47 protein-coding genes and 3 tRNA genes (1 of these 50 running past the window's edge) are annotated in these 57,671 nt (G+C 67.3%); 33 read left to right on the top strand and 17 right to left on the bottom strand.

What is annotated here, in order from left to right:
- The first annotated feature begins 145 nt into the window (after window positions 1–145).
- The 4 genes from A5709_RS17740 to A5709_RS17755 all read left to right on the top strand — a co-directional run bounded on the left by A5709_RS17740 (window position 146) and on the right by A5709_RS17755 (window position 2,079).
- The gene (locus A5709_RS17740) at window positions 146–571 is read left to right on the top strand and encodes a nuclear transport factor 2 family protein (protein WP_067947106.1); all 426 of its coding nucleotides are present in this window, start codon (window positions 146–148) and stop codon (window positions 569–571) included.
- A gap of 62 nt (window positions 572–633) precedes the next feature.
- Entirely contained in the window at window positions 634–1,107 is a 474-nt protein-coding gene (locus A5709_RS17745) for a MaoC family dehydratase N-terminal domain-containing protein (protein WP_197520188.1), read from the top strand.
- Window positions 1,104–1,553 (top strand): MaoC family dehydratase, encoded by a 450-nt coding sequence (locus tag A5709_RS17750; protein WP_068121189.1) that lies wholly within the window; start codon window positions 1,104–1,106, stop codon window positions 1,551–1,553. Before A5709_RS17745 ends, A5709_RS17750 begins: the two co-directional genes overlap by 4 nt.
- Window positions 1,543–2,079 (top strand): maleylpyruvate isomerase family mycothiol-dependent enzyme, encoded by a 537-nt coding sequence (locus A5709_RS17755; protein WP_068121193.1) that lies wholly within the window; start codon window positions 1,543–1,545, stop codon window positions 2,077–2,079. Before A5709_RS17750 ends, A5709_RS17755 begins: the two co-directional genes overlap by 11 nt.
- 105 nt (window positions 2,080–2,184) lie before the next feature.
- Here A5709_RS17755 and A5709_RS17760 read toward each other — a convergent pair whose 3' ends face one another.
- The gene (locus tag A5709_RS17760; protein ID WP_068121197.1) at window positions 2,185–3,651 is read right to left on the bottom strand and encodes an aldehyde dehydrogenase; all 1,467 of its coding nucleotides are present in this window, start codon (window positions 3,649–3,651) and stop codon (window positions 2,185–2,187) included.
- A gap of 91 nt (window positions 3,652–3,742) precedes the next feature.
- On the opposite strand from A5709_RS17760, the gene A5709_RS17765 reads away from it, so the two are divergent.
- Window positions 3,743–5,104, top strand: a complete 1,362-nt coding sequence (locus A5709_RS17765; RefSeq protein ID WP_068121202.1) for a lipocalin-like domain-containing protein — start codon at window positions 3,743–3,745, stop codon at window positions 5,102–5,104.
- Here A5709_RS17765 and A5709_RS17770 read toward each other — a convergent pair.
- Window positions 5,087–6,286, bottom strand: coding sequence for an aromatic ring-hydroxylating dioxygenase subunit alpha (locus tag A5709_RS17770; protein ID WP_068121205.1), 1,200 nt, complete (start codon window positions 6,284–6,286; stop codon window positions 5,087–5,089). The two genes, A5709_RS17765 and A5709_RS17770, sit on opposite strands and share 18 nt — an antisense overlap.
- Before the next feature lie 40 nt (window positions 6,287–6,326).
- On the opposite strand from A5709_RS17770, the gene A5709_RS17775 reads away from it, so the two are divergent.
- From A5709_RS17775 to A5709_RS17795, 5 genes are all read left to right on the top strand, one after another.
- The gene (locus A5709_RS17775; RefSeq protein WP_068121207.1) at window positions 6,327–7,229 is read left to right on the top strand and encodes a MerR family transcriptional regulator; all 903 of its coding nucleotides are present in this window, start codon (window positions 6,327–6,329) and stop codon (window positions 7,227–7,229) included.
- 60 nt (window positions 7,230–7,289) lie between these two features.
- Window positions 7,290–8,012, top strand: a complete 723-nt coding sequence (locus tag A5709_RS17780) for a DUF1906 domain-containing protein (protein WP_068008373.1) — start codon at window positions 7,290–7,292, stop codon at window positions 8,010–8,012.
- Window positions 8,013–8,555: 543 nt separating this feature from the next.
- Window positions 8,556–17,780: a type I polyketide synthase gene (locus A5709_RS17785; protein WP_068121211.1), complete on the top strand. Its 9,225-nt coding sequence runs from the start codon at window positions 8,556–8,558 to the stop codon at window positions 17,778–17,780.
- A 31-nt stretch (window positions 17,781–17,811) separates the two neighbouring features.
- The gene (locus tag A5709_RS17790; RefSeq protein WP_067947088.1) at window positions 17,812–18,210 is read left to right on the top strand and encodes a holo-ACP synthase; all 399 of its coding nucleotides are present in this window, start codon (window positions 17,812–17,814) and stop codon (window positions 18,208–18,210) included.
- A 10-nt stretch (window positions 18,211–18,220) separates the two neighbouring features.
- On the top strand, window positions 18,221–19,546 hold the full coding sequence (locus A5709_RS17795; protein WP_068121213.1) for a dipeptidase: 1,326 nt from the start codon (window positions 18,221–18,223) through the stop codon (window positions 19,544–19,546).
- Between the two features lie 25 nt (window positions 19,547–19,571).
- Here the strand turns inward: A5709_RS17795 and A5709_RS17800 are convergent, their stop codons facing one another.
- Together A5709_RS17800 and A5709_RS28510 are read right to left on the bottom strand one after the other, a co-directional pair.
- The gene (locus A5709_RS17800; RefSeq protein WP_068121216.1) at window positions 19,572–20,075 is read right to left on the bottom strand and encodes a DUF3060 domain-containing protein; all 504 of its coding nucleotides are present in this window, start codon (window positions 20,073–20,075) and stop codon (window positions 19,572–19,574) included.
- Window positions 20,076–20,145: 70 nt separating this feature from the next.
- Window positions 20,146–20,433 carry a hypothetical protein gene (locus A5709_RS28510; RefSeq protein WP_068121218.1) on the bottom strand — a complete coding sequence of 96 codons (288 nt, stop codon included), beginning with the start codon at window positions 20,431–20,433 and terminating at the stop codon, window positions 20,146–20,148.
- Window positions 20,434–20,617: 184 nt separating this feature from the next.
- Here A5709_RS28510 and A5709_RS28515 point away from each other — a divergent pair, with 184 nt between their 5' ends.
- Window positions 20,618–20,974 carry an MmpS family transport accessory protein gene (locus A5709_RS28515; RefSeq protein ID WP_068121221.1) on the top strand — a complete coding sequence of 119 codons (357 nt, stop codon included), beginning with the start codon at window positions 20,618–20,620 and terminating at the stop codon, window positions 20,972–20,974.
- A gap of 18 nt (window positions 20,975–20,992) precedes the next feature.
- Here A5709_RS28515 and bcp read toward each other — a convergent pair whose 3' ends face one another.
- A complete protein-coding gene (gene bcp / locus A5709_RS17815) occupies window positions 20,993–21,466 on the bottom strand; it encodes a thioredoxin-dependent thiol peroxidase (protein ID WP_067947079.1) in 474 nt (157 codons plus the stop codon).
- A gap of 98 nt (window positions 21,467–21,564) precedes the next feature.
- Here bcp and A5709_RS17820 point away from each other — a divergent pair, with 98 nt between their 5' ends.
- Window positions 21,565–21,792, top strand: coding sequence for a DUF3618 domain-containing protein (locus A5709_RS17820; protein WP_067947172.1), 228 nt, complete (start codon window positions 21,565–21,567; stop codon window positions 21,790–21,792).
- 4 nt (window positions 21,793–21,796) lie between these two features.
- On the opposite strand, the gene A5709_RS17825 is transcribed toward A5709_RS17820, so the two are convergent.
- The 3 genes from A5709_RS17825 to A5709_RS17835 form a co-directional block, all read right to left on the bottom strand.
- Window positions 21,797–23,539 carry a DUF3556 domain-containing protein gene (locus A5709_RS17825; RefSeq protein WP_068121224.1) on the bottom strand — a complete coding sequence of 581 codons (1,743 nt, stop codon included), beginning with the start codon at window positions 23,537–23,539 and terminating at the stop codon, window positions 21,797–21,799.
- 167 nt (window positions 23,540–23,706) lie between these two features.
- Window positions 23,707–23,782 (bottom strand) — tRNA-Lys (locus tag A5709_RS17830).
- Between the two features lie 157 nt (window positions 23,783–23,939).
- Window positions 23,940–25,178, bottom strand: coding sequence for a GNAT family N-acetyltransferase (locus A5709_RS17835; protein ID WP_068121313.1), 1,239 nt, complete (start codon window positions 25,176–25,178; stop codon window positions 23,940–23,942).
- Window positions 25,179–25,389: 211 nt separating this feature from the next.
- Between A5709_RS17835 and A5709_RS17840 the strand changes: the two genes are divergently transcribed.
- From A5709_RS17840 to A5709_RS17850, 3 genes are all read left to right on the top strand, one after another.
- Window positions 25,390–27,747, top strand: coding sequence for an MMPL family transporter (locus A5709_RS17840; protein WP_068121316.1), 2,358 nt, complete (start codon window positions 25,390–25,392; stop codon window positions 27,745–27,747).
- Window positions 27,748–27,813: 66 nt separating this feature from the next.
- On the top strand, window positions 27,814–28,719 hold the full coding sequence (locus tag A5709_RS17845; RefSeq protein WP_068121318.1) for a DMT family transporter: 906 nt from the start codon (window positions 27,814–27,816) through the stop codon (window positions 28,717–28,719).
- Between the two features lie 149 nt (window positions 28,720–28,868).
- On the top strand, window positions 28,869–30,080 hold the full coding sequence (locus tag A5709_RS17850) for an Ig-like domain-containing protein (RefSeq protein WP_067947071.1): 1,212 nt from the start codon (window positions 28,869–28,871) through the stop codon (window positions 30,078–30,080).
- A 127-nt stretch (window positions 30,081–30,207) separates the two neighbouring features.
- On the opposite strand, the gene A5709_RS17855 is transcribed toward A5709_RS17850, so the two are convergent.
- A tRNA-His gene (locus A5709_RS17855) sits at window positions 30,208–30,283 on the bottom strand.
- A gap of 54 nt (window positions 30,284–30,337) precedes the next feature.
- Window positions 30,338–30,985, bottom strand: a complete 648-nt coding sequence (gene orn / locus A5709_RS17860) for an oligoribonuclease (protein ID WP_067947069.1) — start codon at window positions 30,983–30,985, stop codon at window positions 30,338–30,340.
- 122 nt (window positions 30,986–31,107) lie between these two features.
- On the opposite strand from orn, the gene A5709_RS17865 reads away from it, so the two are divergent.
- A complete protein-coding gene (locus tag A5709_RS17865) occupies window positions 31,108–32,673 on the top strand; it encodes a helicase HerA-like domain-containing protein (protein WP_068121228.1) in 1,566 nt (521 codons plus the stop codon).
- Window positions 32,674–32,675: 2 nt separating this feature from the next.
- Here A5709_RS17865 and cmrA read toward each other — a convergent pair whose 3' ends face one another.
- On the bottom strand, window positions 32,676–33,482 hold the full coding sequence (gene cmrA / locus A5709_RS17870; RefSeq protein WP_067947064.1) for a mycolate reductase: 807 nt from the start codon (window positions 33,480–33,482) through the stop codon (window positions 32,676–32,678).
- Window positions 33,483–33,612: 130 nt separating this feature from the next.
- On the opposite strand from cmrA, the gene A5709_RS17875 reads away from it, so the two are divergent.
- Window positions 33,613–34,953, top strand: coding sequence for an MFS transporter (locus A5709_RS17875; protein WP_068121230.1), 1,341 nt, complete (start codon window positions 33,613–33,615; stop codon window positions 34,951–34,953).
- Window positions 34,954–34,958: 5 nt separating this feature from the next.
- On the opposite strand, the gene A5709_RS17880 is transcribed toward A5709_RS17875, so the two are convergent.
- A complete protein-coding gene (locus A5709_RS17880) occupies window positions 34,959–35,747 on the bottom strand; it encodes an MmpS family transport accessory protein (RefSeq protein WP_082953237.1) in 789 nt (262 codons plus the stop codon).
- 64 nt (window positions 35,748–35,811) lie between these two features.
- Window positions 35,812–36,471: a TetR/AcrR family transcriptional regulator gene (locus A5709_RS17885; RefSeq protein ID WP_082953238.1), complete on the bottom strand. Its 660-nt coding sequence runs from the start codon at window positions 36,469–36,471 to the stop codon at window positions 35,812–35,814.
- A 193-nt stretch (window positions 36,472–36,664) separates the two neighbouring features.
- On the opposite strand from A5709_RS17885, the gene A5709_RS17890 reads away from it, so the two are divergent.
- The 10 genes from A5709_RS17890 to A5709_RS17935 all read left to right on the top strand — a co-directional run bounded on the left by A5709_RS17890 (window position 36,665) and on the right by A5709_RS17935 (window position 47,764).
- Complete coding sequence (locus A5709_RS17890) at window positions 36,665–37,411, top strand: CoA transferase subunit A (protein WP_067947057.1); 747 nt, start codon at window positions 36,665–36,667, stop codon at window positions 37,409–37,411.
- A complete protein-coding gene (locus A5709_RS17895) occupies window positions 37,411–38,061 on the top strand; it encodes a 3-oxoacid CoA-transferase subunit B (RefSeq protein ID WP_067947055.1) in 651 nt (216 codons plus the stop codon). Before A5709_RS17890 ends, A5709_RS17895 begins: the two co-directional genes overlap by 1 nt.
- 11 nt (window positions 38,062–38,072) lie before the next feature.
- Window positions 38,073–39,644, top strand: a complete 1,572-nt coding sequence (locus tag A5709_RS17900; protein ID WP_068121234.1) for a carboxyl transferase domain-containing protein — start codon at window positions 38,073–38,075, stop codon at window positions 39,642–39,644.
- Between the two features lie 5 nt (window positions 39,645–39,649).
- Window positions 39,650–41,659, top strand: a complete 2,010-nt coding sequence (locus A5709_RS17905; protein ID WP_068121321.1) for an acetyl/propionyl/methylcrotonyl-CoA carboxylase subunit alpha — start codon at window positions 39,650–39,652, stop codon at window positions 41,657–41,659.
- Window positions 41,656–42,822, top strand: a complete 1,167-nt coding sequence (locus A5709_RS17910; protein WP_068008401.1) for an acyl-CoA dehydrogenase family protein — start codon at window positions 41,656–41,658, stop codon at window positions 42,820–42,822. Before A5709_RS17905 ends, A5709_RS17910 begins: the two co-directional genes overlap by 4 nt.
- 52 nt (window positions 42,823–42,874) lie before the next feature.
- A complete protein-coding gene (locus A5709_RS17915; RefSeq protein WP_068121237.1) occupies window positions 42,875–43,372 on the top strand; it encodes a MaoC family dehydratase in 498 nt (165 codons plus the stop codon).
- Window positions 43,369–44,190 carry a CoA ester lyase gene (locus tag A5709_RS17920; protein ID WP_068121239.1) on the top strand — a complete coding sequence of 274 codons (822 nt, stop codon included), beginning with the start codon at window positions 43,369–43,371 and terminating at the stop codon, window positions 44,188–44,190. Before A5709_RS17915 ends, A5709_RS17920 begins: the two co-directional genes overlap by 4 nt.
- 265 nt (window positions 44,191–44,455) lie before the next feature.
- On the top strand, window positions 44,456–45,571 hold the full coding sequence (gene pdhA / locus A5709_RS17925; protein ID WP_068121242.1) for a pyruvate dehydrogenase (acetyl-transferring) E1 component subunit alpha: 1,116 nt from the start codon (window positions 44,456–44,458) through the stop codon (window positions 45,569–45,571).
- A complete protein-coding gene (gene bkdB / locus A5709_RS17930; RefSeq protein WP_068121245.1) occupies window positions 45,555–46,604 on the top strand; it encodes a 3-methyl-2-oxobutanoate dehydrogenase subunit beta in 1,050 nt (349 codons plus the stop codon). The genes pdhA and bkdB overlap by 17 nt, the downstream gene beginning before the upstream one ends.
- Window positions 46,601–47,764: a dihydrolipoamide acetyltransferase family protein gene (locus A5709_RS17935; protein WP_068121247.1), complete on the top strand. Its 1,164-nt coding sequence runs from the start codon at window positions 46,601–46,603 to the stop codon at window positions 47,762–47,764. The genes bkdB and A5709_RS17935 overlap by 4 nt, the downstream gene beginning before the upstream one ends.
- A gap of 4 nt (window positions 47,765–47,768) precedes the next feature.
- Here the strand turns inward: A5709_RS17935 and A5709_RS17940 are convergent, their stop codons facing one another.
- The 3 genes from A5709_RS17940 to A5709_RS17950 all read right to left on the bottom strand — a co-directional run bounded on the left by A5709_RS17940 (window position 47,769) and on the right by A5709_RS17950 (window position 49,780).
- Window positions 47,769–48,053 carry a hypothetical protein gene (locus A5709_RS17940; protein ID WP_068121249.1) on the bottom strand — a complete coding sequence of 95 codons (285 nt, stop codon included), beginning with the start codon at window positions 48,051–48,053 and terminating at the stop codon, window positions 47,769–47,771.
- A 102-nt stretch (window positions 48,054–48,155) separates the two neighbouring features.
- The gene (locus A5709_RS17945; protein WP_068121251.1) at window positions 48,156–48,926 is read right to left on the bottom strand and encodes an enoyl-CoA hydratase; all 771 of its coding nucleotides are present in this window, start codon (window positions 48,924–48,926) and stop codon (window positions 48,156–48,158) included.
- A gap of 440 nt (window positions 48,927–49,366) precedes the next feature.
- Window positions 49,367–49,780 (bottom strand): hypothetical protein, encoded by a 414-nt coding sequence (locus tag A5709_RS17950; protein WP_067947036.1) that lies wholly within the window; start codon window positions 49,778–49,780, stop codon window positions 49,367–49,369.
- Between the two features lie 410 nt (window positions 49,781–50,190).
- On the opposite strand from A5709_RS17950, the gene A5709_RS17955 reads away from it, so the two are divergent.
- The 4 genes from A5709_RS17955 (at window position 50,191) to A5709_RS17970 (ending at window position 54,678) form a co-directional block, all read left to right on the top strand.
- Window positions 50,191–50,883 carry a type 1 glutamine amidotransferase domain-containing protein gene (locus A5709_RS17955; RefSeq protein WP_068121253.1) on the top strand — a complete coding sequence of 231 codons (693 nt, stop codon included), beginning with the start codon at window positions 50,191–50,193 and terminating at the stop codon, window positions 50,881–50,883.
- 108 nt (window positions 50,884–50,991) lie between these two features.
- Window positions 50,992–52,455 (top strand): biotin carboxylase, encoded by a 1,464-nt coding sequence (locus A5709_RS17960; RefSeq protein WP_068121255.1) that lies wholly within the window; start codon window positions 50,992–50,994, stop codon window positions 52,453–52,455.
- Window positions 52,452–53,630 (top strand): serine hydrolase domain-containing protein, encoded by a 1,179-nt coding sequence (locus tag A5709_RS17965; RefSeq protein ID WP_068121257.1) that lies wholly within the window; start codon window positions 52,452–52,454, stop codon window positions 53,628–53,630. Before A5709_RS17960 ends, A5709_RS17965 begins: the two co-directional genes overlap by 4 nt.
- Before the next feature lie 121 nt (window positions 53,631–53,751).
- Entirely contained in the window at window positions 53,752–54,678 is a 927-nt protein-coding gene (locus A5709_RS17970) for a cyclopropane mycolic acid synthase family methyltransferase (RefSeq protein WP_068121260.1), read from the top strand.
- A gap of 68 nt (window positions 54,679–54,746) precedes the next feature.
- Here A5709_RS17970 and A5709_RS17975 read toward each other — a convergent pair.
- A tRNA-Arg gene (locus A5709_RS17975) sits at window positions 54,747–54,823 on the bottom strand.
- Window positions 54,824–55,010: 187 nt separating this feature from the next.
- On the opposite strand from A5709_RS17975, the gene A5709_RS17980 reads away from it, so the two are divergent.
- Window positions 55,011–56,255, top strand: coding sequence for an alpha/beta hydrolase (locus tag A5709_RS17980; RefSeq protein WP_068121262.1), 1,245 nt, complete (start codon window positions 55,011–55,013; stop codon window positions 56,253–56,255).
- A 144-nt stretch (window positions 56,256–56,399) separates the two neighbouring features.
- Window positions 56,400–57,671: the 5' portion of a wax ester/triacylglycerol synthase family O-acyltransferase gene (locus tag A5709_RS17985; RefSeq protein WP_067947024.1), read on the top strand. The gene runs 198 nt beyond the window's last position; only the first 1,272 of its 1,470 coding nucleotides appear in the window; its start codon is at window positions 56,400–56,402; its stop codon lies off the right edge, out of view.

Here is a 57,671-nt window from a genome sequence, read left to right on the forward strand (position 1 = left end):
CTCGGGAGGCGTGGGATCGTGAAGCTCAGGGCTATATCGTTAGCCGGTAAGTTACGTTAATGTTACGTATTAGTCGGCAAGTTACTTTACCGTTACATCCGTCCGCTCGTTGGCAGTCGTTTCCCGGGAGAGGCTGGAGACCGAAATGACCATGTCCTATCAGGAACAGCAAATGCTGCAGGCCGCCACGGGCCGAGCTGCCATTCTCAATCTGAACGCCCGGCACAACCGGGCATACTCCGAGGGTGATCGCGAGCGCTGGATCGCCACGTTCCGCCACGCCGGTGCCACCTACCAGCGTGATGGTGAGACGTTCGACGATCTGCGTGCGGCGTTCGATGGCGGCGACGGACAACGGCTGGTCACGGTCGACCACGAGATCAGGGTCGACGGGGTCAACGCCGTGCAGCGTTGCGTCGTCTTGCTTTTCGCCAGCATGTACGGCGACACCACGCTACGTGCCACGGGGATATTCCGGGACACGCTGATCTACGAGCGTGGCGGCTGGTACTTCACTTCCCGTGCACTGCAATGGGATTCGGTGCCCAGTCGGCACCCGCTCGTCATGTGAGCCGCGTGGATCCGGACCTCAGTTACCAGCTGGCCTTCGGCACCTATGAAGACGCGCTGCGCATGGTCGGCGCGAAAAGCGAGCCGCGCACTGCGGCGACGGCGGTAAGCGGAGCCCGCATCCAGTTGTTCGCCGCGATGGTCCGCGACGGCAATCGGTCGTACTGGGACGCCGAGTTCGCCCGCCGGAAATGGGGCGGTCTGCTGGCGCCCCCGGCCTTGCTGATGGGGTGGCTGATCCCTCCGCCGTGGCAGCCACAGGGCGGCCCGCCTGCGGCGTCCTTGGTGCTGCGAGTGCCGCTGCCGGGAACCACGTTCATCAACGCGGCCAACGATGTCGAGTTCGTGGTGCCCATCGTTGAAGGTGACGTCCTTACCGTCGTCGAAGAGCTGGTGTCGGTGTCACCGGAGAAGCGGACGCGGCTGGGCGTGGGGCATTTCGTCGAGACGCTGGAGACCTACCGCCGCCAGGACGAAACGGTGGTCGCCACCTGCCGGAACACGTTGTTCCGCTTCACGCCCGGGGCATCCCCGTGACCGGCGGCGACCTGCACTTCGACGAGATCGTCGTTCCCGCCGACCTCCCCGAGGTGGTCGACCACATCAGCTACCAGCGAGTGGTGGAGAACGCGGGGGCGACGTGGGACTACTTCCCGGGCCATTTCGACCCCGAATACGCTCAGCGCCAGGGCAATCCGACGATCTACGTCAACACGATGCACCTCGCCGGCTTCGCCGACCGCGTCGCGACCGACTGGGCGGGCCCGAGCAGTCGGGTGGTGCGGCGCTCCTTGCGGCTGGCCGGCTCGGTGTATGCGGGTGACACAATGATCGGCCGGGGACGCGCGGTCGCCAAGCGGCTGGACACCTCGGTGGACCCGCCGCGCTGCCTCGTCGACATCGAGATCCAGGTGACCAACCAGCACGGCGCGCTGTGCTGTCCGGTCGAGCTCACCTTGCAGATGCCCGCACGTGGCCGATGATTTGGTGGCCGCACTGCATCTCGCGGTCTGCCGACGGTTCGGCGAAGCCGTCCGATCGGCGCATGGCGGGTGGGGTCGTCGCTCCCCATGCGAGGAGTGGGATGCCCGGGCGGTGCTCGAGCACGTGATCGGTTTTCACGACGTGCTCATCTTGCGCCCCTTGGGATTAAAGCCCGACCGACCGAGGGACGATCCGCAGGCGCGCTGGCAACTGACCTACGACGCGCTGACGGCGGCCGTTGAATCCGGCAGGCTGAGTCAGCTGCGTGAGTACAGCTTGATGCCGAACCTGACACGCGATGTCTTGGTGCACACGTGGGATCTCGCCCGCGCGGTGGGGGCGGACGATGTATTGGATTCCGCGTGGTGCCGGCGGTTCTACGACGGCCTGCCTGCCGACCCGCGGGCCTTGAGCTCCTCGCGAATGTTCAGCGTTCCGATCGCGGTGCCTGACGAAAGCGACGTGCAAGCAAAGCTTTTGGCGCGGCTTGGCCGCGACCCGTCGTGGCGACCGGAGACGGCGTAGCGACGGCCGCGGCCATGGGACGAGTTCGGATTGTGATATCGCCGGTGATATCGCGAACGGAAATCGCCATATGCCCCGATGATGGGCAGGGGTCACTGACGGTGGTTATAGCGGCGGCAGCTGTCCTTTGCATACCAGCGTCTGCAACTCGACGTATTCGTGGAGGCCCTCCGGGCCGAACTCGCGCCCGATGCCCGACTGCTTGAAGCCACCGAATGGGGCGCCGATGTCCAGCGTGTACATGTTGATGCCGTAGGTACCGGTGCGCACGCCCGCCGCGATTTCCAGGCCGTGTGCGATGTCGGAGGTCCACACCGAACCGGCCAGGCCGTAGTCGCTCTCGTTGGCGATGCGGATGGCGTCGTCCTCATCGCGGTAGCGCAGCACGGTCAAGACCGGACCGAAAATCTCCTCGCGGGCGATGCGCATGTCGTTGGTGGCGTCGGCGAACAACGTCGGCTGCACATACCAACCACGCGTTGACGGGCTGTCCTGGCCGCCGAGGACGACGCGGGCGCCTTCGGCCTGTCCGGACTTGATGTAGTCCTGAACGCGGCGTTGTTGTCGTTGCGCCACAAGGGGTCCGATGTCGGTGGCGTCGTCCGACGGATCGCCGACGTTGAGGGCCGACATCATGTCGGCCAGCGCGTCGACGACCTCGTCGTGCCGCTTATCGCTGACCAGGATGCGGGTCTGTGCGACGCACGCCTGGCCGTTGTTCATCAGGCCGGCGGTTTTCAGCCCGGCGGCGGTCTTGCCGATGTCGGCGTCGTCGAGAATGATCGCCGCGGACTTGCCGCCCAGCTCCAGGCTGTAGCGCTTCAGCTGCTCACCGCAGAGCGCCGCGATGCGGCGCCCGACGGCGCTGGACCCGGTGAACGCGACCTTGTCCACGTCGCGGTGGCGCACCAGCGCCTCACCGATCTCGGGTCCACCGGGCAACACCGAGACCACCCCGTCGGGCAGGTCCAGCTGCTCGATCATCTCCGCCAACCACAAAGCGTCCAAGGGGGTTTCGGGTGCGGGTTTGATGATGACCGTGCAGCCCGCGATCAGCGCCGGGATCAGCTTGGGCATGATCAGGAACTGCGGAACGTTCCACGGAACGATCGCGCCGACCACGCCTACCGGGGCCCTGCGCAAGTGCACTTCGCCGAGCACGCCCTGACGCCGTTCCTCCCACGGAAACTCGCGCGCGGCGGCCAGCGACAGATGGATGAGCGTCGCCGCGGCAGCGCCTTGGCCCATCCGGCTGAAACTGCGCGGCGAGCCCATCTCGTCGGTGATCAGGTCGGCCATCTCCTCGATGTGGCCGGAGTAGATCGCGGCGAGCTGTTCGACCTTGGCCATCCGCTCGGCATGGGTCATCCGCGGCCACGGCCCGTGGTCGAAGGCGTGTCGTGCGGCAGCGACGGCCGCGTCGACGTCCTCGGGTCCGGCCAGCTGGACATGGCCGACCGGTTCTTCGGAGTGCGGGGAGATGACGGCGAGCTGTTGGGGGTTGGCGGGCTTGCGCCACTGCCCCCCGATGAAGAGTTCGTCATAAGACCGGTGGCCGGAGTTTTCTGTCATCGGACACTTCCTCGAGGGTTGGGCGCAGGTAGCCAGTGACCGGGATTTCTCTATTGACGCTAACATAGCGAAAAAAGCAGCGAGGGCCGATATGACCAGCAATTGGCGTAGTTACCCGTTCCAGTTGGTGCCCGGCGACAGCCAACTGGATTTCCCCGCCGCCGAGGGCGAACACCCGGATCAGGAGTCGGACACCTGGTTCATCGCGGGGCAGCTCGATGCCGCCGAGACCGGTCGGTCGTTCGCCTTCCTGACCATCTTCAACAAGAACCGGCCCGGCGGCACCGTGGTCGCCGATTTCTACACGTTGGCGCTCTTCGATCTGGACACCGGCGATTACGGCACCTTCACGGATTACGACATGCCGCCGGCAAACCTGAAGCCCGGGGCGAGGCGCAAGCTGACATTGGCCCCAGGCCATCTCGACATCCACTACTCCAGCGACGTCGGCACCGCGTCGTGGACCACCTGCCGCGACGGCGACGGAGAGCTGCTGCCCTACACGTACCGCGTCAGCCTGGTCGGCCAGGACCAATCGGGTCGGCCCATGCGGCTAGACCTGGCCGTAACACCAACGCGTGCACCGACACCGGTGGGTGCGTCGACCTACAACGGGAAGATCTGCTGCTTCGGCCAGACCGAAACGTATTCGTATTTCCAGACCGGCATGGCGATGACGGGCACCCTGCGCTGGGGAGACGTCGTCCAGCAGGTCTCCGGCAGCAGTGGGCACATCGACCGGCAGTGGTTCCCGAAATACGCCGGCGGCGGAGGGACGGGGGGAGACCCGCGGGCCCGATCCCACGAATGGCGCACCATCAACTTCGACAACGGCGTGGACCTGAGCATCTGGCGGCAGTTCGACCGCACCAATGGCAATGCGCTGCAGCCGTTCACGGGTGTCACGACGAGCCATCCGGACCCCGGCATGCCGCCGGAGTGTGCTGAAGACATCGAGGTGACGGTCAGCAGCTACGTGCGATGGCCGGACACGGTGCAACCGTTGGTGCGGCCGCAGGCGGCCGCCCGCTACATGCCGGATCGGCACCGGATCACCTGCCGCACAATGCAACTCGACATAGTCGGAGAGCCGCTGGTGCCCGCTCCCGCGCACGGCCTGCCCATCGAATACATGGAGGGTCCGTACCGCTACCGCGGAACCCTGTGGGGTCAACCGGTGACCGGTTTCGCGTTCAACGAGCGCTCGTTGGCCCTGTACCGTGACTGGGAGTTGGTCGAGGTGCTGGCCACCACGGTCGCGAACATGGAACCGGCCGACCGGGACTTGGAGAAGGCGGCGGGACTGCTGGTGCAGCTGCTGGCACGCGGCCGTCGACATGAAGCGGTCGGGCTGTTGACTACAGTGCGTCCCGCGCAAAACGACCCGCTGGCAACGCTTTTGGACGACCTCGTGGCGGTGCTGTCCGCCGACGCATCAACCGAGAGCGGCTGATTCGCCAAGCGCCCCGGCCCAGGCTTGGTGGCGATGCTGCAGGCCGGGTTCGTTGCGGCCGAACAGCAGGTGGTCGCGGGCACCGGACTCGAGGTTGGTCTGCAAGCGTTCGACCAGCCGGTAGTCCTCGTCGCGCACCGTGGCGTGGGCGTAGTCGAAGACGGCTTGCGCGCCGGCCGCGACCGATTCGTCGGAGACGTCCAGCGGTGTCGAGTTCTGGTGCACGGTGATCGATCTCCCGGGCCCGTCGCCGGGGTAGATCCGGAACAGCTCGCCGTTGGCGATGGTCACCGACAGCACGATGTTGGGGAACAGCGCGTAGATCACGACCAAGTTCTGGAACGGATCCCACTGCTCTTCGGGGACGTCGTCCAGCGCCAGGATCGTGTTGAGCGGGAAGATCAATCGGTGGTGCGGTCCGAACGCGTCGAACACCGTGCAGTTGCTGCGGGCGATGGTGGCGAACGTCTGCTGATGCACGGTGGCGAAATGGTAGTTTTCCGAAAAGGTGTCGACCGCGAGCTTCCAATTGATCGGGCAGTCGAGCACCTTCTCACCCAATGGCGCCCACCGGCCGATGCCCCACGAATCGAGCTCTTCGGCCAGGGGGCCCAGGTGTGCGGCGACATCCAAGTTGGCCCCGGGAACCAGTGCGACCCAGAGGAATCCGGCGAATTCGGTGGCCGGGAGCTCAGTCAGGCCGTCGGCGGTCACGGTGGTTTGGCGGCGACCCGCTTCGGCCGGCTTCGCCGTCCTTGCGATCGCCACACCGGTGAAGCCCTCACGGCCGGGCAGGCCGACCAACCGGCCGGTGTTGTCGTACGTCCACGCGTGATACGGGCAGGTGAACCGCTTCGCGCTGCCGCAACCGGTGGCGACCTGCGACTGGCGGTGCAGGCAGATATTGTCAAACGCCTTGACCGATCCATCGGACGTTCTCGTCAGCAGGATTGACCGGCCCATCACCGTCTTCGTGCAGTACGCGCCGGGGGCGGGCAGCTCGGAGACATAGCCGACCAGCTGGGGGCTGGCCAGGATCATGGCCCGGTCTCGGGCGTGGCGCTCGGCCGACGTATAGGACGTCGCCTCGACGCGGTGCTCGGCGGGGGCGAGATCGGTGGTCTTGTCGCGCGCCAACTTCAAGGCGCGGCGGGTGAGGTCGATTAGCTGCTCGCGTTCCATCAGCTCAGTACAGACCTTGCCACAGTTGTAAGGTCAAGGAGTGGCTGAGCAGTTGCTGATCGGCGACGTCACGGCCCTGACGGGCATCGCTTCCGGTCGCATCCGCCATTACGAGAAAATCGGTTTGCTGCGTGCCGAGTATCTGTCGAACGGCTATCGGGTCTTCGGCGTGGAACAGGTGCTCGATCTGCTGCGCATCGATCTGCTGAGAAGTCTCGGCGTGAGCATCAATGACATCCAGCGCTTGGTCGCGGGTGGACGCGCCACGTTGGCGGGTGTTCTCGACGAGCACCGGACGTTGCTGATGCGCCAGCGGGACCGGCTGGACCAGTTGATCGCGGCCATCGACCGATCTCGCGCCGCCACCGATTGCCCCGGCTCCGACGTCAGCGAGGACATCCTGCGCAGGCTGGCGACCACCCACCGCGACAGCATCGGCGTCATCGGGCGGCTCACCGCGCCGCTGTCCGCGTCCGTCGCCACGATGTACGCCGACCTGTTCGACGAGTGGGACTTGCCGGTACCGGTCTTGTTCGGGCAGATGGTTCTGCCGCCGGCGGCCAGCACCCTGCTGGCCCAATTGGCCGAGACGCCGGGGCGTCAGGTGCTGTTCGACCGATTGCGCAAGCTCGCCGGCGACGTGATCGGGCTGGGCGACGACCGGGCGGCCGCGACGGAACTCGCTCAGAGTTGGATCGACCGGCAGCTCGCCGACCCGCTGCCCGACGACGTGGTCGACGTGCTTCGGGGGGTGCAGCCGTCGCTGGAGCGTGACCCCGTGATCGTGCAGGGATTCCGTGCTTGGGCGGGATCGATCAACACGGCGGCCGCCCACTTCCTCGACGAGGTCGGCCGTCAGACCGCTGGTCGTGGCCTGGAGGCCGTGAGCGTCATCGTGCTGCCCGCTGCGGCGCGGCGCCAAACCAAAGATGCGCCCCTGTGATGCAGATGTGACCAGTGTGATCAATGTGTCAGATGGTGTTCCTGCCGTATCCTGACGCCTGTGTCATCGGTTTCGCGACGCGACGTGCTCAAATTGGCCGCGGCGGCCCCTGCCCTGATGGGGCTGGGTGTTGCCGGTGCGTCGCTGCGTCCGGCACCGGCGTCGGCGTCGCTCGGCACGTTGTTGGACTACGCGGCCGGGGTCATCCCGGCCAGCGAGATCAGGGCCGCCGGCGCCGTGGGCTCGATCAGGTACGTGTCGGACCGGCGGCCCGGCGGCAACTGGATGCTGGGCAAGCCGATCCAGGTCGCCGAGGCTCGGGACCTCAACAGCAACGGGCTGAAGATCGTCTCCTGTTACCAGTACGGGAAGGGCAATACCGCCGACTGGCTCGGCGGCGCCAACGCCGGTCTCCAGCACGCGCAACGCGGAATGCAACTGCATGCCGCCGCGGGCGGGCCCGCGAACGCGCCGATATACGCCTCGATCGACGACGACCCGTCGTATGACCAGTACAAACAGCAGGTAGCCCCCTACCTACGATCCTGGGAGTCAGTGATCGGTCATCAGCGCACAGGTGTGTACGCCAATTCGAAGACCATCGACTGGGCGCTGCACGACGGGTTGGGCTCTTATTTCTGGCAGCACAACTGGGGTTCACCCAAGGGATTCGCGCACCCGGCCGCCCATTTGCATCAGGTCGAGATCGACAAACGCAGCGTCGGCGGGGTTGGGGTCGACATCAACGAGATCCTCAAGCCGCAATTCGGGCAGTGGGCCTAGCCTCCCTGCACCCCGCCGGCTCACCACCGGGCCGCGACTCTTAGAGATCCCAGCAAACACTCGTTCGCTCATTTTTCGGCGCGGCGTGCGCGAAGGCCGCCTCGACTGCGCGACGAAAGCGCGCTTGACGCCGCTGGACGGCTCGAAATTTTTACATAACGATTACATAACAAAACTGCTTTGATCAGGGCAGTTATAGCTACTCGACCGTAACCACCTGCATGCAGCAGGTTTGTTCGGCGCGCCCGCGCCGCGGATTAAACCCGGTGTTACCCAGGACACGGTTACCCGTGCGTAGAACTCATCAGTAACCGATCACGACGCAAAACGGGGGTCTGCCCTTATGACACTCTTAGTACAGCCGATGCAGTCCGCCACGCCGCCCGTCCACGGGCCCGCCCACCCGACAAGACACCGGTCAGACGGATTTTCGGTCGCGATTCGATGCGGAATCGACGGACTCTCTAGAGTTCCTGTCCCCTTCGGACCGGCTGAACGCACTGATACGTAAGACGTACATGACGCATTGAGGGAGATACAGACGTGACGATCCACGAGCACGATGAGGTGTCCGCTGAGCGCGATCCAAACGCACCGCACACCGCCCATGCTCTGGTCGACCGACTGACGGCCGGCGAGCCGTACGCCGTTGCGTTCGGCGGCCAGGGCAGCGCCTGGCTGGAAACCCTCGAAGAACTGGTGTCGTCGGCCGGCATCGAATCCGACCTGGCAACGCTGGCCGGTGAGGTGGAACTGCTGCTCGAGCCCGTCGCCAAAGAACTGGTGGTGGTGCGTCCGATCGGTTTCGAGCCGCTCTCCTGGGTCCGCGCACTGGCGGCCGAGGATCCGGTCCCATCGGACAAGCACCTGACGTCCGCCGCGGTGTCCATCCCCGGCGTACTGCTCACCCAGATCGCGGCCGTGCGCGCGCTGGCCCGCCAAGGCATGGACCTGAAAACCACCCCGCCGGTGGCCGTCGCCGGACACTCGCAAGGGGTGCTCGCCGTCGAGGCGCTCAAAGCCGCGGGCTCCCGCGACGCAGAGCTGCTGGCAATGGCCCAGCTCATCGGCGCGGCCGGGACGCTGGTCGCCCGCAGGCGCGGCATCTCCGTGCTCGGCGACCGCCCGCCCATGGTGTCGGTGACCAACGCCGACCCCGAGCGCATCAGCCGGCTGCTCGACGAGTTCGCGCAAGACGTCCGCACCGTGCTGCCGCCGGTGCTGTCCATTCGCAACGGCCGGCGCTCGGTCGTCATCACCGGCACACCCGAGCAGCTGTCCCGGTTCGAGCTCTACTGCCGGCAGATCTCGGAGAAGGAGGAGGCCGACCGCAAGAACAAGCTCCGCGGCGGGGACGTCTTCTCGCCGGTCTTCGATCCGGTGCAGGTGGAGGTCGGCTTCCACACCCCCCGGCTGGCCGACGGCATCGACATCGTCGGCGGCTGGGCCGAAAAGGTCGGACTCGATGTCGCGCTGGCCCGTGAACTGACCGAAGCCATCCTGGTGCGGCGTGTCGACTGGGTCGAGGAGATCAACCGCGTGCACGAGGCCGGTGCGCGCTGGATCCTCGACCTGGGACCCGGCGACATCCTGACCCGGCTCACCGCGCCGGTGATCCGCGGCCTGGGTGTCGGCATCGTGCCCGCCGCGACCCGCGGCGGGCAGCGCAACCTCTTCACCGTCGGGGCCGTCCCCGAGGTGGCGCGGGCCTGGTCCACTTACGCCCCCACGGTCGTTCGCCTTCCCGACGGCCGGGTCAAGCTCTCGACCAAGTTCACCCGGTTGACGGGACGCTCGCCGATCCTGCTGGCGGGCATGACCCCGACCACCGTCGACGCCAAGATCGTCGCCGCCGCGGCCAACGCCGGGCACTGGGCCGAGCTCGCCGGCGGCGGGCAGGTCACCGAGGAGATCTTCGCCGGTCGCGTCGATGAGCTCGCCACACTGCTCGAGCCCGGCCGCACGTATCAGTTCAACGCGCTGTTCCTCGACCCGTATCTGTGGAAGCTGCAGGTCGGCGGAAAACGCTTGGTGCAGAAGGCGCGTCAGTCCGGCGCGGCGATCGACGGTCTGGTGATCAGTGCCGGCATCCCGGACCTCGAGGATGCCGTCGAGCTCATCGAGGAATTGAACGACGTCGGCATCAGCCACGTCGTGTTCAAGCCCGGCACGGTCGAACAGATCCGCTCGGTCATCCGCATCGCGACCGAGGTGCCCACCAAGCCGGTGATCATGCACATCGAGGGTGGCCGCGCCGGTGGCCACCACTCGTGGGAAGACCTCGACGACTTGCTGCTGGCAACGTATTCGGAGTTGCGGTCGCGCCCCAACATCACCGTCTGCGTGGGCGGCGGCATCGGCACGCCCGAGCGGGCGGCCGAGTACTTGTCCGGGCGGTGGGCGCAGGCCTACGGCTTCCCCCTGATGCCGATCGACGGCATCCTGGTCGGCACCGCGGCGATGGCGACCAAGGAGGCCACCACGTCGCCGTCGGTCAAGCGGATGCTGGTCGAGACGCAAGGGACCGAACAGTGGGTCGGCGCCGGAAAAGCCGTGGGCGGCATGGCTTCCAGCCGCAGCCAGCTGGGTGCCGACATTCACGAGATCGACAACAGCGCCTCGCGCTGCGGGCGGCTGCTCGACGAGGTCGCCGGTGACGCCGAGGCCGTCGCCGAGCGTCGCGACGAGATCATCGCGGCGATGGCCAACACCGCCAAGCCGTACTTCGGCGATGTCGCCGACATGACGTACTTGCAGTGGTTGCAGCGCTACGTCGAGCTGACCATCGGTGAGGGCAACTCCACCGCCGACACCGCCGCACCGGGCAGCCCGTGGCTGGCCGACACCTGGCGCGACCGGTTCCAGCAGATGCTGCAGCGCGCCGAAGCCCGTTTGCACGCCAACGACTTCGGCCCGATCGAGACGCTGTTCGATGACCTCGCGCTACTGGAAAGTCCCCAGCAGGCCATCGCCACGCTGCTTGCGGCATACCCCGACGCCGAGACCGTGCAGCTGCACCCGGCCGACGTCCCATTCTTCGTCACCCTGTGCAAGACGCTGGGTAAGCCGGTCAACTTCGTGCCGGTCATCGACAAGGACGTGCGGCGCTGGTGGCGCAGTGACTCGCTGTGGCAGGCGCACGATGCCCGCTACGACGCCGACCAGGTGTGCATCATCCCGGGCACCGCGGCCGTGGCCGGCATCACCCGCATGGACGAGCCCGTCGGTGAATTGCTGGACCGCTTCGAGCAGACCGCCGTTGACGAGGTGTTGTCCTCCGGTGGGCAACCCCGGCCCGTCGCATCGCGTCGGCTGGGTCGCCCCGACGTGACCGGGCCGCTCGCGGTCGTGCTCGACGCCCCCGACGTGCAGTGGGCCGGCCGCACCGCGATCAACCCGGTCCACCGAATCGCCGACCCCGCCGACTGGCTCGTGCATGACGGCCCCGAAAGCCGTCGTGCCACGCACTCGTTCACCGGGGCGCGGCTTGAGGTCGACGGCGACCGAGTGGTGCTGAGTGTCCCGGTGTCGGGCATCTGGATCGACATCCCGTTCACGTTGCCTCCCAACACGATTGACGGTGGCACCCCCGTGGTGTCCACCGAAGATGCCGCGACCGCCATGCGCGCGGTGCTGGCCATCGCCGCCGGAGTCGACGGGCCGGAATTCCTGCCCGCGGTCGTCGACGGGACCGCCACCGTGGCGGTTGACTGGGACCCCGAGCGGGTCGCCGACCACACCGGGGTCACCGCCACCTTCGGCGAGCCGTTGGCGCCCGGTCTCACCACCGTGCCCGACGCGCTGGTCGGCCTGTGCTGGCCCGCGGTCTTCGCGGCGATCGGCTCGGCGGTCACCGACGCCGGCGTCCCGGTCGTGGAGGGTCTGCTGAGTCTGGTCCACCTCGACCACGCAGCCCACGTCGTGGGCGCGCTGCCCAAGGCCGCGGCCGAATTGACCGTCACCGCAACGGCTTCGCCGGCTATCGACACGGACATGGGCCGCGTCGTCCGCGTCGCGGTGACGATCGCCGACGCCCACGGCGCGACGATCGCCACCCTCGACGAGCGGTTCGCCATCCTTGGCCGCACGGGTGCGGCCGAACTCACCGAGCCGGTGCGCGCCGGCGGCGCGGTGTCGGAGAACGCGACCGACACCCCGCGCCGCCGCCGCCGCGACGTCCGGTTGACCGCCCCGGTCGACATGCGACCGTTCGCCGTGGTCTCCGGTGACCACAACCCGATCCACACCGACCGGCCCGCCGCCCTGCTGGCCGGCCTGGAATCGCCCATCGTGCACGGCATGTGGTTGTCGGCGGCCGCGCAGCACGCGGTGACCGCCACCGACGGACAGGCCCGGCCGCCGGCCCGGCTGGTCGGCTGGACCGCGCGGTTCCTGGGCATGGTGCGCCCCGGTGACGAGGTCGACTTCCGCGTCGAGCGCGTCGGAATCGACCAGGGCGCAGAGGTTTTGGATGTCTCCGCCCGCATAGGATCCGACCTGGTGATGTCGGCAACGGCCCGACTGGCCTCCCCGCACACGGTGTATGCCTTCCCCGGCCAGGGGATTCAACACAAGGGCATGGGCATGGATGTGCGCGCCCGGTCCAAGGCCGCCCGCAAGGTGTGGGACAAAGCCGACAAGTTCACCCGCGACACGCTGGGCTTCTCGGTGCTGCACGTGGTGCGCGACAACCCGACCAGCATCATCGCCAGCGGCGTGCACTACAACCATCCCGAGGGCGTGCTGTACCTGACGCAGTTCACCCAGGTCGCGATGGCGACCGTGGCGGCGGCGCAGGTCGCCGAGATGCGCGAGCAGGGTGCGTTCGTCGAAGATGCCATTGCCTGCGGCCACTCCGTCGGGGAGTACACCGCGCTGGCCTGCGTCACCGGCATCTACGAACTGGAAGCGTTGCTGGAGACGGTTTTCCACCGCGGCTCCAAGATGCATGACATCGTGCCGCGCGACGAGCTGGGCCGTTCCAACTACCGGCTGGCGGCGATCCGGCCGTCGCAGATCGACCTGCCGGATGACGAGGTGCCCGCGTTCGTCGCCGAAATCGCCGACCGCACCGGGGAATTCCTGGAGATCGTGAACTTCAACCTGCGTGGTTCGCAGTATGCGATCGCGGGCACGGTACGCGGTCTGGAAGAGCTGGAAGCCGAGGTGGAGCGCCGTCGCGAGCAAACCGGCGGCAAGCGCTCGTTCATCCTGGTGCCCGGCATCGACGTGCCGTTCCACTCGCGGGTGCTGCGCGTCGGGGTCGCCGAATTCCGCCGCTCGCTCGAGCGCGTCATGCCCCGGGACAAGAATCCCGACGTCATCATCGGGCGCTACATTCCCAACCTGGTGCCACGCCCGTTCACCCTGGACCGCGATTTCATCCAGGAGATCCGTGACCTGGTACCCGCCGAGCCGCTCGACGAGATCCTCGCCGACTACGACACCTGGCTGGCAGAGCGCCGCAACGACATGGCGCGCATCGTCTTGATCGAGCTGCTGGCATGGCAGTTCGCCAGCCCGGTGCGCTGGATCGAGACCCAGGATCTCCTCTTCACCGAAGAGGCCGCGGGCGGTCTGGGCGTGGAGCGGTTCGTCGAGATCGGCGTCAAGTCAGCGCCGACCGTCGCCGGATTGGCCACCAACACCCTCAAGCTTCCCGAATATGCCCACAGCACAGTGGAAGTGCTAAACGCCGAGCGCGATGCCGCGGTGCTGTTCGCAACCGACACCGACCCCGAGCCGGAGCCCGAGGCCGACGAACCGGCCGCCGAGGCGGCCGAGGGGGCGACCTCCGTGGAGGCCGCACCGGCCGCACCGGCACCCGCTGCCGCGTCTTCGGGCCCCCGCCCCGACGACATCGGGTTCGACGCCGCCGACGCCACCCTGGCGTTGATCGCGCTGTCGGCCAAGATGCGCATCGACCAGATCGAGGAGCTGGACTCCATCGAGTCCATCACCGACGGCGCGTCGTCGCGGCGCAACCAGCTGCTGGTGGACCTCGGTTCGGAGTTGAACCTGGGCGCCATCGACGGCGCCGCCGAGGCCGACCTGGCCGGCCTGCGGTCGCAGGTGACCAAGCTCGCGCGCACGTACAAGCCTTTCGGCCCAGTGCTTTCCGACGCGATCAACGACCAGCTGCGCACGGTGCTCGGACCCTCGGGCAAGCGGCCCGGCGCCATCGCCGAGCGGGTCAAGAAGACGTGGGAGCTCGGCGACGGTTGGGCCAAGCACGTCACGGTCGAAGTGGCGCTGGGGACCCGCGAGGGCACCAGCGTGCGCGGCGGCGCCATGGGCCACCTGCACGAGGGTGCGCTGGCCGATGCCGCCTCGGTCGACAAGGTCATCGACGCCGCGGTCACCTCCGTCGCCGCGCGCCGGGGCATCTCGGTGGCGCTGCCATCATCGGGTGGCGGCGGCGGCGCGACCGTCGACGCGGCCGCGTTGAGCGAATTCACCGATCAGATAACCGGTCGCGACGGGGTGCTCGCTTCGGCGGCCCGCCTGATCCTGGGCCAGCTGGGCCACGACGACCCGGTCAGTGCGGCGCCGGCGGCCACCGACGCCGAGCTCATCGACCTGGTCACCGCCGAACTCGGCGCGGACTGGCCCCGCCTGGTGGCGCCGGCTTTCGACGCCAAGAAGGCCGTCGTGTTCGACGACCGGTGGGCCAGCGCCCGGGAGGACCTGGTCAAGCTCTGGCTGACCGACGAGGGTGACATCGACGCCCAGTGGAAGAGCCTGTCCGAAAGGTTCGAGGGCGCAGGCCATGTCGTCGCGACCCAGGCCACCTGGTGGCAAGGCAAATCGCTGGCCGCCGGTCGCCAGATTCACGCGTCGCTGTACGGCCGCATCGCGGCGGGCGCCGAGAACCCCGATCCCGGCCCCTACAGCAACGAAGTTGCCGTGGTGACAGGCGCTTCGAAGGGTTCGATCGCGGCGTCGGTCGTCGCCCGGCTGCTTGACGGCGGTGCGACCGTCATCGCCACGACGTCCAAGCTCGACGACGAGCGGCTGGCCTTCTACCGCGGGCTTTACCGCGACCACGCCCGATACGGTGCGGCGCTCTGGGTCGTCGCAGCCAACATGGCGTCCTACTCCGATATCGATGCCCTGGTCGAATGGATCGGCACGGAGCAGACCGAAAGCCTTGGGCCGCAATCCATTCACATCAAGGACGCGCAGACTCCCACGCTGCTGTTCCCGTTCGCGGCGCCTCGCGTCGCGGGCGACCTGTCGGAGGCCGGGTCGCGCTCCGAGATGGAGATGAAGGTGCTGCTGTGGGCGGTGCAGCGGTTGATCGGCGGGCTGTCCAAGATCGGCGCCGAGCGCGACATCGCGTCGCGGCTGCACGTCGTGTTGCCCGGTTCGCCCAACCGCGGAATGTTCGGCGGGGACGGCGCGTACGGCGAGGCCAAGTCGGCCCTGGACGCACTGGTGAGCCGCTGGCACGCCGAGACCTCCTGGGCCGCCCGGGTCAGCCTGGCGCACGCGCTGATCGGCTGGACCCGCGGCACCGGGTTGATGGGCCACAACGACGCCATCGTCGAGGCCGTGGAGGAGGCCGGCGTCACCACCTACTCCACCGACGAGATGGCGGCCATGCTGCTGGACCTCTGCGACGTCGAGTCGAAGGTCGCCGCGGCCGGCGCGCCGATCAAAGCGGACCTGACCGGCGGCCTCGCCGAGGCCAACCTCGACATGGCCGAACTGGCCGCCAAGGCCCGCGAGCAGGCCACGTCGGGCGAGCAGGCCACGGACGACGCGGCGGCCGAAGGCACCATCGCCGCGCTGCCGTCGCCGCCGCGCGGCTTCACCCCGGCGCCGCCCCCGCAGTGGGACGACCTGGACGTCAACCCGGCCGACCTGGTGGTGATCGTCGGCGGCGCCGAGATCGGCCCGTACGGTTCGTCGCGCACCCGATTCGAGATGGAGGTCGACAACGAACTCTCCGCCGCCGGCGTCCTGGAACTGGCCTGGACCACCGGGCTGATCCGCTGGGAGGACGACCCCCAACCGGGTTGGTACGACACGGAATCCGGCGACCTGGTGGACGAAGCCGAGCTGGTCGAGCGCTACCACGACACCGTGGTCGAGCGGGTCGGCATTCGCGAGTTCGTCGATGACGGCGCTATTGACCCCGATCACGCGTCGCCGTTGCTGGTGTCGGTGTTCCTGGACAAGGACTTCACCTTCGTCGTCTCGTCGGAGGCCGACGCTCGCGCGTTCGTCGAGTTCGATCCCGAACACACCGTGGTGCGGCCGGTCCCCGACTCCAGCGACTGGCAGGTCACGCGCAAGGCGGGCACCGAGATTCGCGTGCCGCGCAAGACGAAGCTGTCACGGGTCGTCGGGGCGCAAATCCCCACCGGGTTCGACCCGACCGTGTACGGCATCAGCCAGGACATGGCCAGCTCCACCGACCGGGTGGCGCTGTGGAACATCGTCGCGACCGTCGACGCGTTCTTGTCTTCGGGATTCACCCCGACCGAGTTGATGCGGTGGGTGCACCCCGGCCTGGTGGCCAGCACCCAGGGCACCGGCATGGGCGGCATGACGTCGATGCAGACCATGTATCACGGCAACCTGCTGGGCCGGAACAAGCCGAACGACATCCTGCAGGAAGTGCTGCCGAATGTCGTTGCCGCGCACGTCATTCAGAGCTACGTCGGCAGTTACGGCGCGATGATCCACCCGGTCGGTGCGTGCGCGACCGCGGCGGTGTCGGTCGAGGAGGGCGTCGACAAGATCCGCCTCGGCAAGGCCGAACTGGTGGTGGCCGGTGGATTCGACGACCTGACGCTGGAAGCGATCATCGGTTTCGGTGACATGGCGGCCACGGCCGACACCTCCATGATGCGCGGCCGCGGCATAGAGGACTCGAAGTTCTCCCGGCCCAACGACCGGCGCCGGCTCGGGTTCGTCGAGGCGCAGGGCGGCGGCACCATCCTGCTCGCCCGCGGCGACCTGGCCCTCAAGATGGGTCTGCCGGTGCTGGCCGTGGTGGCCTACGCGCAGTCGTTCGCCGACGGCGTGCACACCTCGATCCCGGCCCCGGGCCTGGGCGCCCTGGGCGCCGGCCGCGGCGGCAGGGAATCGGCGCTGGCACGCTCGCTGGCCAAGCTCGGCGTCGGCGCCGACGACATCGCCGTGATCTCCAAGCACGACACATCCACACTGGCCAACGATCCCAACGAGACCGAGCTGCACGAGCGGCTGGCGGACTCGCTGGGCCGCTCCGAGGGCGCCCCGCTGTTCGTGGTGTCGCAGAAGAGCCTGACCGGCCACGCCAAGGGCGGCGCCGCGGTATTCCAGATGATGGGCCTGTGCCAGATGTTGCGCGACGGGGTGATCCCACCCAACCGCAGCCTGGATTGTGTCGACGACGAACTGGCCGGGTCGGCCCACTTCGTCTGGGTGCGCGAGACGCTGCGGCTCGGCGAGAAGTTCCCGCTCAAGGCGGGGATGCTGACCAGCCTCGGGTTCGGCCACGTCTCCGGACTCGTGGCGCTGGTGCACCCGCAGGCGTTCATCGCCTCGCTGGACGCCGATCAGCGCGCCGACTACCAGCGGCGTGCGGAGGCGCGGCTGCTGGCCGGTCAGCGCCGGTTGGCATCGGCCATCGCCGGCGGCGCGCCGATGTACGAGCGGCCGTCGGGTCGTCGCTTCGACCATGACGCACCGGAGAAGCGCCAGGAGGCGGCGATGCTGCTGAACCCGGCGTCGCGGCTGGGTGACGGCGAGGCCTACGAGGTCTCGGCCGGATGACGTCTTCGACCGTCCGTTAGCCTGGCGACCCATGGGAATTGTCGGTGTGGGGATCGACGTCGTCTCCATCCCTGATTTCGCCGAGCAGGTCGACCAGCCGGGAACCGTCTTCTCCGAGACATTCACGCCGGGTGAGCGCCGAGACGCCTCGGACAAGAGTTCGTTCGCGGCGCGCCACCTGGCGGCCCGGTGGGCGGCGAAAGAGGCGGTGATCAAGGCCTGGTCGGGATCCCGCTTCGCGCAACGGCCCGTGCTGCCGGAGGACATCCACCGCGACATCGAGGTGGTCACCGACATGTGGGGGCGGCCCCGGGTGCGGTTGAGTGGCGACATCGCCAAACATCTGGCCGACGTGACGATTCACGTGTCGCTGACGCACGAGGGGGACACTGCGGCCGCGGTGGCGATCCTGGAGACGACCTCCGACTAGCCTCGAGACCATGAGCGATCTTGTCGAACGCGTCCGCGAGGTGTTGCCGTCGGTGCGCCGCGACCTCGACGACTTGGTGCGCATCGAATCGGTGTGGGCCGACCCGGCCCGGCGCGACCAGGTGCACCGCAGCGCGCGGGCAGTGGCGGACCTGTTGGCGCAGGCCGGATTTGGTGATGTGCGGATCGTCAGCGAGGACGGCGCCCCCGCGGTCATCGCGCGGCATCCCGCACCGCCGGGCGCGCCGACCGTGCTGCTGTATGCCCACCACGACGTGCAGCCCGAAGGCGATGCCGGCCAGTGGGCGTCGCCGCCCTTCGAGCCCACCGAACGCCGCGGGCGACTCTACGGCCGCGGCAGCGCCGACGACAAGGCAGGCATTGCAACGCATTTGGCCGCATTCCGGGCGCACGGCGGTCAACCGCCGGTCGGTGTGACCGTTTTCGTCGAGGGTGAAGAGGAATCCGGCTCGCCGTCGTTGGGCCGCTTGCTGGCTGCTCACCGCGACGCGCTGGCCGCCGACGTGATCGTCATCGCCGACTCGGACAATTGGAGCACCGACATTCCTGCGCTTACGGTTTCGCTGCGTGGCCTGGTCGACTGCGTCGTCGAGGTAGCCACGCTCGATCACGGCCTGCACTCCGGTATCTGGGGCGGTGTGGTCCCCGATGCGCTGAGCGTGCTGGTGCGGCTGCTGGCGAGCCTGCACGACGACGACGGCAACGTGGCTGTAGCCGGCCTGCACGAAAGTGCCGCCGCCGCGGTGGATTACCCGCCCGAACGGGTCCGCGCCGATTCCGGGCTGCTGGACGGGGTGTCCGAGATCGGCTCGGGTTCGGCGCCCCAGCGGCTGTGGGCCAAGCCCGCGATCACCGTGATCGGCATCGACACCACGCCCATCGAGAAGGCGTCGAACACACTGATCCCGCGGGCCCGCGCCAAGATCAGCATGCGGGTCGCGCCGGGCGGTGACGCCGAGGCGCACCTGGACGCGTTGACGTCGCATCTGCATAAACATGTTCCATGGGGCGCGCGGATCAGCATCACCCGCGGCGACGTCGGCGAACCCTACGCCATCGACGCCAGCGGCCCCGTGTACGACGCCGCGCGAGCGGCCTTCCGGCAGGCGTGGGGCACCGAACCCATCGACATGGGCATGGGCGGCTCCATCCCGTTCATCGCCGAGTTCGCCGACGCGTTCCCACAAGCCAAGATCCTGGTCACCGGCGTCGAGGATCCCGGCACCCAGGCGCACAGCATCAACGAGAGTTTGCACCTGGGTGTGCTGGAACGCGCCGCCATAGCCGAGGCGCTGCTGCTGGCCAAACTGGCCTGACGACGGCCCCTACGGACGAACCGCTTCACCGTCGCTGGGCTACGGCGTTGTTGTTTCCCGTCTTTTCGATCTTCGGTGAGCCCGAGTGGTAGGTCACCGCGTTGTCGTCGCCGAAAACGTCGATGGTGTCGGCGCTGTCGGCGGCCACGTGGTTCCCGCTGCCGAAGATCTCGAGCCGTTCGCAGTGGCCGGTGACGGTGTAGGTGTTGTTGTCGCCGTCCAGCTTCAGGTCGCCGTTGTTGCAGTCGATCGTGTCCTTGGCGCCGCTATTGATCATCACCAGATTCCCCTGCACGGTGGTGCCGGCGTGACTCAAGAAAAATGCGACCGCCACCGCCGCCACGACCGCGCACATCCCGAGGATCAACTTTCCTCGCGGCGTATTCGCGAGTTTCGCCAGGTCGCCGAAATTGCCTGGGCCGCCGAACTGTCCGCCGCTGGACGCCTCGAACGGCTGCGGCGCGCCCGGCGACTTGCCCGAGCCGTGCTCAAGGTCGCGAATGTATTGCTCGGGGTCGTCCGCGTCCACGGCTAAATGATCCGCCTCGGCCCGCGCAGAGTGCAATGGTCGTCCCTGATCACCGGCGTCGGCCTGACCGTTACGGCCAGGGGAAGCCGGGTGACGGTGGGGGCACCTCGGACGGGTCAGCCTCCCGGAAGTGATACACCGGGCCCGACGGGGTGCTGTCGGTGGTCACCGCAAACCAATGACAAACACTCAGGTCGAAGCCGGGCGGTATCGGAACCGTGTATCCCCATTTCTGGCCGGGGCAGTAATGCCAGTAGGACGGCGTAGCTTGGGCGGGCGCGGCCAAGCCCATGGTGGCCGCCACTACGGCGCCAGAAATCATCGCCGTCGCGATGATCCGCCCGAGTGGTGTGTTCATTCCAGAATCCTTTGCTGCCGATCGCGCCGTACGCTACGGCGAATCACTTGCGAAATTCTTGACGTTCGCTTGCGGCTACCGATCCCAACCTTCGTATTGGGCTCGGGGCTGCCGTGGTGTGAAGTTGCCGGGAGGCCACGACGAGTGCAAAGTACGGGTCAGCGGGGGCAGAAGGGAGCAACTGATGAAGGCGCAGTTTTCCGCGGTCTCCGCACTACTGGTCTCAGCGTCGCTGATGACCGCACCGGGTGCGGTCGCCGCGCCGGGCGATGCGGTCGTGTACACCGTGACCTCGGACGCCCCGTTGGCGGCGGTGTCCTACATAGACGCGACGGGCCAAATGCAGATCGTCACCAATCAGCCCGTGCCCTGGTCTCTTTCGTTCACCAGCAAGGACACCAGTTCCCCGGCGGTCCTGACCGTCGCGGCGAACCCAACCGGTCAAAAGACGACCTGCACGATCACCGTCAACGGGTCGGTGAAGGACACCAAGACCACGACGGGCACGGGTGAAGCCGGCCTGGCACAGTGCGCCGCGTAACCGAGTAACGCTGGCGGTTCAGACGGAAAGGTCGCGGCGCAGTTTGGCGACGTGGCCGGTGGCCTTGACGTTGTACTGCGCGACGGCGATCTTGCCCTTCTCGTCGACCACGAAGGTCGAACGGATCACGCCCTGCACGGTCTTGCCGTACATCTGCTTCTCGCCGTAGGCGCCCCAGGCCGTCAGCACCTTGCGGTCGGGATCCGACAGCAACGGGAACGTCAGCTTTTCCGCGTCGCGGAACTTCGCGAGTTTCTCCGGCTTGTCGGGGGAGATGCCGACGACCTCCAGACCGGCGTCGCTGAGTTCGTGCAGGTTGTCGCGGAAGTCGCAGGCCTGCTTGGTGCAGCCGGGCGTCGAGGCCGCCGGGTAGAAGTACACGATGACGCGACGCCCCTTGTAGTCGGCCAGCGACACCTTGTTGCCGTCGGCATCGGGCAGGCTGAACGAGGGCGCTTTGTCGCCCGGCGCAAGCCGCGTGGTCTCGGCCAATTTCTGGGCCCCTTTCTGTTCACCGGAGCGTGGGGGTTATCACCAGCTGATCTAGGGTAGTGCGTCAGGTGCATCAGGCCGACTGGGAGGACAGACACGTGGCGGACCGGGACCCCGAGGCCATCAAGCGCGACATCGACGTCGCCCGCGACCAGCTGGCGGCCACCGTCGACACACTCGCCGTGCGGGCCAACCCGCGCCGCCTCGCCGACGACCTGAAGGCGAAGGCGATCGAGTTCGTCAAGAAGCCGGCGGTGACGGTGACTCTGGCCGGCGTCGGTGTCCTCGTGGTCGTGGTGGTGGTGCACCGGGTGCGCAACCGCTGACTCGTCACGCCATGCCGGCGCCCGTGCCGCTTTGCACGTGCACCGGAATGTCGTCGGCCCAGGGCTGCGTCGTGACCATGTCGTCGACGTCGACATAGCCGCGCTCGAACTCGCCGGTCGCCGCGTCGACCAGCCGGTATTCCTGTCGCTGGATGTGGATGGGCTGCGCGTCGAGAATCACCACCCGCACGTCGCCGGGCTGGAATTTGCAGCGCTCCTGGAGCGCCTCGATGAGGCATTCGTTGTGCATGTGCCCGTCGCCGAAGTTCCACCCGAGCACCATCGAGCACAGCACCTCGCCCTCGCAGAGGTTGTAGTCGTCCTCGTCGAATCCGGCCAGCGCGCGGTGCACCAGCGTGAACAGCGCGCGCCCGTGGGTGTTCATCCCCCGAAACGCCATGGCGAGGTGCAGCGGAACCAGGGTGGCCTCTTTGGAGCCGTAGAGGCGCTCGAGCTGCAGGTGTTGCATCGGTCCGAGCGCGCGGGAGCCCGTCCGGAACTTTTCGTCGCATGAGGGCTTGACGCACCACACGGTGGTGTCCCAGTTGCCCGCGTAGTATCGCATGCCGGGCAGAAAGGACACCTTGCGCGGGTAGAGGTTTCCGACGACGACGATCCCGGCGATGACCACGAACAGGATCGCCACCGGCACGGGGTTGGCCAGGTCAGCCAGGCCGAGGCGGGCATGCGCGACGAACAGCGACAACACCCCGAAGATCATGAACACGTTCCACTCCAGGGGGACACCCATCGGGAAGGCCAGCAGGATGTTCAGGTGGAAGACGATCATCACGAACGCGGCGACGGCCGTCGGCCAGCCGCCGTGGGAGAACAGCAGCGCCAGCGGCACCAGGCCCTCCACGGCGGTGGAGAAGTGGGCGATGAAACCCGCTAATGCGCTGGGTCGCAGGTCGTCCGGATAGCGCTTGAACATCGACCGCTTCAGCGGGCCGGAGGGGATGAATGGGTTGTTCGCCAGCATCGTCGAGATCACGAACGGGAAGTGCCGGTTGAGTTTTGACGTGGCGGCCCCCAGCCAGATCACCATGAAGACCACCTTGGCCCCGATGATGGAGTCCGCACCGGCGAACAGGAACACCAGCGCCAGCGGCGCGTAGACCTCGCCGCGAGCGGCCAGGAAGATCACCTTGTCGCGCAGCCCGACGACGGCCAGCACCGCCAGGATCGCGACGGTGTGCCAGGGCGCCAGCACACCAATCTCGGTGTGCAGCGCGGGGATTGGGCCGGTGCCGTCGGACACCAGCGCGATGGCGAGCAACACCAGCAGGGCGCCGTAGAGCGCCGCGTCGACCGGGCTGCGGACGCTGCCCTTGGTCATCGGCACCCGATCGGGCCACGGCGGCAACCGAATGGTGCCCGGCCGCAGCCAGTACAGAATCGATCCCATCGGCGGGAAGTAGCGGCCGGCCAGTGGTCCGAAGCAGCATCCCAGGCCGATGACTTCGAACAGCATCGTGTACAGCACGGCCTTCTCGAACACGATCGGTTCCGACCACCAGGCGGCGACGCCGGTGAAGCTGCCGATGCCCGTCGTGCACCACCCGAACACCCAGCCGCCCAGGATGTACAGCGCGATCTTCACGCCGTACATCACATGCATCACCAGCGGGGTGCCGAAGCCGTTCTCGGCGATGTGGCGCACCATCGGCAAGATCCGCTGGGCGCGGCTCTGCTTGCTCCATTCGGCCATGTCGACGATGGGCAGATTCGGCTGGATGAACCCCATTTGCGGCTCCTTCGACGCGGCTCGTTTCCAGAGGCATTTGCTGTGAAGGAGAAGCTACCTGCAGGATCATCCGCGCGGCGGCCGAATTGCGTCGAAAAAGTGGGGAGCGCCAACTCCTGCGCATCTCGCTGAACGGAGGCGGCCGACCGCCGCCCCGGGATTTTCAATGGTGCGCCGTCAGGGTTTCGAACCCCGGACCCGCTGATTAAGAGTCAGCTGCTCTACCAACTGAGCTAACGGCGCTTTCGGCGGTCGAGACCGCGTACGCGACAATAACAGGCGTTCTGCCGCGGCGTGAAATCCCCAGAATCCCCTCCATCATAGCCGCCGAGGGGATGGTAGGCCCCGCCTGGACGCTCCGGTGCCCTCGACCGACGAAATGACCTGCGGCGCAGCGTACTCAGAACAGCGTTCCGCAGAACGGTGCCCGGTCGGTGCTGAAGGCGGCATCCAGATCGGGTATCGCGCCCGGCCGCAGTTCCGTGATCCGGCCCGCCCGGAGGAGTTCAGAGGCGCTGTGCGCGCCCATGTAGATCGTGGCCAGATCGGCAAGACCGATCTTGACGTCGACGGGCCCGTCATGCGGCGTGCACTTTCCGACGCCGTCGCGCGCCTGTAGCAGGAAACGGCCGCCGGCCAGGCCCAGCGGGTCGTCGGCTTCCAGCACGATCTCGATGTCGGCGGCGTAGGCCCGGGTACCGAGCACCTCGGCCACGTCGTTGATCCGCACCCAGAGGAAGTCGTTCACGCCGGTGGTTTCCGCGGCCCGGGGGTCGGTGAGCTTGAGCGGCAGCGGATCGTCGACCGGCACGTCGATCTCAACCGTGTCGAACATCTCCAAGACCAACAATGTCTGAAGCAGCTCGGTGTGAGCCTCGTCGGTGATGGGGCAGAAGTCCTCGACGACCACCGTCCCCAACGGGGGTCGGTAGCCGTGGTTCGAGTCGCCGACCACGCGGTATGTCAGGAAGCCGTCCGGATGGATGGTGTAGTTCAACGCGGTTCCGTTTCCGCGCTGCGTCGGCCGGTCCTCCAAATAGTCTGCCCACCAAGCGTCGTCGCGGTCGACGGCGCCAGACGTCGTGTCGCACCAGCGTTGGTAGATTTCCGGCACAAGGCTTTTCGCTTCGTCAGCGCCGATCTCGCGAGCCCGCATCTCGCTCGGTTTGTTTCGCAGCTTCGCGAAGCGGCGGTCGACGGAGTAGCTGCGGAGGTAGCTCGCGACACCCGCACCGAAGCCGTCGTACATCGCGGTCTGGGTCGGCGCCCCGAAGACGATCGGATAGCCGCGCTCGATGAGAATCCCCAGCCCCTGTGCGCTGAGCTGCCCCCACACTCCCTTGCCCTGATGCGTTGACGCGACGGCGATCATCGTCAACCACGCGGCTCGTAACCTGGCGCCGCCCGGCACTGTCAGCTGCGTGGGGTAGATGATGGACGACCCGACCAAGAATGACCGTTGCGGATCGGAGAAGTCCTCGGCGACCAGCATGTTGTCGACGTCGACGCGGCGTTTCCACGCTTCGATATCGCGCTGGTCAATCGGATCGCCGAAAGTGCGAGCCTGATTCGCGAATATCGCCGGCAGATCCTGTTCCGTGGGATGTCTCGTCTTGATGGCGTTGTCCGTCGCGTTCATCGTCATCCAATCCGCTTATCGCCCAGCCAGAACGGCGCTCGCACAGCGAATGGCTCACTGGATGCGCCCTTTTCGTTCGATACCCGAGTGCTGGATTGCCAAACGTCGCCGGCGGTCCGGTCGATACGGGCAATCGGCGCAGCGGGTGGGTTAGTCGGCATCGTTCGGGTATAGGGGGTACGGCCGGGGATTAGCGATGAAGGGACCGAGGATGCTGCATGCACTGACCCGCCTCGCCATCGCCGCACCGCGCCGCATCCTCGCGCTCGCCGCTTTGGTGCTGGTTGGGGCCGCGGTCTTCGGTATTCCGGTCATCAACAGCCTGTCGGGCGGGGGCTTTCAGGACCCGACTTCTGAGTCCGCGCAGGCGACCAACGTGCTTCGTGACAAGTTCAATCAAACCGATCAGCAGATGCTCATCGTGGTGACCGCCCCGGCAGGTGTCCAAAGCAATCAGGCGCGCCAGGTCGGCACCGACATCGTCGACCACCTGCGACGATCGCCGTGGGTGCTGAACGTGTCCTCGGCGTGGACGTCTGCACCGCAGGCCGCCGCCCAGCTGGTCAGCAAGGACCAGAAGTCCGGGATGGTGGTGGCCGGCCTGAAGGGCGGGGAGAACGACGCCCAGAAGTACGCCAGCCGGCTCACCGACGAATTGGCGCACGACCGCGACGGTGTGACAGTCCGTGCCGGGGGCATGGCCGTGGCGTATGCGCAGATCAACGATCAGAACGAGCGCGACCTGCTGTTGATGGAGTCGATCGCGATCCCGCTGAGCTTCGCGGTGCTGGTCTGGGTGTTGGGCGGCGTGGTCGCGGCGGCGCTGCCGATCGTGCTGGGCGCCCTCGCCATCGTCTGCACCATGTCGGTGTTGCGGCTGATCACCTTCGCGACCGATGTGTCGACGTATGCGCTGGACCTGAGCATCGCGATGGGACTTGCCCTGGCGATCGACTACAACCTGCTGATCATCAGTCGTTTCCGTGAGGAGCTGGCGCGCAGCGGCGACCGGGAGCGGGCGTTGGTGCGGACCATGGCCACCGCGGGGCGGACGGTGCTGTTCTCCGCCACCACCGTGGGCTTGTCGATGGCGGTGATGGCGGTGTTCCCGATGTCGTTCTTGAAGTCGTCGGCGTACACCATCGTGGCCACCGCGGCGATAGTGGCGATCGCTTCCGTTGTGGTCACCCCGGCGGCGATCGCGCTGCTGGGCTCCCGGCTGGATTCGCTGGACGGCCGCCGGGTGCTGCATCGCGTCCTGCACGGGCAACGGTCGTTCCGCGATCATGCGCACAAGCCGCTCGAGCAGCAGTTCTGGTATCGGTCGACGAGGTTCGTGTTGCGCCACGCCCTGCCGGTCGGGCTGAGCGTCGTTGCGCTGATGCTGCTGCTAGGGGTTCCGTTCCTGGGCGTGAAGTGGGGCTTTCCCGACGAGCGCGTGCTGCCGCCGTCGGCGTCGGCCCGTCAGGTCGCCGACATGCTGGACAACGATTTCGGCAACGGAATGGGGACCGGGGTCACCGTCGTGGTACCCGACGCCCGCGGCGCGGGCCCCGCCGACCTGGACCGCTATGCCGCCGAGCTGTCACGCGTGCGCGACGTGTCAGCGGTCAGCGCGCCGACGGGGACGTTCATCGCCGGGAACCGGGCCGGCCCGCCGGCCGCGCCCGCCGGCGCCGCCAACGGCAGCGCGTTCTTCACCGTGACCAGCACCGCGCCCCTCTATTCGCAAGCCTCGAACACGCAGCTCGACCAACTGCACAAAGTCACCGGCCCGGTGGGACGCTCGGTGCAGATGACCGGGCTGGCCCAGATCAACCGCGACAGCGTCGGCGCGATCACCAAGCGGCTGCCCATCGTGTTCGGTCTGATCGCCCTCATCACCTTCACGCTGTTGTTCCTGCTGACTGGCAGCGCGGTGCTGCCGCTGCAGGCGCTGGTGTGCAACCTGCTGTCGCTCACGGCCGCATTCGGGGCCATGGTGTGGATCTTCCAGGACGGCAATTTGGGCGCGCTGGGGACGACCCCCAACGGGACTTTGAACGCCAACATCCCGGTGCTGTTGTTCTGTATCGCCTTCGGGCTGGCGATGGATTACGAGGTGTTCCTCGTCTCGCGGATCCACGAATACTGGCTGGCGTCGCAAGCGATTCAGGAGACACCGGCGACGGCCGCGGAGGCGCGCGCCGCCACCGACGAAAGCACGGCCCTGGGCATCGCCGGCATCGGTCGCGTCGTCACCACCGCGGCGCTGGTGATGTCGATCTCGTTCGCCGCGTTGATCCCCGCGCACGTGTCGTTCATGCGAATGCTCGGTCTCGGCCTGACACTCGCCGTGCTGGCCGACGCCACGCTCGTGCGGATGGTCCTGGTGCCCGCGGCCATCCATCTGCTCGGCCGGTGGACCTGGTGGGCGCCCAAACCGCTGGCGTGGCTGCGGGAGCGGTCCGAGACCGGTGAGGACGCGGCCGCCGCGGTGGGGCGGCGCCGATGGGACGACGACGTACCCGAGCCGAAACGGCCCTCGATCCGGAGGTGGCCCACCAAAGCCGCGACGTACCGTGGCTAATGGATCGGAGTGCGTTGTAACGCAACGGTATTCGCGTCGACCCCGTCCGGCATGGACGGAGTGCCGATGACGGCCAATACGGAAATCGCCGCCCTGCTCGCGCTGAGTTCCGCGCTGTGCGTCGCGGTCGGCGACGTGCTGCAGCAACGGGCGGCGCACTGCATCGAGGACCGGTCGGTCGGCCACGTCGAACTGTTCGCCAGCCTGCTACGCAACCGGCGATGGTGGTGGGGCGCGCTGCTGCTCGCCGGGAGCGTCGGGTTGCAGGCGGCCGCGCTGGGCCAGGGTTCGGTGCTGCTGGTGCAGGCGCTGCTGATGTTTTCGCTGCTGTTCGCGCTGCCGATCAATGCGCGGTTATTCCACCGCAGGGTGACCGGGGCCGAGTGGATGTGGGCCGGCCTGCTTACCGCCGCGGTGACCGTGGTCGTCGTTGTCGGCAATCCGCAGGCGGGCCGTGCTTCCGCGCCGCTTGGAACCTGGCTCGCGGTGGCCGCCGTGCTCGGGCCGCTCTTGGTGGCCTGCGTCGTGGCCGGCCGCATCTGGGGCGGTGCCGCGGCCGCGGTCCTGTTCGCCCTTGTCTCCGGTTCGCTGTGGGGCATCTTTGCGGTGCTCGCCAAGGAGGTCGTCGCCCGGCTCGGCGATGGCGGATGGGCACTGATCCGGGCCCCCGAGCTCTACGCCGCGATCCTGGTCATCGTGGGCGGTGTGGCCTGGAGCCAGTCGGCGTTCCGGGCCGGCCCGTTGACCGCGTCGATGCCCACCCTCGAGGTGTCCCAGCCGGTCGTCGGGGCCGCGCTGGGTGTCCTTGTGCTCGACGAGACGCTGGACGCGGGCCGCGCCGGGATGATCGCCTTGGCGGCGGCCGTCCTGGTGATGGCGGCGGCCATCGTCAAGCTCGCGCGTGTCGAAGCCGCCTCGACCCGCGATCGCGTCGAGGCAGAACTGCACGACGCGGTCGATCAGCCGGCCTGACGGCCCCCTGAAATGGCCTGACGGCGCGATTCGTCACGATCGCATGACACCGGATAGTGGACACCCCGAGGGCGGCACGCGCGCGCCCAAAAACCCATTACAATTCATGCACTGTTTCTGGTCAGCGGTGACCAACTACATCAAATTTCATGGAAGGTCGCCCGATGACGCCTTTGCGCAAACGACGGTCGTGGCTGGCTGCCGCGATCGCTTCGGTTGCTGTGTTCGGCGTTGCCTGCGGCGGTGGCAACACCGCGGCACCGCAGAAGGTGATCTTCGACAAGGGCACTCCGTTCGCCGATCTGCTCGTCCCGAAGCTCACCGCCTCGGTGACCGACGGCGCCGTCGGCGTCACCGTCGATTCGCCGGTGACGGTAAGCGTCGCGGACGGCGTCCTCGCATCGGTCACTATGGTCAACGAGAACGGCAGGTCGATCAGCGGCCAACTCAGCCCCGACGGGCTGCGCTGGTCGACCACCGAGCAGCTCGGCTACAACCGGCGCTACACGCTGAGCGCCAAAGCGCTCGGCATGGGTGGCGCGGCGAATCGGCAGATGACCTTCCAGACCAGCTCGCCCGCCCACCTGACCATGCCGTACGTCAACCCGGGCGACGGCGATGTGGTCGGCGTCGGGGAGCCGGTGGCGATCCGCTTCGACGAGAACATCGCCAACCGCGCCGCGGCGCAGAAAGCCATCACGATCACCACGAACCCGCCCGTGGAGGGTGCGTTCTACTGGCTCAACAATCGTGAAGTACGTTGGCGCCCAGAGCATTTCTGGAAATCGGGAACGACGGTCGATGTGGCGGTCAACACCTACGGGGTCGACCTGGGTGACGGGATGTTCGGCGAGGACAGCGTCAAGACCCACTTCACCATTGGCGACGAGGTCATTTCGACGGCCGATGACACCACCAAGACGGTGACCGTGCGCGTCAACGGCGAAGTGGTCAAGACCATGCCGACGTCGATGGGTAAGGACAGCACGCCGACCGCCAACGGGTTCTACATCATCGGCGGCCGGTTCAAGCACATCATCATGGATTCGTCGACGTACGGCGTTCCGGTCAACTCGCCCAACGGATATCGCACCGAAGTCGACTGGGCCACCCAGATGTCCTACAGCGGCGTGTTCGTGCACTCGGCGCCGTGGTCGGTCGGCGCGCAGGGGCACACCAACACCAGCCACGGTTGCCTGAACGTGAGCCCCAGCAATGCGGAGTGGTTCTACGACCACAGCAAGAGCGGCGACATCGTCGAAGTCATCAACACCGTGGGGCCGACGCTGCCGGGCACCGAGGGACTGGGTGACTGGAACGTGCCCTGGCCGCAGTGGAAAGCGGGCAACGCCAACACCTGACGTGCGATCACGAACGCGCACCGCCTGGGACCGTCGCCGGCGTCCGGGATCCTCAGCGCGGCGAATCGCGTTTCGCTGGGTCGGTTACGCCCAGGCGGTCGGGAAGCGACAACGCCTTCCGACCGATTGGGGTGGCTGACGGGACTCGAACCCGCGACACCCAGGATCACAACCTGGTGCTCTACCAACTGAACTACAGCCACCATGGCCGCGAGCCGATCCACCGATAGCGGGGAAACGAGCGGCGACGTTCGATACTAACCGCTCGGTGGCTCGGGGGCCGAATCGATTGGTCCCGGTGTGCCCGTTTGGCCGTCCAAATCGGCGACCACGGCCTCGATCTCGCTGGTAGACGGCCCCGGCGGGGCGACGAAGGCCGTCCGGCGGTAGAACTTCAGCTCGCGGATCGATTCGTGAATGTCGGCCAGCGCACGGTGAGCGAGCCCCTTGACCGGCTGACCGAAGTAAATCCGCGGGTACCAGCGTCGGCAGAGCTCCTTGATCGAGCTCACGTCGATCATCCGGTAGTGCAGGAACGCGTCCAGCGCGGGCATGTCGCGCGCGATGAACGCGCGGTCGGTGGCGATGGAATTGCCCGCCAGCGGCGCCGTCTTGGGTTGCTTGACGTGCTTGCCGACGTAATCGAGCACCATGGCCTCGGCGGTCGCCAGGTCGACGGTGGACGCCCGTACCTCATCGATCAACCCTGAACGCGAGTGCATTTCGGTGACGACCTCGATCATCGAGGACAGCGCCGCATCGTCGGCGTGGATCACCACGTCGACGCCATCGCCCAGAATGTTCAAATCGGCGTCGGTGACCAGGGCCGCGATCTCGATCAACTTGTCCGAGCCGAGGTCAAGCCCGGTCATCTCGCAATCGATCCACACCAACTCGTCTCGCACAGCGCTCACATTAGGCCCAAGTGGCGCTCACGTCGTCCGTCGCCCCCAACTCCGTCGGAGAAGTAGTGTGAGCGTTGCCGGACCGCATGCCGAACCACTGGAGAACAGGGGGGCGCAGCACGATGAGCACCGAATCAGCGGAGACACCCGCACGCCGGATCGCCGACGGCTATGCCGTCGACGGTCATGCACTCGAATTGGGCACGGTCGTCGTCGACGGCGCTGTCGACCCGACGGCACAGATCCGCATCCCACTCTCCACGATCAACCGGCACGGTCTGGTGGCCGGCGCGACCGGAACCGGAAAAACCAAGACGCTGCAGTTGATCGCCGAACAACTCAGCGCGGCGGGCGTTGCGGTGATGATGGCCGACGTCAAGGGCGACCTCTCGGGCCTGGCCAAGCCGGGTGAGGGCAACGACAAAACGGCCGCCCGAGCCAAAGACACCGGCGACGACTGGGCGGCGACCTGGTTCCCCGTCGAGTTCCTGTCGCTGGGCACTGGCGGGGTGGGCGTGCCGGTGCGCGCGACCGTCGCCAGCTTCGGTCCGGTTCTGCTGTCGAAAGTGTTGGGGCTCAACGCCACTCAAGAGTCGACGCTGGGACTGATTTTTCACTGGGCTAAGGAGAACAATCGTCCGCTGGTGACGCTGGACGATCTGCGGGGCGTCATCAGCCACCTGGCCAGCGACGAGGGAAAGACCGACCTGAAAGACCTCGGCGGGGTGTCGTCGACCACGGCGGGCGTCATCCTGCGAGCATTGGTGAACCTCGGCGGCGAGGGCGGGGACACGTTCTTCGGCGAGCCGAAGCTTGACCCCAACGATCTGCTGCGCGTCGACGGGCAGGGCCGCGGGGTCATTTCGTTGCTGGAGTTCAGCGGTCAGTCGTTGCGCCCCGTCATTTTCTCCACCTTCCTGATGTGGTTGCTGACCGATCTGTTCGCGGTGCTGCCGGAGGTCGGTGACGTCGACAAGCCCAAGCTGGTCTTCTTCTTCGACGAGGCCCACCTGTTGTTCGCCGATGCCTCGAAAGCCTTCCTCGATCAGGTCGAACAGACCGTCAAGCTGATCCGCTCCAAGGGTGTGGGGGTGTTCTTCTGCACCCAGCTACCCACCGACGTGCCCAACGACGTGCTCTCCCAGCTGGGCGCGCGCATCCAGCACGCGCTGCGGGCGTTCACCCCGGACGATCAGAAGGCGCTCAGCAAGACCGTCCGCACCTACCCGAAAACCGATGTGTACGACCTGGAGTCGGCGTTGACGTCGCTGGGAATCGGTGAGGCCGTCGTCACCGTGCTGTCGGAGAAGGGCGCGCCGACACCCGTCGCGTGGACGCGGATGCGGGTGCCTCGGTCGCTGATGGCGTCGATCGGCGACAAAGAGATCGCGCAAGCGGCGAAAGACAGTCCACTGCAGGCGAAGTACGGCCAGACGGTTCAGCCGCCGGCGCGGCCTCAGCCCGGCCCGCAAGCCCAGCCGGCGCCGCAGCCGCCGCAGGCCCAGTCCGAGTACCCGCCAGTGCCGGCGAACGAGCCGGTGCCGCCGATGCCGGAGCCGGCGGAGCCCAAAGGGCCCGGCTTGCTGGAGAGGCTGTGGCACGATCGGGAAGTGCAAAGTGCGGTGAACACCGGGATCCGCGAACTCATCAGAGTCAAGTTCGGCAACGGCCGTCGGCGGCGGAAGTAAGGCTAGCTGCCGCCCAGCTTCTTGTAGAAGCTGCCCACGATCGGCGCGACGATCGCGCGCGGAGCGTAACCGCTCGCCACCGACATCGCCTTGGACGTCAGGCCCGGTACGACCCGCATCTTGTTGCGCGCCAACGCATCCAGTGACACCTGGGCGGTGTGTTCGGTGGAGATCCACAGGAAGTCGGGCACCAGCCGCTCGACCAGCGACCGTTCGGCGTCGTCGGGAAGGTCGGTGCGGACGGGCCCCGGTGCGAGCAGCGTGACGTGCACCCCCGAGTGGCGCAGTTCACCGCGCAGCGATTCGCTGAAGGTGTTCGCGAACGCCTTGGTGGCCGCATAGGTTGCGTTGTAGGGAATCGGCGAATTGCCTGCCGCCGAACCGGAAATGAGAATGCCGCCGGCCTTGCGCTCGACCATGCCGGGCAGCACCGCCAACGTAAGGTCGTGCACGCCCAGCACATTCAGCTGCAGCTGGGCCTTTTCGGTCGCCGGGTCCAGCGTCGCCACCGGGCCGAAGGTCGCGGTGCCGGCGTTGGCGCACAGGATGGAGATGGGTCGGGCGGCCAGTTCGTCGCACAGTTTCGCCCTTTCCCCTGGGTCGGCCAGGTCGGCCGGCCGCACCTCGACCGCGACGCGGTACTTGTCGCTCAGGCGGGCGGCCAGCTCGTTGAGCAGGTCTTCGCGTCGCGCGGTGACGATCAGGCTGTGTCCGCGCGCGGCCAGTTCGGTGGCCAGCGCTTCGCCGATGTTCTGCGAAGCTCCGGTCACCACGGCACGCGCGTCTGGGCTGGGCGCGGGGATCGGCATGAGCCAATCGTAGACAGCCGCCGCGGCGCAGCCGGGCGCGGCGGGTCGGCTGCGAAACACATCGCAGCGATCGCGAGCGCGGCGCAGCCGGGCGCGGCGGGTCGGCTGCGAAACACATAGAGTGCCGGGCATGGGCCAGCCGTCGTCGGGTTCGCTCACGCCCACACCATCCCGGGTGGTGGCGTGGGCGCTCTGGGACTGCGGCTCCACCGGCCTGAACGCGATCGTTGCGACCTTCGTCTTCTCCGTGTATCTGACCAGCAGTGTGGGGGTGGGCTTATCCGGCGGCACCACGCCGGCGAGCTGGTTGGGTCGTGCGGCGGCAATTGCCGGTTTGACCGTCGCGCTGCTCGCCCCGGCCGTCGGCGTCTGGGTGGAGTCCCCGCATCGCAGGCGGGTGGCCCTGAGCGTGTTGACGGCTCTGGCCGTCGCGCTGACATGCGGGATGTTCTTCATCCATGACCGCCCCGGCTACCTATGGGCGGGGCTGGTGCTGATGGGTGCGACCGCGGCGTGCGGCGATCTGGCCAGCGTCCCGTATAACGCGATGCTGCGCCAACTTTCGACGCCGCTTACCGCCGGCCGGATTTCCGGGTTGGGCTGGGCGGCCGGTTACGTCGGCAGCGTCCTGCTCCTGCTCCTGGTCTACACCGGATTCATTTCCGGGAAAGGCTCCGGGCCAAATGCGACGCGCGGGCTGTTCCGGACGCCTCTGCACGACGGCCTCTACGTCCGGGAGGCAATGCTGGTGGCGGCGGCATGGCTGGCGATTTTTGCTCTGCCATTGCTGTTGGTCGCGCACCGGCTTCCCGACTCGACCGAGGTGCACGAGCCGACGAGCATGCTCGGCGGCTATCGCAAGCTCATTACCGAGGTCGTCGCCGAGTGGCGGCGCGACCGCAACCTGGTCTACTTCCTGTTCGCCAGCGCGCTTTTCCGGGATGGGCTGGCGGCGATCTTCGCCTTCGGCGCCGTGCTCGGCGTCAACGTGTACGGCATCTCCCAGGGCGACGTGCTGATCTTCGGTGTGGTGGCCAGCGTGGTGGCGGCGGTGGGCGCGGTGCTGGGTGGATTCGTCGATCACCGCGTCGGGTCGAAACCCGTCATCGTGGCGTCGCTGGCCGCGATCGTCGTCCTGGGGCTCACCCTGATGCTGCTGTCCGGCTCGGTGGCCTTTTGGATTTGTGGGCTACTGCTGTGCCTGTTCATCGGGCCGTCGCAGTCGTCTTCGCGTGCGCTGCTGCTGCAGATGGCGAAGCACGGCAGGGAGGGCGTCGCGTTCGGCCTGTACACCATGACCGGGCGGGCGGTGGCCTTCGTCGCGCCGTGGTTGTTCTCCGTCTTCGTGGACGTATTCGGCGCCGTGCGCGCCGGTTTGGGCGGCATCTCGCTGGTGCTGATCGCGGGGCTGCTGGCCATGCTGGCGGTCCGGGTGCCGGCACGTAGTGCCCTCGCGGCCGAACCGTCCTGAAGCGCTTAGCCCCGGGCGTCGCAGATGGTCAGGCCCACGCCGACACGCTTGCTCATCTGAGCGCCGTTGACGGTGACCGAGCAGGTGACGTTGTGACCGATGTTGACGATCGTGACGTTGGCCGGATGCGCCGCCGACTTGGCGAGGCTGACCTCTTTGGTCCACGGCAGCTCGACGTTGAATTCGGTTTGGATCAGGCCCCCGGTGTCGATGTACATGATGCTGATCGCGCGGCCCTCGCCGGCCACGCTGTAGACGATGTCCTGCATCGCGGCCGGGCCGGTCGACTCGGTGGGTGTCGGCAGTCCGCCGGTGGGGGGCACCGGGGCCGGGAGGCGCGGCGTTGACGTGCGTGTCGACGGGCTCGGCATCGGGGGAGTCGTCTCAGGCATGGCGGGCAGGGGCGGGACGGCGGTCTGGGTCTTGATCGCGTTGTTCACCAGCACCAGAGCGATGACCAACGCGACCACCAGCAGCACGGCCGCACCGGCGACGACCCATAGCCACCGCGGTGGAGGCTTCGGGCCTTCGGGCGGCGGGGGAGCCGAGCCTTGCTGCTGCAGCTGGCCCGACGGAGGAAGCTCCTGCTGCCAGTACGCGGGCAGCTGCTTGGTCGTGTTGGTGTCGTTCATCCCGGGCGCCCACGGCGGCGGTTGCTCGCCATAGGCCGGCGCATAGCGCGCCTGATCGGCGTACGCCGGGTCGACGGGCGGCGGGTACCAGGCGCGCTGCTGGCCCGATCCCGGCAAAGAGTCAGTGAACCGTTCGGTGGGACGTGAATCGTTCATGTCCACCTCATAGTTTGCAAGAGTACCTGCGCCGGGCGCTCGGACGGCGAATCACCTCATGGGCGCCGACTCACGGGCACTCGTTCCCGGCGGCAAGGGCCGCGACCGTCATCGCGCGCATCACCGCGCGGGAACGCGCGAAGCGGGCGGGCTTGCCCCGTGAGGCGTCGGGGGATTTCATGCTGTGGGGCGTCGAATTCAGCAAGCCGAAAACCGCGTGGGCGGTCAGCCGCGCATCGGCCTCGGCGAGGTCGGGATTGAGCTCGCGCAGCACGCCGACCCAGACCTCAACGTATTGGCGCTGGGCCTTGCGTACCTGCTTCTCAGCTGCCTTGGGCAGGTGCGCGAGGTCGCGGTCCTGGATGCGGATCAGGTCCGGTTCGCCCAGCACGAAGTCCAGGTGAAAGTCGATCAGACCGTCGAGCGTCGCGGCCGGGTCGTCGGGGTGGCGGGCCCGCACGTCACGGGCGCCGGCGAGCAGTCGGGCGCTGATGCCCACCAGCAACTCGACCAGCAGCGACTCCTTGTTGGGAAAGTGCCGGTAGATCGCCGGGCCGCTGACGCCGGCGGCGGCGCCGATGTCTTCCAGCCGCACGGCGAGAAAGCCGCGTTCGGCGAACAGTCGTTCGGCGGCCGACAGCAGCTGCAGGCGCCGGTCGGATTTCAACTGGCTGCGCCGATTTGGGGTATCTGGGGGGCCGGATTGGCCGTCGGAGGTGGACGTTGTCATGACGAACCCCCGTCCAGTTTGGTTAATCGCCACTAACTTAGCACGAGTTATTCGCGATTAACCTGCGGTAACGGACGGCGGCCGCCGGTGCCGTCGTCGCTGGACCAGCGGGATCGACGATGGTATTGTCGCCGTGAGTTAATGAAGATTAACTCAAAACGCCCCGCCCGACGGCAAGGAGGCTGCTGCGGCGATGGACAAGGTGGTGGCGACGGCCGCTGAGGCGGTTGCCGACATAACCGACGGGTCGTCCCTGGCGGTCGGGGGCTTCGGGTTCTGCGGCATCCCCGAGGCTTTGATCGCCGCGCTGGTGGACGCCGGGGTGCGTGACTTGGAGACGGTGTCCAACAACTGCGGCGGGAACGGTGTCGGGTTGGTGCACCTGTTGGTGCACAAGCGGATCCGCCGGGCCGTCGCCTCCTACGTCGGTGACAACAAGGAGTTCGCCCGCCAGTTCCTCGCCGGTGAACTCGAGGTGGAGCTCACCCCGCAGGGCACTTTGGCGGAGCGGCTGCGCGCGGGCGGGATGGGAATCCCGGCCTTCTATACCGCGGCGGGGGTCGGAACACCGGTTGCCGACGGCGGATTGCCGTGGCGCTATGACGCCTCCGGTGCGGTGGCGGTGACGTCGCCGCCGAAGGAGACCCGCGAGTTCGACGGTGTCACCTACGTTCTGGAGCGGGCGATCCGCACCGACTTCGCGCTGGTGCACGCCTGGAAGGGCGACCGGCACGGCAACCTGGTCTACCGCGAATCCGCGGCCAACTTCAACCCGGACTGCGCGCAGGCCGGGACGATCACCATCGCCGAGGTGGAACACCTCGTCGAGCCTGGAGAGATCGACCCCGCGGCGGTGCACACCCCCGGCGTCTTCGTGCAGCGGATCGTGCACGTGCCCGACCCGACGAAGCCGATCGAGAAGGTGACGGTGCGGGGCTGATGCCGTGGAGTCGAGAGGGTTTGGCCGCGCGGGTGGCCGCCGAATTGGAGGACGGCCAATACGTCAACCTCGGCATTGGGATGCCCACCCTGGTCCCCAACCACATCCCTGCCGGCGTCACCGTGGTCGTGCATTCGGAGAACGGCATCCTGGGGGTGGGACCCTATCCCCGTCCCCAGGACGTCGACGCGGACCTGATCAACGCGGGCAAGGAGACGGTCACCACGTTGCCGGGCGCGGCCTTCTTCGGTTCTTCCACCTCGTTCGGGATCATTCGCGGTGGACACCTGGACGTCGCCGTGCTTGGGGCGATGCAGGTTTCGGCCACCGGTGATCTCGCCAACTGGATGATCCCCGGGAAGATGGTCAAGGGCATGGGCGGTGCGATGGACCTGGTCCACGGCGCCCGCAAGGTGATCGCGATGATGGAGCACACCGCGCGCGACGGCAGTCCGAAAATCGTTGAGCGGTGCGCGCTTCCGCTGACGGGGGTGGGCTGTGTCGACCGTATCATCACCGACCTGGCCGTCATCGATGTCCGTGACGACGGTTTGCACCTGGTCGAGACGGCGCCGGGCGTCTCGACCGACGAGGTGATCGACAAGACCGAACCGCCGCTTGTGCCGGCGACAACCGGGAGGCATTCGTGAGTTCATCCGTGATGACCGCGCCATCGTTCGCCGATGAGCACCGCCGGCTGGTCGGTGAGTTGAACGCCAGGCTGGCGGCCGCCGCACTGGGCGGCAATGAGCGCGCGCGGGAGCGCCACGTCAGCCGCGGCAAGCTGCTGCCGCGCGAACGGGTGGATCGACTGCTGGACCCGGGCAGCCCGTTCTTGGAGCTCGCCCCACTCGCCGCCAACGGCATGTACGACGACGAGTCTCCGGGCGCCGGGATCATCACCGGGATCGGCCGGGTGTCGGGGCGCGAGTGTGTGATCGTCGCCAACGACGCCACGGTCAAGGGCGGCACCTACTACCCGATGACGGTCAAAAAGCACCTGCGCGCACAGGAAGTCGCGCTGCAGAATCGCTTGCCCTGCATCTACCTGGTGGACTCAGGCGGCGCGTTCCTGCCGCGCCAGGACGAGGTGTTTCCCGACCGCGAGCACTTCGGCCGGATCTTTTACAACCAGGCGACCATGAGCGCCAAAGAAATCCCACAGGTCGCCGCCGTCCTCGGATCGTGCACGGCGGGCGGCGCCTATGTGCCGGCCATGAGCGACGAGGCCGTGATCGTCCGCGAACAGGGGACCATCTTTCTCGGCGGCCCGCCGCTGGTGAAGGCTGCGACCGGCGAGATCGTCTCGGCCGAAGACCTCGGCGGCGGCGACCTGCACTCGCGGGTCTCCGGGGTCACCGACCACCTTGCCGACGACGACGAGCACGCGCTGCGGATCGTGCGCGCAATCGTGGCCACGTTCGGTCCGCGCGAGCCCAGCCAATGGGACGTGCTGCCGTCGGTCGAGCCCAAGCACGCGCAAACCGGGCTCTACGACGTCGTGCCGCCGGATCCGCGCGTGCCGTACGACGTGCACGAGGTCATCCTGCGGCTGGTCGACGGCAGCGAATTCAGCGAATTCAAGGCCAACTACGGCAAGACACTGGTGACCGCCTTCGCGCGCATCCACGGGCATCCCGTCGGCATCGTCGCCAACAACGGCGTGCTGTTCAGCGAATCCGCTTTGAAGGGCGCCCATTTCATCGAGCTGTGCGACAAGCGCAAGATCCCGCTGCTGTTTCTGCAGAACATCGCCGGGTTCATGGTCGGCCGCGACTACGAGGCAGGCGGCATCGCCAAGCACGGCGCCAAGATGGTGACCGCGGTGGCCTGTGCACGGGTGCCCAAGCTGACCGTCGTGATCGGCGGATCGTATGGGGCGGGCAACTATTCGATGTGCGGACGGGCGTACTCCCCGCGCTTCCTGTGGATGTGGCCCAATGCGCGCATCTCGGTCATGGGTGGCGAGCAGGCCGCCTCGGTGCTGGCCACGGTGCGCGGTGAGCAACTCGCGGCTTCGGGCAAACCGTGGCCGCCGGACGAGGAAGAAGCGTTCAAAGCGCCCATCCGTGCACAATACGAGGACCAGGGCAACCCGTACTATTCGACCGCGCGCCTCTGGGACGACGGCATCATCGACCCCGCTGACACCAGAACGGTTGTTGGGCTTGCGCTTTCGGTATGTGCCCACGCCCCGTTGGAGCCGGTCTCCTACGGCGTCTTCCGGATGTGATGACGATGTTTGAAACCGTATTGGTGGCCAACCGCGGCGAGATCGCGGTCCGGGTGATGCGGACCCTGCGCCGGCTGGGTATCCGGTCGGTGGCGGTGTACAGCGACCCCGACGCGAACGCCCGTCATGTCCTGGACGCCGACACGGCCGTCCGGCTGGGTCCCGCCGCCGCCCGCGATAGCTACCTCGACATCGGCAAGGTGCTCGATGCGGCGGAACGCACCGGGGCTCAGGCGATCCATCCCGGCTACGGATTCCTCTCGGAGAACGCCGAATTCGCCGCCGCCTGCGAGCGTGCCGGCGTGGTGTTCCTCGGCCCGCCGGCACCGGCGATCCAGGTGATGGGCGACAAGATCACCGCCAAGAACGCGGTCGCCGCCTTCGACGTGCCGGTGGTCCCCGGTGTGGCCAAGCCCGGGCTGAGCGACGACGAATTGGTCGCGGCCGCCGAAGAAGTCGGATATCCAGTGCTGATCAAGCCGTCGGCGGGCGGTGGCGGCAAGGGCATGCGGCTGGTGGACGACCCGAGCCGGCTGCGCGATGCCCTGCGGGGCGCCCGGCGGGAGGCGGCGTCGTCCTTCGGCGACGACACCTTGTTCCTCGAGCGATTCGTCTTGCGCCCCAGGCATATCGAAGTGCAGGTGCTCGCCGACACCCACGGCAATGTGGTGCACCTCGGCGAGCGCGAGTGCAGCCTGCAACGGCGCCACCAGAAGGTGATCGAGGAGGCGCCCTCGCCGTTGCTCGACCCGGAGACCCGCGCCCGCATCGGGGCGGCGGCCTGCAACACCGCCCGCAGTGTCGATTACGTCGGCGCGGGGACGGTGGAGTTCATCGTGTCCGCCGACCGGCCGGACGAGTTCTTCTTCATGGAGATGAACACCCGGCTCCAGGTGGAGCACCCGGTCACCGAAGCGGTTACCGGCCTGGATCTGGTGGAGTGGCAACTCCGGGTGGCCGCGGGCGAGAAGCTGGGGTTTGCGCAGGACGACATCGAACTGCGGGGCCACGCGATCGAGGCCCGGGTGTACGCCGAGGATCCCGCGCGGGGATTCCTCCCCACCGGCGGTCGGGTCCTGCACGTTGCCGAACCCTCGGGCGCCGGCGTGCGGGTGGACTCGTCGCTGCTGGCGGGCACGCTGGTCGGCAGTGACTACGACCCGATGTTGAGCAAGGTGATCGCCCACGGGGAGGACCGCGACGAGGCGCTGGCGAGACTCGACGGGGCACTGGCGCGGACCGCAATCCTGGGTGTGCAGACCAACATCGAGTTCCTCCGGTTCCTGCTCGCCGACGAGCGAGTGCGAGCTGGTGACCTGGACACGGCGCTGCTGGACGAGCGGGTGGCGGACTTCGCGCCGCTGCCGGCGCCCGACGACGTACTCGCCGCCGGCGGCCTCTTTCGCCAGTGGGCGCTGGACCGTCGTGCCGCGGGCAACCCGTGGGCGGCGCCGACCGGATGGCGGGTCGGAGGCGCGCCGGCCCCCGTCCGCACCGAAATGCAGACGCCGCTGCGCAGTGAGACCGTGTCGGTATGGGGACCACCGAGCGACGCCCGGGTGCAGGTCGGTGGTGCGGGTGAGATCTTCACGGCGAGCGCGCAAGTGGACGGTGCGCGGCTGGACGTCACGTTGGCCGGGGTGCGCCGCGAATACCGATGGGCGGAGGCGGACCGTCACCTCTGGATTGCCGACGAGCGGGGAGCGTGGCACCTGCGCGAAGCCGAGGAGCACAAGATCCACCGCGCGGCCGGTACGCAACAGGCCGAGATCCTCAGCCCGATGCCCGGCAGTGTGATCGCGGTCCAGGCCGCTTCGGGCGCCGACGTAGCCGAGGGCGACGTGGTGGTGGTCGTGGAGGCCATGAAGATGGAACACTCGCTCTCCGCGCCGGTTTCGGGACGAGTGGAGCTCTTGGTGTCCGTCGGCGATCAGGTCACCGTTGACCAGGTGCTGGCCCGGCTGGTTCCCGAAGAGCCCGAAGCAGCAGCCGATTCGAGTAAGGACGAAACATGACTACATCGATCACCGCGGGAACTCTGCCCAAGGAATACCAAGATCTTCGTGGCACGGTGGCCGAGTTCGCGCGCACCGTGGTCGCCCCCGTATCGGCCAAACACGATGAAGAGCACAGCTTCCCGTACGAGGTCGTCGCCAAGATGGGCGAGATGGGTTTGTTCGGCCTGCCGTTCCCGGAAGAGTACGGCGGTATGGGCGGTGACTACTTCGCGCTGTCGCTGGCACTCGAGGAACTCGGCAAGGTCGACCAGTCGGTGGCGATCACGCTGGAGGCCGGCGTCAGCCTGGGCGCAATGCCGATCTACCGCTTCGGCTCCGAGGAACAGAAAGCCAACTGGCTGCCGGACCTGACGGCCGGCCGGGCGCTGGCCGCCTTCGGGCTGACCGAGCCGGGCGCCGGCTCCGATGCGGGCGCCACCCGGACCACGGCCCGGCTCGACGGCGGCGAGTGGGTGATCAACGGCAGCAAGCAGTTCATCACCAACTCCGGTACCGACATCACGAAGCTGGTCACCGTCACCGCGGTCACCGGCACCGTCGCGGACGGGAAGAAGGAAATCTCGACGATCGTCGTGCCCAGCGGCACAGCGGGATTCACCGTCGAACCGGTCTACAGCAAGGTCGGCTGGAACGCCTCGGACACCCACCCGTTGAGCTTCGCCGACGCCCGCGTGCCGGAGGAGAACCTGCTGGGCCCCCGCGGCACCGGCTACGCAAACTTCCTGTCCATCCTGGACGAGGGCCGCATCGCGATCGCCGCGCTGGCGACCGGTGCCGCCCAGGGCTGTGTCGACGAGAGCGTCAAGTACGCCAAGGAACGCCAGTCGTTCGGCCAGCCGATCGGGTCCTACCAGGCGATCAGCTTCAAGATCGCGCGGATGGAGGCACGCGCTCACGTCGCCCGCACGGCGTATTACGACGCGGCCGCAAAGATGTTGGCCGGCAAGCCATTCAAGAAGGAGGCGGCCATCGCGAAGATGATCTCGTCGGAAGCGGCCATGGACAACGCGCGTGACGCCACCCAGATCCACGGCGGGTATGGCTTCATGAACGAGTATCCCGTGGCGCGTCACTATCGCGACAGCAAGATCCTCGAAATCGGTGAGGGGACCACGGAGGTGCAGCTGATGCTCATCGCGCGATCGCTGGGGCTGTCGTGAGCCGCGCTGGTGACGATGATGCCGGCGTAGCCGGGATCGAGGAGTGGCGCCCATGACCGAAGGCAAATCAATCATCCAGCGCGGCCTGTGGTTCGAGGAATTTGAGATCGGCACGACGTACCTACACCGGCCCGGCCGTACCATCACCGAGGCCGACAACGTCTTGTTCACCACGCTGACCATGAACACCCAGTCGCTGCACCTGGATGCGGCGTGGGCCGCCGAGCAGCCCGGCTTTCGGGGCGAGCGGCTGGTGAATTCGATGTTCACCCTGTCCACCCTCGTGGGGTTGTCCGTCTCGCAGCTGACGCTGGGCACTATCGTGGCCAACCTCGGATTCTCCGAGGTCTCGTTCCCCAAGCCGGTCTTCCACGGGGACACGCTCTACGCGGAGACCGTGTGCACCGCTAAGCGCGAGTCGAAGAGCCGGCCCGGCGAAGGGATCGTCACCCTCGAGCACACCGGGCGCAACCAGCACGGCGACGTAGTGGCACGGGCCGTTCGCACAACTCTGGTCCAGAAACGCCCCAGCGACGAGGAGCCCGAGTGAACCTGCAAGCCGCCGGCCCGGCCTGGCTGTTCTGCCCTGCGGACCGCCCCGAGCGGTTCGCGAAGGCCGCCGCCGCGGCCGACGTGGTGATCCTCGACCTCGAGGACGGCGTGGCCGAGGCGGACAAACCCGCCGCGCGCAAGGCGCTGCGGGAGACCCCGCTGAATCCCGAACGCACCGTGGTGCGCGTCAACGCGGCCGGCACCGAAGAGCACGGCCGCGACCTGGAAGCGCTGGCCGAGACCCCCTACACGGCGGTGATGCTCTCCAAGACGGAATCGGCCGCCCAGGTCTCCGCGCTGGCGCCACGTGACGTCATCGCGCTGATCGAGACTCCTCGTGGGGCGGTGTTCAGCACCGAGATCGCCGCCGCGGAGGGGACCGTCGCGCTGATGTGGGGCGCCGAGGATCTCGTCGCGGCCCTCGGCGGCAGCTCCAGCCGCTTGGCCGACGGCACCTACCGCGACTTCGCCCGCCACGTCCGGTCCACGGTCCTGCTCGCGGCGTCCACCTTCGGCCGGGTCGCGCTCGACGCGGTGCATTTGGACATCCGCGACATCGACGGATTACGGGCGGAAGCCGACGACGCCGTCGCGGTGGGTTTCCACGGGACGGTCTGCATCCACCCGACCCAGGTCCCGGTCGTGCGCGACGCCTACCGCCCCAGCGCCGAGAAAGTCGACTGGGCGCGAAGGGTATTGGAGGCGGCGCGGTCCGAGCGCGGCGTCTTCGCGTTCGAGGGACAGATGGTGGACTCGCCGGTGCTCAAGCATGCGGAGATGCTGGTGCGCCGGGCGGAGCAGTCCGCCACCGCGTGAAACTTCCCGAAAGCGGCAGTCACCCGCGCTATCGAAATCGCAGTCTTCCATTGGTCGCAAGCACCGGCCGGCTTCCGTTCGACCCGTTGCGCCGCTCGGCGCGACACGTGCGCGATCACCGCGGTCTGTTCTCTTTCGAGCGCATAATGGTGAGTACGCCAGTGTCGCGGCGAGCGGAGCCTTTCGTGTAGCTGGCGATCGACTTCGGCTCGCGCTAGGTCCCGGCTGAGGCTGTGGCCCTGCGGCACCGAGGTAGGGAGACGGTATGGCGACGGTGCCTCAACTGCCGATGACCGTCGACCTCGAGCCGGTGCAACTCGTCGCCGCGGATGGGACTCCCACGCCCGAACGCCGCTATGTCCGTGACCTTCCCGCGGAGACACTGTGCTGGCTCTACGAAATGATGGTGGTCACCCGCGAACTGGACACCGAGTTCGTCAACCTGAAGCGCCAGGGAGAGTTGGCGTTGTTCGCGTCGTGCCGCGGCCAGGAGGCCGCCCAGGTGGGCGCGGCGGCCTGTCTGCGCAAAACAGACTGGCTGTTCCCGCAATACCGGGAGCTCGGCGTCTATCTCGTGCGTGGCATCCCGCCCGGCCACGTCGGCGCGGTGTGGCGCGGAACCTGGCATGGCGGACTGGAATTCACCAAGAAGTGCTGCGCCCCGACCTCAATTCCGATCGGCACCCAGACCCTGCACGCCGTCGGGGCGGCTATGGCCGCGCAACGCCTCGGCGAGGATTCGGTGACGGTGGCCTTCCTCGGCGACGGCGCTACCAGCGTGGGCGACGTACATGAGGCACTGAACTTCGCGGCCGTGTTCGCCACACCCTGCGTGTTCTTCGTGCAGAACAACCAATGGGCGATCTCGGTGCCGATCCACAAACAGACCGCGGCACCATCCATCGCGCACAAGGCGATCGGCTACGGCATGCCCGGAATCCGGGTGGACGGCAATGACGTGCTGGCCTGCTACGCGGTGATGGCCGAGGCCGCCGCCCGCGCGCGGGCCGGCGGCGGCCCGACCCTGATCGAGGCGGTCACCTATCGGCTCGGACCGCACACCACATCGGATGATCCCAGCCGCTACCGGACCCAGGAGGAGGTGGACCGCTGGTCGGCGCTCGACCCGATCCCGCGCTACCGCACCTACCTGCAGAACCAGGGCCTGTGGTCGAACCGCCTGGAAGACCGCGTCGCCGCCCGCTCCAAGCGGATGCGCGCCGAACTGCGCGATGCCGTGTTCGGCGCAGCCGATTTCGACATCGACGAGGTGTTCACCACGGTATACGCCGAGATGACGCCCGGGCTGCACGCCCAACGCCAAGCGCTGCGGGCCGAACTCGACCGAAGCGAGGGGGGCCCCAATGACTCAGCTTGCTGATCGCCCGGCGAGTCCCGACGACACCCGAACCGCCGCAACGGAGAACGTCGGAGCGCAGACCCTGACCATGGTGCAGGCGCTCAACCGTGCTCTGCATGACGCGATGGCCGCCGACGACCGGGTGCTGGTGTTCGGCGAAGACGTCTCGGTCGAGGGCGGGGTGTTCCGGGTCACCGAAGGGCTGGCCCAAACGTTCGGCGAGCAGCGCTGTTTCGACACGCCACTGGCAGAATCCGCCATCATCGGGATTGCGGTGGGACTGGCACTACGCGGTTTCGTGCCGGTGCCGGAAATTCAGTTCGACGGCTTTTCCTACCCGGCCTTCGATCAGGTGGTCAGTCATCTGGCGAAGTACCGCACCCGCACCCGCGGCGAGATCAACATGCCGGTGACGGTGCGGATCCCGTCCTTCGGCGGAATCGGTGCCGCCGAACACCATTCGGACTCCACCGAATCGTATTGGGCGCATACCGCGGGGCTGAAGGTGGTGGTCCCCTCCAACCCGGCCGACGCCTACTGGCTGCTCCGCCATGCGATCTCGTGTCCCGACCCGGTGATGTATCTCGAGCCGAAGCGCCGCTATCAGGTCCGTGGCACCGTCGACACCGAGCGGCCCGAACCGCCGATCGGACGGGCCGCGGTGCGCCGGCCCGGCTCCGACGTCACCGTCGTGACCTACGGCAGCTTGGTCAGCACCGCGGTCGGCGCCGCGGAAGAGGCTCAGCGGCAACGTGGTTGGGAGCTAGAGGTCATCGACCTCAGGTCACTGGTTCCGCTGGACTTCGATACGGTGGCGGCATCGATTCACCGGACCGGACGCTGCGTGGTGATGCACGAGGGGCCGCGCAGCCTGGGATACGGCGCCGGGTTGGCCGCCCGGATCCAAGAGGAGATGTTCTACGAACTGGAAGCGCCGGTGTTGCGCGCCTGCGGGTTTGACACTCCGTACCCGCCGGCGCGGCTCGAGCGGTTGTGGTTACCGGGACCCGATCGGCTGCTGGACTGCGTCGAGCGCGCTTTGGGGCAGCCATGAGCGCCGACGAGCGGGTCAAGTCGTTCCGGGTTCCCGACCTCGGTGAGGGATTACAGGAAGTGACGGTGACGCACTGGAACGTCGCCGCGGGCGTCGACGTCGAGCTCAACCAGGTGCTGTGCTCCGTCGAGACCGCCAAGGCGGAGGTGGAACTGCCCAGCCCGTACGCGGGGCGCATCGTCGAAACCCACGGCGGCGAAGGCGATGTGCTCCCGGTGGGCGCGGTGCTGGTCCGCATCGACACCGCACCGCTCAACGGCGAGCCCCCGGCGGCCTCCGGGCAGGTGCCCACATTGGTCGGCTACGGCGCGGACGCCGGCATCGACGTCAGCCGGCGGAGCGGCCGCCCGCGCGCCGCCCCGCCGACCCGCAAATTGGCCAAGGAGCTGATGGTCGACCTGCGCTCGCTGCAGCGCGATCCCGACGCCATCATCACCCGTGCGGACGTGCTGGCGGCGGCGGATCAGAACGGGGCCGACGTTCGACCGGTCCGCGGCGTGCATGCCCGGATGGCCAACAAGATGACGGCGTCGCACCGGGAGATTCCGGCGGCCAAAGTCAGCGTCGCGGTTGACTGTACCGAGTTGTTGAGCCTGTCCGACCTGGCGTCGGCAGAGCAGAGGATCACGCCGTTCGTCCTGACAATGCGAATGCTGGTAATTGCGCTGCGTCACAACGAAATACTCAACTCGACGTGGGTCGACTCGCCCGAGGGCCCGCAGATCCGCGTCGATCATCGAGTGCACCTGGGATTCGGAGTGGCCACCACGCGCGGGCTCCTGGTCCCCGTGATCACCGACGCGCACAACATGACCACCCGTGCATTGGCCACTCGGGCGGGCGAATTGATCGCCGGCGCGCGGGAAGGCACGCTCGCGCCGGGGGAGTTGCGTGGCTCCACCTTCACCGTTTCGAACTTCGGGGCACTGGGCGCCGACGACGGCGTGCCGGTGATCAACCATCCGGAAGCGGCCATCCTGGGGATGGGGTCGATCAAGCCGCGCCCGGTCGCCATTGGTGATCAGGTCTTGGTGCGCCCGACGATGACCCTGACGTGCGTGTTCGACCACCGCGTCGCCGACGGCGCTCAGGCGGCCCGGTTCGTCACCGAGCTGAGGGACCTGGTCGAGTCACCCGCGACCGCGTTGCTCGACCTTTAACCGCTCAGGGGTGCGGCGGTACGGGGCACCAGAACAGGCCGCAGTTGAAATTGGGCTGGTGGAAAGGCGGCGGGGGCGGGTGATTCGGCGGGTTCTCGGTGTCCCAGCACTGGTTCCAGTACTTGTTCTCGCCCCATGCCGGGTCCCACGGCTGATTGGGGCACCAGTAAACCCGCGGCGCGGGGGCTGGCTGGGCGTGGGCGGTGCCGGCGACCAGCGCGAATCCGGCCGTGGCGAGTCCGCCGGAGAGCAGCGCCCCGGCGGCGATGCGGGTGAGGGTGATGTTCACGCGATGTGTCCTTCGTCCATGCGCCATGTCGGTTGGCGTCGTCGCAGCAAGCACACAGCGTTCGCTCTGCTACCGATCCCAACCTGCTAGCCCATGATGGCACTACCGCCGCCGCGCCGCAGCCAGTCGCTGGGCAAATTCCGGCGACTGGATGGAGTAGGCCTGAGGGCCGAGCTCCGTGCGCATGGCGAAGACGTGTTGCTCGTGGTCGAGCGATCCCGGGCTGACGGTGGCGCGCATGGTTGCCTTCGTCGCCAGCACGACCTCGCGCGGTGCGGCCGCGGGCCCTGCGGCGAGCTCGAGCGCGGCGGCGACCGGATCGTCGGCGACGGAAAGCGCCAGGCCGTGGTGCACGGCGGCCTCAGCGTCGAAACGCATGCCGAAGAGCAGGGCGGCGCGGGCAACCTGCGGGCCCACCGACCGCTGCAGCATCCAGGTCGCACCGCCGCCGGGATGCAGCCCGAGCTTCTGGAATCGGGCGTCGAACAGTGCCGCCGGACCGGCGATGCGCACGTCGGCCGCCAGTGCGAGATTCAGACCCGCGCCGACGGCCGCGCCGTTGACCGCGGCGATGGTGGGCAGCCGGCAACTGCCGATGGCCATGAAGCCGTCGTAGAGCTGCTGCAGGCCCGCCTCGGCTTTGTCGCCGCCCGCGGCGGCGAGCGCACTGAGGTCCGCGCCGGCGCAGAAGGCCTTGCCGGCGCCGGTAACCACCAGGGCGTGCACGCCAGGATCGGCCTCGGCCCGCTCCACGGCGGCGCGCAGGTGCGCCGACATCTCGGCCGTCACCGCGTTGCGCCGGTCGGGGTCGTTGACGGTGATGAGTGCGACGCGATTCTCGACGGTGAACAAGACGAGGTCGGATTGGGCCATCGGGCACCTCCGCGGCTTGGGTTTGGCGGGTCCGAGCGACGCACGATGCTGTGCCGTCGGCTGCGACTCCGGGGCAGGGTTAGGGTACTGCGCGACCTGTTCGAGGATGGCAACCGGTGGAAGCGCGGCCGCTGCGGGTTTTCGCCCAATCGGCACCGGCGGCAACCCTTTAAATGCCTTCGCATTCCGTCTTGACGCAGGGGATTTGCTCACCCTCAGGACGCGAGCGCTATTGGAGGTCGCGTACGGGCAATTCCAAAGAATTGTTGTGAAAGGCGAATGCGTTTGCCATTGGGTGCGCGAGACTACGCTCTAAACGGTGCCCCGAGACGGCACGTCGTTAATGACGGGGATGTGATTCAGGGCCGTAATTGCGCCACCGCGCCTGACCCGAAGCCGCGAGACGCAACATGCATCGAGCCGGAGCCTTGCCTATTCGTTCACCCGCATTCGGGTCTTGCCAACTTCTTCGCGAGCTGATCGAGGGCCGCTTGGCGCCGTCTGACGGCGCATGCTCGTTGATCCCGCTGCGTCCCTTGGAGCACCGCGGTTGGCAACGCGTCATAGCGCAACCTCGTGTTCGCATAGTGGATTGCCGCATCGATCATTTCGATGTAGCGCTCCGCTTCATCCGCGGCGCATGTGCCCTCGATGCGCTGGATCTCGTCCCAACAGGGATAGGAGGAGTACCGGGCATCGAGCCGTTGCTGCGAAACCTGAGAACCGAAGTAGCCGCGCCAGTCTCGGCTTAGCCACCCCCGTGTCTTGACCTCAACTTTGATCCTGTTCCCCAGCCCGGCTACGAACTTGGGTTCTCCAACTCGCACTACCGGTTGCCAGTCGTCCGACGTCACATCGACCACCCCTCGAATAGAGACGCCCTAAGTCATAATCCCCCGTCAGCGTCATCTGCTCGCACGACACGCCAATTGTCGTTCCCTAACCGTCTATTTGGCAAACTTTTGGCGACAGTGGCATCGCGGCACTTGTTAAGAGCCATTTACGCCGTTGTGTCTGGCGGCGCAGCGACCGTACGTGCCTGGCGATTGTCTCTGCCGTAATCGCCGTTATGAGCACGCTCGGTTTGGGTCTGATCTCCGCGAAACAGGCCCGTCGACCGCGATGGACGCGACCGGCCGCCAGCGGGCGTGACCGGGCCGGGCAGCTCGCACCGGCGTCGTAGTCGCGGTTCGCGGTTGCACGCCAACGATGAGATGGGCGACGCTTGCATCAATGCATTGCGGGGCTAACGAGGGGAAGCGCGATGGCAAAGGTTCTGTTCGTCGTGACCGGCGCAAGTTACTGGACGCTCACGGATGGCACGAGGCATCCGACGGGTTATTGGGCCGAGGAGTTCGCCGCCCCGTACCGGGAGCTCACCAACACCGGTCATGAGGTCACGGTGGCCACCCCGAAAGGTGTTGTGCCGCATGTGGATGTGATGAGCCTGCGTCCGTCGATGGCCGGCAGTGAAGAGATTGCCCGGGAACTGGAGGAGATCCTGCGCTCCGCAGACGAATTGCGCCGGCCGATCGAGTTGGCCGACGCCCGCCTCGAGGACTTTGACGCGGTCTACTACCCGGGCGGGCACGGGCCGATGGAGGACCTGTGGCAGGACGCGGACTCCGGCCGGCTGCTGACCGCGGCACTCGCGTCCGGCAAGCCGCTGGCCATCGTCTGTCACGCGCCGGTTGCGATGTTGGCGACCCGGCGAAACGGGGCATCGCCATTCGCCGGCTACAAGGTCACGGCGTACACCAACGACGAAGAGGACGCCGTCGGCCTGCGGGAGAAGGCGCCTTGGACCGCCGAGGACGAACTGGTCAAGCTGGGCGTCGACTTCACCCGCGGCGAGGTCTGGAAGCCCTATACGGTGAAAGATCGCAATCTGTTCACCGGCCAGAATCCCGCCTCCGCTGGACCTTTGGCGAAAGAGTTCATGAAGGAACTCCGTTAAGCGAGTGCCGCGGCCCAGGCGGGTCCACACTTATGGGATGAACGGATGTGATTGCATTGCCGACGCGCTGAGTGCGACGCCCCTGTCCCCGGCGCGGGCTGCGTGAATATGGGCGGGCCCGAGCCGGGTCGCGTGCTCAACGGCCTCTCGGACATACGCGCGTTCTTCCACACCAACAAGGTGCCGCTGTACTTCATCTCGCCGACCCCGTTCAACCTGCTAGGTGTTGACCGTTGGATACGAAACTTCTTCTACCTGACCTACTTTGACTCTTTCGAGGGCACGCACTCGCGCGTGTTCGTGCCCCGGCGGCGCGACCGCCGTGATTTCGACTCGATGGACGAAGTGTGCAGCCACCTGCTGTCCGATCCCGAGACGCTCGAATTCATCGCGGGTAAAGGTCCGGGTGGCAAGTGCTGCTTTGTGATGATGAACGCGGAAATCCAGGCCCTCGCGCGGTCGGCGGGTCTGGAGGTCATGCACCCGCCGATCGAGCTGCGTGAGCGCCTCGGCTCCAAGATCGTCATGACACGCCTGGCTGACGAGGCGGGGGTGCCGAGTGTGCCCAACACGATCGGGCGGGCCGGCTCGTATGACGAATTGCTGACGCTCGCCCAAGACGCCGGCTTGGGAGATGACCTCGTCATCTCGATCGCCTATGGCAACGCCGGCAGCGGGACGTTCTTTGTGCACGGTCAACGCGACTGGGACGAGAACGCGGGCAACCTGGTCGGGCAGGACCTCAAGGTTATGAAACGGATCCGCAATGTCGAGGTATGCCTCGAGGGTGCCGTGACCCGCCACGGCACGGTGGTCGGCCCCGCGATGACGAGTCTCGTCGGTTATTCGGAGCTGACACCGAGCCGGGGCAGCTGGTGTGGCAATGACATCTGGCACGAGGTGCTGCCACCCGCCCAGACCCACGCCGCGCGAGAAATGGTGACAAAGCTGGGCGACGTCATGCGCCGCGAGGGTTACCTCGGCTACTTCGAGGTAGACCTTCTGCATGACCTCGACTCCGACGAGCTCTACCTCGGCGAAGTGAATCCGCGTCTGTCCGGCGCGAGCCCGATGACGAACTTGACTACCGAGGCCTACGCCGACATGCCGCTGTTTCTTTTTCACCTGCTCGAGTACATGGACGTCGAATACGAGCTCGACATCGACGAGATCAACGCGCGCTGGGAGCGGGGCTACGGCGAGGACGAGGTCTGGGGCCAGGTGATCCTCACCGAGACGTCGCCGGATATCGAGATCTTCACCGCGACGCCACGCACCGGGGTATGGCGCATCGATGACGACGGTCGGGTCTCTTTCTCGCGGACCGCCAACGACTGGGCCACGCTGCTCGACGGGTCCGAGGCCTTTTACATGAGGGTCGCCGCGCCCGGCGACTTACGGTCCGAGGGCGCCCAACTCGGCGTGCTCGTCACCCGCTCACACCTGCAGACGGACGATTATCAGCTGAGCGAGCGCTGCCAGCGCTGGGTCAAGGGCATGAAGGCGAAGTTCACCTCGACGCCCCTGACGCCCGCGGCGCCGATCGTCTCGCGACTCGTCGCGCGCGCGTGAGCCGCCCGGCCGGCATCTCACTGCACAACTGGCTGTCGCCGCCTTATGCGCGGTGGTCTTTCCAGCACGTCGAAGACATGGTGCCGACCGCGGTAATCCCCCGGGGGACGGGGCCTGTCGCGCGTCTGCCGGACGCCCGCGCTCCCCTGGCCGAAATTTCGGTGACCAGCACCAACGGGACGGCGACCACCGTCGGCGCGGTAATAGCGGCCACCGTGACCGACGGGTGGGCCGTCGCACACCGCGGCTCGATGGTGGCCGAGGAGTACCGGGACGGCATGGAGGCCGGGACCCGGCACCTGCTGTTCTCGGTGAGCAAGTCGCTGGTGGCGGCCGTCGTCGGCGCGTTGCACGGATCCGGTGCGATCGAGTTGGACGCGCCGGTTACGAAATACGTTCCCGCCCTGGGGAACTGCGGCTACGCCGGCGCGACGGTGCGGCACCTGCTGGATATGAGGTCGGGCATCGCCTTCTCGGAGAACTACGATGACCCGGCCGCCGAGATTTACTGTCTCGACCAGGCGATGGGGTGGGCGCCCAAGAGCGGCCCAGACGTCCCCGCCACACTCCATGACTTTCTGCTGACCCTGCGGCGGAAGTCGGCTCACGGCGGTCCGTTCGAATATCGCTCGTGTGAAACGGACGTCCTCGGCTGGATCTGCGAGGTCGCCGCCGGCCAGCGGATGCCCACATTGATGTCGGAACTGCTGTGGAGTCGGATCGGAGCCCAAAGCGACGCCACCATTGCCGTCGACCCGGTCGGGACCGGGTTTTGCGACGGCGGCGTCAGCGCATGTCTCACCGACATGCTCCGGTTCGGGTCGCTGTTCTTGCATGACGGCGTCTCGCTGACCGGGGAGCAAGTGGTGCCGACGGCGTGGATCGCCGACACCCTTGACGGCGGTCCCGACTCGCGTCAGGCGTTCGCAGCCAGCCCCGATCGCAACACCGATCTGCCCGGCGGGATGTACCGAAACCAGATGTGGTTCCCCTACCCGGGCAACAATGTTGTGCTGTCCCTGGGCATGTGCGGTCAGATGATTTATGTCAACCGCGCCGCGGAGGTGGTGGCCGCCAAGGTGTCCACCCAGCCGCACTCCCACGAGCCGCACATGTTGGACACACTGCGGGCATTCGATGCGGTGGCAGGGGAACTGACAGGCATCGGCGGTTAGTGCCCCGCACCTGCGACCTCGATGCAAGGCGCTTTTACCTAGACTTTTGTGGGTAAGGATCACTTTGACCACCGGAAAACGTTGGTCATCGGTATCCGCAGGGAAGTTAGGGGCGTTGTAGATGTCCGCTCAAGGGAACGCGGGAAGCGCACACCTGAAGCCGCCGGTCGAGAAGGTCCGGTCGCACTACGACAAATCGAACGAGTTCTTCAAGCTCTGGCTTGACCCGTCGATGACCTACAGCTGCGCCTACTTTGACGAACATCCCGACCCGCAGAATCTGACCAAGACGCTGGAGGAGGCGCAGTACGCCAAGCGCAAGCTGTCGCTGGACAAGCTGAACCTCGAGCCCGGCATGACGCTGCTCGACATCGGCTGCGGCTGGGGTTCGACGATGCGGCACGCGGTGGCCGAGTACGACGTCAACGTCATCGGTCTGACGCTGAGCGAGAACCAGTACGCGCACGACGTGGAGAAGTTCAAAGAGATCGACAGTCCCCGCCGCATGGAGGTGCGGATCCAGGGCTGGGAGGAATTCCCCGACGAACCGATCGACCGGATCGTGTCGCTGGGCGCGTTCGAGCATTTCGCCGACGGTGCGGGCGATGCCGGATACGAGCGTTACGCCGTCTTTTTCAAGAAGTTTTACGATTTGCTGCCCGACGGCGGCCGGATGCTGCTGCATTCGATCGTGGTGCCCACCACCGAGGAGGTCAACGCGCTCGGCTTGAAGACGACCATGAGCCTGCTGCGGTTCATCAGCTTCATCCTCAAGGAAATTTTCCCGGGCGGGAGGTTGCCCCAGGTTCAGCAGATCGACCGGTATGCGACGGAGGCGGGATTCAACATCGAGCGCCATCACTTCATCGGGAAGAACTACGTTCCGACGTTGACGACCTGGGCGGACGCTCTCGAGGCGCACAGAGACGAGGCGATAGCTCTCAAGGGGCAGGAGACCTACGACATCTACATGCACTACCTGCGGGGGTGCTCTGACTTGTTCCGCGACGGCTACACCAACGTTTGTCAGTTCACGATGGTCAAGTAGTCGGCGGGTGCGAGGTCAGGTATCCGCCGAAGTAGGCGTCAGGCACCAGCCGAGGTAATTCAGCCGAGTGGTGCCCCCGGCACGACTCGAACGTGCGACCTAGGGATTAGAAGGCCCTTGCTCTATCCACCTGAGCTACGGAGGCAATGTGCAGGTCAGTCTATTCCAACGGCGTGTCGAGTTACGACTCGCCGCCGCGACGCGCGCGAAAAGCGTTCCCGCGCCACGGTTATCGGCTATGGTTGGGACCCTCGACACACGTACAACACCGGCCGGTAATCGGCCGTTTACCGCAACGAGGCGTGTGCAGATCGTCGAGGGGTGGCGTTGCTATGAGCGTGACCATGCACCTGACTTCGCGGTGCTCATGGGCTGGTACCCAGGCAGCACGCCTGGCGGCCGATGCGATGGATGCCTATCGGGCCGGCACGCTGTTGCTGCGCGGTTCGCCGTTCGCGCTGGGCTGCCTCGTGGGCTGGCTTTCCACGGAGTTTCCACCGCACGTCGTGACCGGGCACGCGTTGTCGCGGGTCGCGCACCCGTCCATCGGCCGCGTCGGCACATCCTGGGCGGCCCAGCGGGCGGATAGGGCGCTGACCGGCGCGCTCGAGGAGTCCTTCGGGCCGGACTTCCGCGAGCAGGTATGCCACCCGGCCGGCATCAAGCCAGTCTGCGCGCCGCGCAGCGGCGTGTTGAACAGGCCCGGGCCGCATCGCCGGTACGCGGCGCAGACGTCGAACATCCCCTACGGTCCGGCTGGTCGCGACAACCTGCTCGACATCTGGCGCCGCCATGACCTGGCGCCGGGGCGGCGGGCGCCGGTGCTGATCCAGGTCCCGGGCGGGGCGTGGACCGTCGGCGACAAACGAGTGCAGGCCTACACGCTGATGAGCCGCATGGCCGAACTCGGCTGGATCTGCGTTTCGATCAACTACTGCAAGAGCCCGCGTTCGACGTTTCCCGCGCACCTCATCGACGTGAAGAGGGCGATCGCGTGGGTCCGCCAAAACATCGCCGACTACGGGGGTGATCCCGACTTCATCGCGATCACCGGCGGCTCGGCCGGCGGACACCTGGCCTCGCTGGCCGCGCTTACCCCGAACGACCCGGCGTTCCAACCCGGATTCGAAGGCGCCGACACGACGGTTCAGGCCGTCGCGCCCTATTACGGCGTGTACGACTTCACCGACTTCGAGAACATGCACGACTTGATGCTGCCGTTCCTGGAGCAGTTCGTGATGAAGGCCCGCTACACCGACGACCCCGAGCGGTTCAGGGCGGCGTCACCGGTCAACTACGTTCACGGCGACGCGCCGCCCTTCTTCGTGTTGCACGGCGAGAAGGACGAGTTGGTCCCCAGTGGCCAGGCCCGGGGTTTCTGCGCGGCGTTGCGCGCCGCCGGCGCCACGGTGGCCCACGCGGAGCTCGCCAATGCCCACCACGCGTTCGACATCCTCTCGACGGTCCGCTCGCGGCTGGCCGCGGACGCCGTCGCCGATTTCTTGGGTGTCATCTACGGCCGGCGCGTCAGCTCCCTGCTGGACTTGGACCAGCTGGCGGCCACACCGGCCAGCTGAGCCCGGGCCCCCCGTCACCGGCGCCCGACCACTCCTTTCACCAGCGCGGCAACCCGACTAGCGTTGTGTTGGCTATGGGGATGGCGGGGCCGAGGCAGGAGGCTTGATCGACGGTGACAGGGCTGGCGCGTCGGGCGGAGGACCATGACTGAGTCCGATGGGGTCGTGAAATTGTCCGACCAACTCGGACCGGTCGACTATCTGATGCATCGTGGTGAAGCGAATCCCCGGACTCGGTCGGGCATCATGGCGCTGGAACTTCTCGACACCACACCGGACTGGGACAAGTTCCTGACCCGATTCGAGAACGCATCCCGACGGGTGTTGCGGTTGCGTCAGAAGGTTGTCGTGCCGACCCTGCCGACCGCGTCGCCGCGCTGGGTGGTGGACCCCGATTTCAACCTCGAATTCCACGTGCGCCGGATGCGGGTGGCCGAGCCCGGGACACTGCGCGACGTGTTCAACCTCGCCGAGGTGATCCTGCAGTCGCCCATGGACATCTCCCGTCCGCTGTGGACGGCCACCCTGGTGGAGGGTTTGGCCGACGGGAAAGCCGCCACGCTGTTGCACGTCAGCCACGCGGTCACCGACGGCGTCGGCGGTGTGCAGATGTTTGCGGAAATCTATGACCTGGAGCGCGACCCGCCTGCCAAGCCGACGCCCCCGCTGCCCATCCCGCAGGATCTGACCCCCAATGACCTGATGCGGCAAGGCATTAACCACTTGCCCACCGCCGTGGTCGGCGGTGTCGTGAGCGCGGTGTCGGGGGCGGTGTCGGCGGCCGGACGGGCGGTCCTGGAGCCGGGTTCCACCGTGTCCGGGATCGTGGGCTATGCCATGTCGGGGATGCGGGTGCTCAACCGGTCGGCCGAGCCGTCGCCGCTGCTGCGGCGGCGCAGCCTGGCGACCCGCACCGAGGCGATCGACATCCCGCTCTCCGACCTGCACCGGGCGGCCAAGGCGGGCGGGGGATCGATCAACGACGCCTACCTCGCCGGCCTGTGTGGAGCCCTGCGGCGCTATCACGAGGCGCTCGGTGTGCCGATCAGCACGCTGCCGATGGCGGTCCCGGTTAGCCTGCGGGCCGAGGCCGACACGGCCGGCGGCAACAGGTTCACCGGGGTCAACCTGGCCGCGCCGGTGGGCACCGTCGACCCGGTTTCGCGGATGAAGAAGATCCGTGCGCAGATGACGCAGCGCCGCGACGAGCCCGCGATGAACATCATCGGTTCCGTCGCGCCACTGCTCAGCGTCCTGCCGACCGCGGTGCTCGAAGGCATCACCGGCTCGGTGATCGGCTCCGACGTGCAGGCCAGCAACGTCCCGGTGTACCCGGGAGACACCTACATCGCCGGTGCAAAGGTGTTGCGGCAGTATGGGATCGGTCCACTACCGGGGGTAGCGATGATGGTGGTG

It is taken from the genome of Mycobacterium sp. E1386 (genome assembly GCF_001672745.1).
GTDB lineage: Bacteria > Actinomycetota > Actinomycetes > Mycobacteriales > Mycobacteriaceae > Mycobacterium.

Excerpts from the sequence above, each read along its gene's own strand:
- A5709_RS17885 (WP_082953238.1), bottom strand. The coding sequence starts at position 36,471 with ATGACAACGTCCACCTCCGACGGCCAATCCGGCCCCCCAGATACCCCA.
- A5709_RS17850 (WP_067947071.1), top strand. The coding sequence starts at position 28,869 with ATGGAAGGTCGCCCGATGACGCCTTTGCGCAAACGACGGTCGTGGCTG.
- cmrA (WP_067947064.1), bottom strand. The coding sequence starts at position 33,482 with ATGCCGATCCCCGCGCCCAGCCCAGACGCGCGTGCCGTGGTGACCGGA.
- A5709_RS17955 (WP_068121253.1), top strand. The coding sequence starts at position 50,191 with ATGGCAAAGGTTCTGTTCGTCGTGACCGGCGCAAGTTACTGGACGCTC.
- A5709_RS17795 (WP_068121213.1), top strand. The coding sequence starts at position 18,221 with ATGAGCGATCTTGTCGAACGCGTCCGCGAGGTGTTGCCGTCGGTGCGC.
- A5709_RS17890 (WP_067947057.1), top strand. The coding sequence starts at position 36,665 with ATGGACAAGGTGGTGGCGACGGCCGCTGAGGCGGTTGCCGACATAACC.
- A5709_RS28515 (WP_068121221.1), top strand. The coding sequence starts at position 20,618 with ATGAAGGCGCAGTTTTCCGCGGTCTCCGCACTACTGGTCTCAGCGTCG.
- A5709_RS17770 (WP_068121205.1), bottom strand. The coding sequence starts at position 6,286 with ATGGAACGCGAGCAGCTAATCGACCTCACCCGCCGCGCCTTGAAGTTG.
- A5709_RS17740 (WP_067947106.1), top strand. The coding sequence starts at position 146 with ATGACCATGTCCTATCAGGAACAGCAAATGCTGCAGGCCGCCACGGGC.
- A5709_RS17865 (WP_068121228.1), top strand. The coding sequence starts at position 31,108 with ATGAGCACCGAATCAGCGGAGACACCCGCACGCCGGATCGCCGACGGC.
- A5709_RS17980 (WP_068121262.1), top strand. The coding sequence starts at position 55,011 with ATGAGCGTGACCATGCACCTGACTTCGCGGTGCTCATGGGCTGGTACC.
- A5709_RS17910 (WP_068008401.1), top strand. The coding sequence starts at position 41,656 with ATGACTACATCGATCACCGCGGGAACTCTGCCCAAGGAATACCAAGAT.
- A5709_RS17790 (WP_067947088.1), top strand. The coding sequence starts at position 17,812 with ATGGGAATTGTCGGTGTGGGGATCGACGTCGTCTCCATCCCTGATTTC.
- A5709_RS17760 (WP_068121197.1), bottom strand. The coding sequence starts at position 3,651 with ATGACAGAAAACTCCGGCCACCGGTCTTATGACGAACTCTTCATCGGG.
- A5709_RS17905 (WP_068121321.1), top strand. The coding sequence starts at position 39,650 with ATGTTTGAAACCGTATTGGTGGCCAACCGCGGCGAGATCGCGGTCCGG.
- A5709_RS17945 (WP_068121251.1), bottom strand. The coding sequence starts at position 48,926 with ATGGCCCAATCCGACCTCGTCTTGTTCACCGTCGAGAATCGCGTCGCA.
- A5709_RS17895 (WP_067947055.1), top strand. The coding sequence starts at position 37,411 with ATGCCGTGGAGTCGAGAGGGTTTGGCCGCGCGGGTGGCCGCCGAATTG.
- A5709_RS17960 (WP_068121255.1), top strand. The coding sequence starts at position 50,992 with ATGGGCGGGCCCGAGCCGGGTCGCGTGCTCAACGGCCTCTCGGACATA.
- A5709_RS17840 (WP_068121316.1), top strand. The coding sequence starts at position 25,390 with ATGCTGCATGCACTGACCCGCCTCGCCATCGCCGCACCGCGCCGCATC.
- pdhA (WP_068121242.1), top strand. The coding sequence starts at position 44,456 with ATGGCGACGGTGCCTCAACTGCCGATGACCGTCGACCTCGAGCCGGTG.
- A5709_RS17900 (WP_068121234.1), top strand. The coding sequence starts at position 38,073 with ATGACCGCGCCATCGTTCGCCGATGAGCACCGCCGGCTGGTCGGTGAG.
- bkdB (WP_068121245.1), top strand. The coding sequence starts at position 45,555 with ATGACTCAGCTTGCTGATCGCCCGGCGAGTCCCGACGACACCCGAACC.
- A5709_RS17825 (WP_068121224.1), bottom strand. The coding sequence starts at position 23,539 with ATGGGGTTCATCCAGCCGAATCTGCCCATCGTCGACATGGCCGAATGG.
- A5709_RS17915 (WP_068121237.1), top strand. The coding sequence starts at position 42,875 with ATGACCGAAGGCAAATCAATCATCCAGCGCGGCCTGTGGTTCGAGGAA.
- A5709_RS17765 (WP_068121202.1), top strand. The coding sequence starts at position 3,743 with ATGACCAGCAATTGGCGTAGTTACCCGTTCCAGTTGGTGCCCGGCGAC.
- A5709_RS17835 (WP_068121313.1), bottom strand. The coding sequence starts at position 25,178 with ATGAACGCGACGGACAACGCCATCAAGACGAGACATCCCACGGAACAG.
- A5709_RS17845 (WP_068121318.1), top strand. The coding sequence starts at position 27,814 with ATGACGGCCAATACGGAAATCGCCGCCCTGCTCGCGCTGAGTTCCGCG.
- A5709_RS28510 (WP_068121218.1), bottom strand. The coding sequence starts at position 20,433 with ATGAACACACCACTCGGGCGGATCATCGCGACGGCGATGATTTCTGGC.
- A5709_RS17875 (WP_068121230.1), top strand. The coding sequence starts at position 33,613 with ATGGGCCAGCCGTCGTCGGGTTCGCTCACGCCCACACCATCCCGGGTG.
- A5709_RS17745 (WP_197520188.1), top strand. The coding sequence starts at position 634 with ATGGTCGGCGCGAAAAGCGAGCCGCGCACTGCGGCGACGGCGGTAAGC.
- A5709_RS17970 (WP_068121260.1), top strand. The coding sequence starts at position 53,752 with ATGTCCGCTCAAGGGAACGCGGGAAGCGCACACCTGAAGCCGCCGGTC.
- A5709_RS17935 (WP_068121247.1), top strand. The coding sequence starts at position 46,601 with ATGAGCGCCGACGAGCGGGTCAAGTCGTTCCGGGTTCCCGACCTCGGT.